We start from the raw sequence: 55,974 nt of genomic DNA on the forward strand, positions 1-55,974 counted from the left end.
GCCGGGATGCCGGTCGTCAAACAAGGAGTGGCGAAGTGAACAAGGTTTTGATGTACAGCACGCAGGTGTGTCCGTATTGCATGCAGGCCGAGCGCCTGCTGAAGCTGCGCGGCGTCGAGCAGATCGAAAAGGTGCTGATCGATCGCGATCCGGCCCGCCGCGAGGAAATGATGACGCGCACGGGGCGCCGCACGGTCCCGCAGATCTATATCGGCGACACGCACGTCGGCGGTTACGACGATCTGTCGAAGCTCGACCGCGAAGGCGGCCTCGTGCCGCTTCTGCAAGCGGCCTGATTAGGGCAGAATGGCCGCCGGCCGCGCCGCGGCTTGGGCGCGCACGATACATCCGTGGCGGCCGGCGAACAGCCGGGCCGCCCCGTCACCACTTTTAGGGAAACACCATGTCCGACGTCGAAAACCAACCGTTCTTCAACATCCAGCGCGTCTACCTGAAGGATATGTCGCTCGAGCAGCCGAATTCGCCGGCGATCTTCCTCGAGCAGGACATGCCGTCGGTTGAAGTCGAAGTCGACGTCAAGGCCGACCGCCTCGCGGAAAGCGTGTTCGAAGTCATCGTGTCGGGTACCGTCACCGCGAAGGTGAAGGACAAGGTCGCATTCCTGATCGAAGCGAAGCAGGCCGGCATTTTCGACATCCGCAACATTCCGGACGAACAGCTCGACCCGCTCGTCGGCATCGCGTGCCCGACGATCCTGTTCCCGTACCTGCGCTCGAACATCGCCGACGCGATCACGCGTGCCGGCTTCCCGCCGATCCACCTGGCCGAAATCAACTTCCAGGCGCTGTACGAGCAGCGTCTCGCGCAGCTTCAGCAGCAGGCCGGCGCCGCGGCAGGCGCGAACGGTGCGCCGAACGGCACGACGCTGAACTGACGTTTCACTCCGGACCGGTGCTGGGTATGAAAGTAGCCGTTCTCGGCGCCGGTGCCTGGGGCACCGCGCTCGCGGGCCATCTGGCCGCGCGGCACGATACGCTTCTGTGGGCGCGCGACGCCGCGCTCATCGCCGGGCTGCAGGCCCGGCACGAAAATTCCCGCTATCTGGACGGCATCGCGCTGCCTGATGCGCTGCGCTACGACGCCGATCTCGGCGCCGCGCTCGCGCATGGCGCTGCTCACGACGCGCTGTGCGTGATCGCCGCGCCGGTGGCCGGGCTGCGCACGCTGTGTCGCGCGATGCGCGATGCAGGCTGCGTGCCCGCGCACATCGTCTGGGTCTGCAAGGGCTTCGAGGCCGACACGCATCTGCTGCCGCATCAGGTGATCGCGGCCGAGTTGCCCGAACAGCGGAGCAACGGCGTGCTGTCGGGCCCGAGTTTCGCGCGCGAGGTCGGCCAGTCGCTGCCCGTCGCATTGACGGTCGCGAGCGCGTCGGCCGAATGCCGCGAGCGCACGCTCGCCGCGTTCCATCACGGCGCGATGCGGATCTACACGGGCGACGACGTGGTCGGCGTCGAGGTCGGCGGCGCGGTGAAGAACGTGCTGGCGATCGCGACCGGCATTTCCGACGGCCTCGGCCTCGGGCTGAACGCACGCGCCGCGCTGATCACGCGCGGCCTCGCTGAAATGTCGCGGCTCGGCGTGGCGCTCGGCGGCCGCGCGGAAACCTTCACAGGGCTCACGGGCCTCGGCGACCTGATCCTGACCGCGACGGGCGACCTGTCGCGCAACCGCACCGTCGGCCTGCAACTGGCGGCCGGCCGCACGCTGAACGACATCCTCGGCGCGCTCGGCCACGTGGCCGAAGGCGTGCGCTGCGCGCAGGCCGTGCTGGCGCTCGCGCGCGCGCAGTCGATCGAAATGCCGATCACGGAAGCCGTATGCGGCGTGCTGTTCGACGGCATCGCGCCGCGCGACGCCGTGAGCGGCCTGCTGCGCCGCGACGCGCGCGCCGAATAGGCGCGGTCCGCGTCGCGCGCGACCGGATCGCCCGGCACGGTTGCGCCGGGCGCGCGGCGCCAAAGCGGACTACGCTTGAACGGTCTCCCGCGTTCCGCGAGGTTGTCATGCTGCAGATCCATTCCACCACGCTCGATGCACAGCGCGTCGACATCACGACGCTCGACGTCGATGCGATCGTCAACGCCGCGAACGGCTCGCTGCTCGGCGGGGGCGGCGTCGACGGCGCGATCCACCGCGCGGCCGGCCCCGGCCTGCTCGCCGAGTGCCGCGCGCTCGGCGGCTGCGACACCGGCGACGCGAAGCTCACGCGCGGCCACGGGTTGCCGGCGCGCTATGTGATCCACGCGGTCGGGCCGGTCTGGTACGGCGGCGCGCGCGGCGAGGCCGAGCTGCTCGCGTCGTGCTACCGGCGCGCGATCGAGCTGGCCGAAGAAGTGGCCGCGACGTCGATCGCGTTTCCCGCGATCAGTTGCGGCGTCTACCGCTATCCGGCCGAAGCCGCCGTCGACATCGCGGTCGGCACCGTCGCCGAGATGCTCGCGCAGGCGCCGAATCTCGCCCGCGTGGTGTTCGCGTGCTTTTCCCCCGACATCTACGACCTGTACCGCGCACGGCTCGCGCGAACCTGACGGGCTCCGCGCCGCGGATTGCGCCAGCGAGCGTTACGCGCCGCCTTCGAAGCCGGCCTGGCGCCACGCCTCGAACACGACCACCGCGACCGTGTTCGACAGGTTCAGGCTGCGGTTGTCCGGCCGCATTGGCAGGCGCACGCGCTGTTCGTTCGGGAAGCGGTCGAGCAGCTCGGCGGGCAGGCCGCGCGTTTCCGAGCCGAACACGAACCAGTCGCCGGGCAGGAACGCATGATCGTGGAAGCGGCCCGAGCCGCGCGTCGTGAACGCGAACATCCGCGCGGGATCGGGCGCTTCGGCGGCGACGAACGCGTCCCAGTCGCGGTGCACGCGCATTTGCGCATACTCGTGATAGTCGAGGCCGGCGCGGCGCATCCGCGCGTCGTCGAGCGGGAAGCCGAGCGGCTCGATCAGGTGCAGGTGCGCGCCGGTGTTCGCGCACAGGCGGATCACGTTGCCGGTGTTCGGCGGAATTTCGGGGGCGACGAGGACGACGTTGAACATGTTTCGGTTTGGCTGGGGCGGCCGGAGCGGCGCAACGCGCGTGCATCCGGCCGGCCGGTTCGTGACGGCCGCGCGCGGGCGGCCGGCCTTTCCATCTAATTAATCCTTGGCGGTGCGCAGCGCAACCAGATTCGTCACGCGCACGGCGCCCGCCGCCTTCAGCGCCTGCGCGGCCGCCGCGAGCGTCGCGCCGGACGTCATCACGTCGTCGACGAGCGCGACGTGGCGGCCGGCGACGCTGCCTGCCACCGCGAACGCCGCCATCACGTTGTCGTGCCGTGCGCGCCGATCGAGCCGCGACTGCGGCGCGGTGTCGGCGACGCGCGCGAGCAGGGCCGCGTCCGCTGGCACGCCGAGCCGGCGCGCGAGCGGACGCGCGATCGCCCACGCCTGGTTGTAGCCGCGCGCGACGAGCCGCCGGTGCGACAGCGGCACCGGCGCGACGAGGTCGAAGCCGCTCGCGCCGCGCGTATCGTCGACCAGCCGTGCGAGGCGGGCCGCGAATTCGCCGCCGAGCGCGAGCCGCGCGTGAAACTTCAGGCCGCGCGCGAGCCCGTCGAGCGGCGCGCGGTAATCGGCGAGGGCGAGCGTCGCGTCGAACGGCGGCGGCGCGGTGCGGCACGCTTCGCACCGGTACGCGGCCGCGCGGCCGGTGCGTCCGCCAGCGGGCGATCGTGCCTGCCCGACGCCGAGCGGCAGCGCGCACACGTCGCAGCGCAGCCGCGCTTCATTCCAGTACGCGGCATCGCAGGCGCCGCAAATCACGGTGTGTGACAAATTGCCGCACAACGCGCAGCGATTCGGCAACGTGACCGCGGCAACGCGCACGACCAGCGTTCGAACCTGCGACAAAACGACGCGCATCGTGCGCCCGGCGGAACCGCGGACCATCGCAACACTCCTGGCATGCCGCCTCAATGAAGCTTGCGAGGCGAGCGAGTATACTTCGGGCTCTTCGCCAGTGTGCCCGACATGTCCCCAGCTTCGACTTCAACCGGCCGTCCGGCCAATGACGCCAGGCGCCTGCGGCGGATCTTCGACCGCCGTGCCGCCACGTTCGATGCGGTTGCGTTCCTGCCGCGCGAGATCGCGCAGCGGATGAACGAGCGCCTCGAATACATCAAGGTGAGCCCCGCGGCCGTGCTCGATGCGGGCTGCGGCCCGGGCGACGACCTGCCGGCGCTGCGCGCGCGCTTTCCGGAGGCGCCGGTGTTCGGCGTGGACCTGTCCGGCGCGATGCTCGCGCGGGCTGGTCAGCGCGAGGTCGAGCAGACCACCTGGCGCCGCTGGCTGCCGGCCTCGCTCGGCCGGGCGCTGGGCCAGCGCGGCCCGCGCGTCGCGCAGGCCGATTTCGCGGCGCTGCCGTTTCCCGGCGGCGCGTTCGACCTGATCTGGTCGAATCTCGCGCTCCACTGGCATTCGCGTCCCGATACCGTCTTCCCCGAATGGCAGCGCGTGCTGCGCGTGAACGGGCTGCTGATGTTCAGCACGCTCGGCCCGGACACGCTGCGCGAGCTGCGCGCGGCCTGCGCGGACGCCGAAGCCGCGCTCGGCATCGCGCCGCCCGCCGCGCGCGTGATCGATTTCGTCGACATGCACGACCTCGGCGACATGCTCGTCGAAAGCGGCTTCGAGATTCCCGTGATGGACCAGGAAGTGCTGACCGTCACGTACAAATCCGCCGATTCCCTGCTGGCCGACGTGCGCCGCTGGGGCGCCTATCCGTTCGCGCGCACGGCGCCGCCGCACGCGGCGCGGCGCTTTCGCGCGGCGCTCGGCGACGCGCTGGACGCGCGCCGGCGCGAGGACGGCACGATCCCGCTGACGTTCGAGGTGATCTACGGCCACGCGTGGAAGGCCGTGCCGCGCACGACCGCCGAAGGGCACGGGATCGTGCGCATCGAGGACATCGGCAAGGGGCGCCCGAAGAATCGATAAAGCGGTAAAGAGGGGTTTTGTTATGTCCGAAATTAGCGGTGCAAAGCGGGGTCGAATTGGCGGCTAAAACGGCCGGAAAGCTTGTCGCGCTTGGCTTGGCGGGCGATAGGCGCTTGCTTGTGGATGCCATTGAACCCGCCTATAATGCGTCAGCTTGTCGTCCCGGGGTCCCCGCAATACGGGCCGGCGAGTCCGATGCAGGCATGCATCGCATGCCATTCGCGTGAGGCGGCGATGGAAGCAGCGAACGTTTTGGCGGAGACGGCGGACAGCGAACCAGTCCTCGAAGACTGGCTCATGAAACGCAACTGTTCGGTGTCGCCGCGCCAGTTCGTGCTGTTTTACGCGTCGCTCGCGGGCTTCTCGCTGGCGATCGCGGCGTTGCTGATGTGGAGAGGGGCTTGGCTCGTCATGCCCTTCACCGGGATCGAGTTGCTGGCGGTGGGTGTCGCATTCGCGATCTACGCTCGCCACGCGGTCGACTACGAGCGCATCAGGCTGTTTCCGCACCGGCTCGTGATCGAGCGGATGGATGCGGAGCGGCTCACGCAGATCGAATTCAACCCGCGCTGGGTGCGGGTCGAGCCGGGTGCGACGCCACGCGATCCGATTCGGCTGGTGTCGCGCGGGCAGACCGTCGTGATCGGGCAGCATCTCGCGCAGTACAAGCGTGCGCAGTTCGCCGACGAGCTGCGTGCGTCGCTCAGGCGCTGCGGCTGACGAGGCGCGGTCAATGGCCGGAACAGGCCGGCGGCTTGCGACGGGGGAGGGTTTGAATGGAAATTTTGGGTAAGGATGCTATGAAAACAATCAAGCGAGCCCTCGCGGGCGTGCTGGCATGCAGCGGATTGCTCTTTGCCGGTGCGGCCCTGGCGGTCGGTGATAGCCCGGGCGGCCCCCGTGTCAACGAGATCAACTTTCAGCCGCCTGTCACGAAGATCGCCGAGGAGCTCTACGATCTCCACACGATGATGCTGATCCTGTGTACGGTGATCTTCGTCGGCGTGTTCGGCGTGATGTTCTATTCGATCTTCGCGCACCGCAAATCCAAGGGCCACAAGGCCGCCAATTTCCATGAAAGCACGACCGTCGAGATCATCTGGACGATCGTGCCGTTCGTCATCGTCGTGCTGATGGCGCTGCCGGCGACGAAGGCCGTCGTCGCGATGAAGGACACGACGAACGCCGACCTCACGATCAAGGTCACCGGCTACCAGTGGAAGTGGGGCTACGACTACGTGAAGGGCCCGGGCGAGGGCATCGGCTTCCTGTCGACGCTGACCACCCCGCGCGACGAAGTGATGGGCAAGAAGCCGATCACCGACACCTATCTGCAGGAAGTCGACAACCCGCTCGTCGTGCCGGTCAACAAGAAGATCCGCATCATCACGACCGCGAACGACGTCGTCCACTCGTGGTACGTGCCCGCGTTCGGCGTGAAGCAGGATGCGATCCCCGGCTTCGTGCGCGACACGTGGTTCAAGGCCGACAAGGTCGGCACGTTCCGCGGTTTCTGTACCGAGCTGTGCGGCAAGGAACACGCGTACATGCCGGTCGTGGTCGAAGTCCTGTCGGACGACGATTACGCGAAGTGGGTCACCGCGCAGAAGGCCAAGCTGGCGAGCGCCGCGGTCGATCCGAACAAGGTCTACACGATGGCCGAACTCGTCGCGCACGGCGAGGAAGTCTACAAGGCGAACTGCGCGGCCTGCCATCAGGTGAACGGCAAGGGCCTCGGCGCATTCCCGGCGATGGACGGCAGCCCGATCGTGAACGGCCCGATCGCCGCGCACGTCGAGCGCGTGCTGCACGGCAAGGGCGCGATGCCGTCGTGGGCGTCGCTGTCGGACCTCGACATCGCTTCGGTCGTCACGTACGAACGCAACTCGTGGGGCAACCACAAGAACGACCTGCTGCAGCCGAAGCAAGTGGCCGACGCGCGCAACGGCAAGCTGCCGGAAGACACGGCGGGCGCGGCAGCGGCACCGGCTGAAGCGGCTTCGGCGCCGGCGCAAGCCGCGTCGGGCGCAGAGCAGCCGGCGGCGGCGGCATCGGCCGCGCTGTCGACGATCTACTTCGAGACGGGCAAGAGCGTGCTGCCGGCCGACGCGAAGGCGGCGATCGCCGCCGCGGCCGACTATGCGAAGGCGCATCCGGACGCGAAGCTCGCGCTGTCGGGCTTCACCGACAAGACCGGCTCGGCCGACGCGAACGCCGAACTGGCGAAGCATCGGGCGCAGGCCGTGCGCGATGCGCTGAAGGCAGCAGGCGTGGCGGAAGACCACATCATTCTCAAAAAGCCGGAAACGATCACGGGCGGGGCTGACGCGAAGGAAGCCCGGCGTGTCGAGATCGGCCCGGCGGCTTGACGTGTCGCTGAGTTAGTCGACGTATTCGCATTAGGAGATTCTCATGTCTAGCATCGGGCACGACGTAGCCGCGGACCACGCGCACGACGACCACGCGCACGAAGCCCCGCACGGCTGGCGTCGCTGGCTGTTCGCCACCAACCACAAGGACATCGGTACGCTGTACCTGCTGTTCTCGTTCATCATGTTCCTGTCGGGCGGCGTGATGGCGCTCGGCATCCGTGCCGAGCTGTTCGAGCCGGGCCTGCAGATCATGCGTCCTGAGTTCTTCAACGAACTCACGACGATGCACGGCCTGATCATGGTGTTCGGCGCGATCATGCCGGCGTTCGTCGGCTTCGCGAACTGGATGATTCCGCTGCAGATCGGCGCATCCGACATGGCGTTCGCGCGGATGAACAACTTCAGCTTCTGGCTGCTGCCGGTCGCGGCGGTGCTGCTGGTCGGCTCGTTCTTCGCGCCGGGCGGCGCGACGGCCGCCGGCTGGACGCTGTACGCGCCGCTGTCGACGCAGATGGGCCCGGGCATGGACTTCGCGATCTTCGCGGTCCACATCATGGGCGCGTCGTCGATCATGGGCGGGATCAACATCGTCGTGACGATCCTGAACATGCGCGCACCGGGCATGACGCTGATGAAGATGCCGATGTTCGCGTGGACGTGGCTGATCACCGCGTACCTGCTGATCGCCGTGATGCCGGTTCTGGCGGGCGCGATCACGATGGTGCTGTTCGACCGCCACTTCGGCACGTCGTTCTTCAACGCGGCAGGCGGCGGCGACCCGGTGATGTACCAGCACATCTTCTGGTTCTTCGGCCACCCCGAGGTGTACATCATGATTCTGCCGGCGTTCGGGATCGTGTCGCAGGTGATCCCGGCGTTCGCACGCAAGACGCTGTTCGGCTATAGCTCGATGGTGTACGCGACGGCATCGATCGCGATCCTGTCGTTCATGGTCTGGGCGCACCACATGTTCGCCACGGGCATGCCGGTCACCGGCCAGCTGTTCTTCATGTACGCGACGATGCTGATCGCGGTGCCGACGGGCGTGAAGGTGTTCAACTGGCTCGCGACGATGTGGCGCGGCTCGATGACGTTCGAAACCCCGATGCTGTTCGCGATCGGCTTCCTGTTCGTGTTCACGTTCGGCGGCCTGACGGGCCTGATGCTCGCGATGGCGCCGCTCGACATCCAGTATCACGGCACCTACTTCGTGGTCGCGCACTTCCACTACGTGCTGGTGGCCGGCTCGCTGTTCGCGCTGTTCTCGGGCTGGTACTACTGGGCGCCGAAGTGGACGGGCTGGATGTACAACGAGACGCGCGGCAAGATCCACTTCTGGGCGTCGATGATCTTCTTCAACCTGACGTTCTTCCCGATGCACTTCGTCGGTCTCGCGGGCATGCCGCGCCGCTATGCGGACTACCCGGCGCAGTTCACGGACTTCAACCAGGTGGCGACGATCGGCGCATTCGGCTTCGGCCTCGCGCAGGTGTACTTCCTGTTCGCGGTCGCGCTGCCGGCCTACCGTGGCGGCGGCGAGCTGGAAAAGGCGTCGGACAAGCCGTGGGACGGCGCGACGGGCCTCGAGTGGACGGTGCCGAGCCCGGCTCCGTTCCACACGTTCGAGCAACCGCCGCACGTCGAATAAGTTTTACCGAGCGCTCCGCCGCTGCCTGCCGCGCAGGCAGGCGCGGCGGGCGCGAAACTGAAGTTTCAGCGAAGTTTCAGATGACCCGGAATCCACAAGAAAGACGAACGCCCGAGCAGATCCGCGCGGGCAACAAGCGGCTCGGCCTCACCCTGCTCGTCATCGCCGCCGTTTTTTTCGTGGGTGTCGTGATCAAGCAGTGGTGGCTGTCCACCCACTGATGCAGCAACTGACGCAGTAGCGAGGAAGTCGTCGTATGTCGAAGCCGGAAGAGGGCGCCGTGGATCGCGCGTTCAATCGTTCGATGCTGGTGAAGCTCTTCGTCGTGGCCGGGCTGATGTTCGGTTTCGGCTTCGCGCTGATTCCGATGTATCGGGCGATCTGCCAGATCACCGGCATCAACAACCTGGTGCAGCGCGATGTCAGCGAGCGCGAGGTGAAGAATTCGCAGGTCGACTACAGCCGCACGGTGTCGGTCGAGTTCGATGCGAACGCACGCGGGCCGCTCGGGTTCAAGCCGGAGCACAACAGCCTCGACGTGCACCCGGGCGAACTGACGACGATCGTGTACGACGTGACGAACGGGCAGGGCCGGCCGGTCGTCGCGCAGGCGATTCCGAGCTACGCGCCGAAGCAGGCGACGGAGTTCTTCAAGAAGATCGAGTGCTTTTGCTTCACGCAGCAGACGCTGACCGCGAACGAGTCGCGCAAGATGCCGGTGGTGTTCGTGATCGACCCGAAATTGCCGAAGGACGTGAAGACGATCACGCTGTCGTACACGTTCTTCGAGCTGAATACCCCGGCCACGCCGGCCCCGGCGCAGCGCAGTACGGCGGCGGCGCAGGGTGCGGCGAAGCCGGACGCATGACGAAGGAGACGGGGCGATGACGGAAGCCAAGCGGAGCGGAACGTTCGGTCAGGCGCTGAAAGCGGTGCTGTGGTCGTTCTTCGGGGTGCGCAAGCGGCGCGACCTGGAGGCCGACGCGACGCAGCTCAATCCGCTGCACGTGCTGATCGTCGCGTTGATCGCGGCCGGCGTGTTCATCGGCGTGCTGATCCTGATCGTGCGTGCGGTGGTGGGTTGAGGGCGCGGCGTGCACGGCTAGCGGCCAGACAGAATGCAGTGCGCGGCGCCACGGCGCGGCGTGCAGGAACGAGCGGTGGCGGTCTCGCCGCGCAAGAAATAAAGCCGGAGCGGTTTCCGGTACACAAATTGGACTGAAGTGGAGAATCAAGCATGAGCGGTCAAAACCAGACCCCGTACTATTTCGTGCCGCATCCGTCGCAGCATCCGATCAGCGCGGCCATCGGCCTGCTGGTCATGCTCGGCTCGGTAGCGCTGTGGATCAACGGTCACGACTGGGCGCCGTTCACGGCGCTGCTCGGCCTGCTGTGGTTGCTCTTCACGCTGTATCACTGGTTCGGCGACGCGATCGCCGAATCGGAAGGCGGTCATTACGGCAAGAACGTCGACAAGTCGTACCGCTGGAGCATGAGCTGGTTCATCTTCTCGGAAGTCATGTTCTTCGGCGCGTTCTTCGGCGCGCTGTTCTATGCGCGTGAAATCGCGCTGCACCAGCTCGGCAGCCTCGACTACAAGCTGATCTGGCCGGACTTCTCCGCCGTGTGGCCGAACGAAGGCCCCGCCGCGCTCGCCGGTCACTTCAAGACGATGGGCCCGTGGCCGGTCCCGACGCTGAACACCGCGTTCCTGCTGTCGTCGGGCGTGACGCTGACGATCTCGCACCACGCGCTGCGCGACGATCATCGCAAGAAGGCGATCGCATGGCTGGCCGCGACGCTCGTGTTCGGGATCTGCTTCCTGTTCCTGCAGGGCTTCGAGTACTACCACGCGTACAACGAGCTGAACCTGACGCTGAACTCCGGCGTGTACGGTTCGACGTTCTTCCTGCTGACCGGCTTCCATGGCTTCCACGTGTTCCTCGGCGGCACGATGCTCGCGGTGGTGCTGGTGCGGATGATCCGCGGCCACTTCAAGCCCGATCATCACTTCGCATTCGAAGGCGCCGCGTGGTACTGGCACTTCGTCGACGTCGTCTGGCTCGGCCTGTACGTCGTCGTCTACTGGCTGTAAATGGAAAAACGGCCCGCGCAGCGATGCGCGGGCCGTTTTCATTGGTGTCGTGGGCGCGGCGGCGACGCCGCGAGCGACACGGCCCCGGCGCCGCCGCGACTCAGTCAGGCGGCGCTTTTGCTTGGTGGCGCGGCCGTGCGGCTAAATGTCACAGCGGTCACGGCGTGCCACAGCGGCAACGGCATCAACGCCCGATCGGCAGGCCGGTCGAATGGATCCAGCCCATCCAGTTCGCGAACAGGATGAGCAGGAACAGCGACACCGACAGCCCGACGCGGGTGGCGAGCGACCAGACCATGCGTTTCGTGTGGCCGCGGTCGTGCATCATGAAGTAGAGCGCCGAGCCCATGCTGGCAATGATGAGGACGAAGGCGATGGGAACGAGGATGTGCATGACACGAACCGGACGACGGCAATTCGAAAGGAAGAGGATAATTATCGCACTTCGTTTTCGCGGATGTGCCGGGCGGGCCGCACGATGAAGATTCGCTGGCTGCCCGCGCTGCTGATCCTCGTCGTCGTCGCCGTCACGGTCCGTCTCGGTTTCTGGCAGCGCGACCGCGCGCACCAGAAGGAAGCGCTGCAGGCGAGCATCGCGCGCTACGAGCGGGCGGCGCCCGTCGACATCGGCGCGCAGCCGGTTCCGCTCGCGTCGATCGAGTTTCATCGCGTGCGGGCAAAGGGCCGTTTCATGCCCGAGCAGGCGGTGTTCCTCGACAATCGGCCGTATAACGACCAGCCGGGCTTTTACGTCGTGATGCCGCTTAAACTCACGGGCGGCGGCGTCGTGCTCGTGAATCGCGGCTGGCTGCCGCGCAACATCGCCGATCGCACGGCGATCGAGCCGTTCGCGACGCCGGCGGGCGACGTCGAGATCGTCGGCATCGCGCGCGCCGACGCGTCGCGCGCGTTCGAGCTCGGCGAAGGCGGGTCGGCCGCGCACCAGAAGATCCGGCAGAACCTCGACGTCGCCGCGTATGCGAAGGAAACCGGGCTGCCGCTGCAGCCGTTCGTGATCCAGCAGACGAGCGACGACGGCGACAAGCTCGTGCGCGACTGGCCGGCGGCGACGACCGGCGTCGAGCGCAATTACGGTTACATGTTTCAGTGGTGGGCGATGGCGGCCGCCGCGCTCGGCTTCGGCCTGTACGCCGCGCGGCGTGCGGCGAAGAAGTCGGCCGGCGCGTGAGCGTCGTGCCAGGACGCGGCGCCGGCGCCGCGGGTTCGTTTCGAGAGGTCTGATTTGTCCATGCAATCTTCCCGTCAGGGTCCGGCCGCCGCGCCGATGTCGCAGGCGGCCCGCAAGCGCGGCCGCTGGATGCTCGTGCTACTGGGGCTCGTGTGCGCCGCGCCGATGATCGCGTCGTACTTCACCTATTACGTGATCAAGCCGAAGGGCGGATCGACGAACTACGGCACGCTGATCGAGCCGCAGCGCCCGATCCCGGCCGATCTGCAGGTGACCGACGAAACCGGCAAGACGGTACCGCTGTCGTCGCTGCGCGGCGTCTGGCTGTTCGTGATGACCGACCGCAGTGCGTGCGACGACGCGTGCGCGAAGAAGCTCTATTTCATGCGGCAGATCCGCGTCACGCAGGCGGGCGAGCGGCACCGGATCACGATGGTGTGGCTGCGCAGCGATGCGGGCGCGGTGCCGCAGAAGGTGCTGGACGCGTATCCGGACACGCGCCGGCTCGTCGCCGATCCGGCCGCGGTGGCCGCGTGGCTGCCCGCCGACGCCGGCACGAAGGACAGCGACCACCTCTACCTGGTCGACCCGAACGGCAACCTGATGATGCGTTTCCCGAAAGACCCGAATCCCAGCAAGATCAAGTCGGACGTGACGAAGCTGCTGAAGTGGTCGAGCATCGGTTAAGGCGAGAGAACGAGGCACCATTCCGATGTCGTATCTACTGCAACTCGGCCTGATCGGCCTGTGCATCGCGCTGCTGCCGCTGTCGTACGTGTGGGTGAAGGCCGACGACGACAAGTTCCGCAAGCTCGTGTGGATCACCACGTTCCTGACCCTCGACCTCGTGATGTTCGGCGGCTTCACGCGGCTGACCGATTCGGGCCTCGGCTGCCCCGACTGGCCCGGCTGCTACGGCACGTCGTCGCCGTTCATCGCGCACGCGGCGATCACGGCCGCGCATCAGGCGATGCCGACGGGGCCCGTCAGCATGACGAAGGCGTGGATCGAGATGATCCACCGCTATTTCGCGATGGCGATCGGCGTGCTGATCATCGCGCAGGTGGTGATCGCGTGGGCCGCGCGGCTGCGCCGCCGCCCGCTGCACGTGTCGCCGTGGTGGCCGACGAGCCTGCTGCTGCTGATTCTCGTGCAGGGCGCGTTCGGCGCATGGACGGTCACGATGAAGCTGCAGCCGGTGATTGTCACGATCCACCTGCTGCTCGGCCTCACGCTGCTCGGCACGCTCGGCTGGCTTGCGGCGCGGCAGACGCCGCTGCCGTCGCATGACCCGGAGGCCGGGCGTTACCGCGCGGCCGCGCTCGCGGCGCTCGTGCTGCTCGTCGTGCAGATCGCGCTCGGCGGCTGGGTGAGCACCAATTACGCGGTGCTCGCGTGCACCGACTTCCCGACCTGCAACGGCCAGTGGATTCCGCCGATGGACTTCCAGCACGGCTTCCACCTGTGGCGCGCGCTCGGGATGACGAAGGACGGCGACGCGATCACGCAGGACGCGCTGGTGGCGATCCACTGGACGCACCGCACGTTCGCGTTCGTCGTGGTCGCGTACCTGGTTGCGTTCGCGCTGAAAATGCGCCGCTTCGAGTCGCTGCGGCGGCCCGCGAACGGCGTGCTGCTGGTCGTCCTGCTGCAGTTCGTGACGGGGCTGACCAACATCGTGCTGCAGTGGCCGCTGCCCGTCGCCGTCGCGCACAACGGCGGGGCCGCGATCCTGCTGCTGCTCGTCGTCATGTTAAACTTTCGCATCCTTTCAAGCCGCCCCGGCCGTGTCGCGCAGCCTGCGCGCGACGCCGCCCCGGCGTGACCGCCCCCATGCAAAGCACCCTCTCCCAATCGCCCGGTAGCCGCTTTTCCCAGTACATGGCGCTGACGAAGCCGCGCGTCACGCAGCTCGCGGTGTTCTGCGCGGTGATCGGCATGTTCCTCGCGACGCCGGGCATGGTGCCGTGGCATGTGCTGATCGGCGGCACGGTCGGCATCTGGCTGCTGGCCGGCGCCGCGTTCGCGATCAACTGCCTCGTCGAACAGAAGATCGACGCGATGATGCGCCGCACCGCGTGGCGTCCGTCCGCGCGCGGCGAGATCACGACGCCGCAGATCCTGCTGTTCTCGGCCGTGCTCGGCAGCGTCGGCGCCTGGACGCTCTATACGTTCACGAATCCGCTGACGATGTGGCTGACGATCGCGACGTTCGTCGGCTACGCGGTGGTCTACACGCTGCTGCTCAAGCCGATGACGCCGCAGAACATCGTGATCGGCGGCGCGTCGGGTGCGATGCCGCCGGCGCTCGGCTGGGCCGCCGTCACCGGCGCGGTGCCGGGCGACGCGTGGATCCTCGTGCTGATCATCTTCGTATGGACGCCGCCGCATTTCTGGGTGCTGGCGCTCTATCGCCGCAAGGATTACGAGAACGCCGGGCTGCCGATGCTGCCCGTCACGCACGGCGAGCAGTTCACGCGGCTGCACATCCTGCTGTACACGGTGATCCTGTTCGCGGTCACGATGATGCCGTTCATTTCCGGCATGAGCGGCGCCGTCTACCTGACGAGCGCGGTGCTGCTCGGCGCGGTGTTCCTCGCGTATGCGTGGAAGATCCATCGCGACTATTCGGACGAACTCGCCCGCAAGGCCTTCCGCTACTCGATCGTCTATCTGTCGCTGCTGTTCGTCGCGCTGCTCGTCGATCACTATGCACGCCCGCTGCTCGGCGTGTAACCGCACGGTTTGAACGCAATGCTCCCATCACGGTTCGGGCGCCGCGCGCGCCAAGGCTGGATGCTCGCGTGCGCATTCGCGGCAGCGCTGCTGCTTGCCGGATGCGACAACGCGCCGAAATTCCAGAATCTCGACATCACCGGCAACACGCAGTTCGGCAGCGACTTTTCGCTGCCCGATACGACCGGCAAGGTCCGCACGCTCGCCGATTTCAAGGGCAAGGCCGTCGTGATGTTCTTCGGCTATACGCACTGCCCGGACGTGTGCCCGACCACGATGGCCGAATTGTCCGAAGCGCTGAAGCAGCTCGGGCCCGATGCCGCGAAGCGCGTGCAGGTGCTGTTCGTCACCGTCGATCCGGAGCGCGACACGCCGGCGTTGCTCGGCCAGTACGTGCCCGCGTTCGATCCGTCGTTCATCGGCCTGCGGCCGGCCGACGAAGCGGCGCTGAAGAAGGTCACGAAGGATTTCCGCGTGTATTACGCGAAGGTGCCCGGCAAGACGCCCGGCAGCTACACGATGGATCACACGGCCGCGAGCTACGTGTTCGACCGCGACGGCAAGCTGCGCCTGTTCGTGCGCGACGGCCAGGGCCCGGCCCCGTGGGTCCACGATCTTAAGCTGCTGGTCGACTGATCGGCAGCCGCCGGGCGCCCGGCCCGGCGTTTTGCGTGACGGCCGTTCGCGCCGCCACGCTTTCCCTCTATCTTCGTCGTGTGCATGCGCTCCCGCCGGGCGGCGCGTCGGCATGCGCGCGTATCGCGCCGCAGCCGCGTTACGGCAGCGCCGGCACGTTGAAGCCGGAGGCGGCGCGCGTGATCCGGAATTCCGTCACGCGATAGGTGGCGAGCCCCTCGGTGACGAACGGGTCGGTCTCGAGGATCGCGTCGAGTTCGTCGCGATCGATGCGGGCCGCGAGGATCACGCCGCCTTCGCGCGGCACTTTCGGCCCCGCCGCGATGAAAATGCCCTTGTCGAATTGCGGCTGCAGATACGCGCGGTGGCGTTCGAGCGCGTCGTCGATGCGCTCGAGCGACGCGGTGTAGTGGATGTCGATGACGTACATGGATGGCCCTGGGATGATGCCGGCGCGCCGCGCACCGGCCAGCCGGTCTTTTTAGCACAGCGGATGCGGGCTGTCGCGCCGGCGAGCCGCGTGGCGGGCGGCGGGCGGCGGGCGGCTGGTGGCGCTGCCAGTCGAACGCCGGTTCGCCGCGGCCGCGCGTATTCAAGATGTAAGCCTCGTTGCCGTAAATGAAAGAGCAACCGTTTGCGCGCGGCAGGCCGTTCGCGCGCCGGAGGCATCGACATCGACAGAGGCACGCAGATGAGCAGAATGAGTTTGAACCGCAAGCTGTGGCTCGCGCTTGCGCTGGTATGGATCGGTCTTCTGGGCGTCGGCGCATGGAGCGCCTACGAGACGCGCGCGACGATGCTCGCCGAACGCAAGGCCGGCATCGCGAATCTCGTCGACTCGGCGGCGGGCATCGTGAAGGCCTATCACGCGCTCGCGCAGAGCGGCACGCTGCCCGAGGCCGACGCGAAGCGCGACGCGCTCGCGAGCCTCGCCGCGATGCGCTACGGCGATTCGGGCTACGTGTTCGTGATGGATTCGAAGCCGGTCGTGCTGATGCATCCGACGCTGCCGAAGCTCGTCAACACGCAGGTCGGCGACTATCTCGATCCGGACGGCAAGCCGCTGTTCGTGACGATCCTGAACGCGGCGAAGGCGACCGGCAGCGGGTTCGCCGAATATCGCGGGCGGCTGCCGCACAGCGAGACGGCCGTGCCGAAGATCAGCTACGTCACGCGGTTCGCGCCGTGGGACTGGAACATCTCGAGCGGCGTGTTCCTGAAGGACATCGACACCGTCTACTACCGCACGCTGCTCGGCCACCTGGCCGTGGTGTTCGTGATCGGCCTCGTGATCAGCGCGGCGATGCTGGTGATCATCCGCAACGTGCGCGGCAGCCTCGGCGGCGAGCCGGACGAAGCGGCCGCGCTCGCGGCGCGCATCGCGCGGGGCGACCTCACGCAGCCGGTGCCGGTGCGCGCGGGCGACCGCACGAGCATGATGGCCGCGATGCACGACATGCAGGCGCGGCTGCAGGCGACGATCGGCGGGATTCGCCAGTCGGCCGAATCGATCGCGTCGGCGAGCCGCCAGATCTCGGCCGGCAACGACGACCTGTCGCAGCGCACCGAGGAGCAGGCCGCGTCGCTCGAGGAAACGGCCGCGAGCATGGAGCAACTGACCGCGACGGTGAAGCAGAACGCCGACAACGCGCGACAGGCGAGCGGGCTCGCGAACAACGCGTCGGACATCGCGCGCACGGGCAGCGACGTCGTGAACCGCGTGATCGGCACGATGGGCGAGATCGACGACAGCTCGCGCAAGATCGCCGACATCATCGGCGTGATCGAGGGCATTGCGTTCCAGACCAACATCCTCGCGCTGAACGCCGCGGTCGAGGCCGCGCGCGCGGGCGAGCAGGGCCGCGGCTTCGCGGTGGTCGCGGGCGAGGTGCGCTCGCTCGCGCAACGCAGCGCGACGGCCGCGAAGGAGATTCGCGCGCTGATCGTCGATTCGGTCGAGCGCGTGCGCAACGGCTCGGCGCTGGTCGGCCAGGCCGGCACGACGATGGGCGAGATCCTGCAGGCGGTCGCGCGCGTGACCGACATCATGGGCGAGATCGCGGCCGCGTCCGAGGAGCAGGCGAGCGGCATCACGCAGGTCGGCCGCGCGGTCACGCAGATGGACCAGGTGACGCAGCAGAACGCGGCGCTGGTCGAGGAAGCCGCGGCGGCGGCCGCGTCGCTGCAGGAACAGGCCGCGCGGCTGCGCGACGCGGTCGGCGCGTTCCGGGTCGGCAATGCCGGCGGCCTGTCGTCGCAGGGAGCCCGTGGCACGGCGGCCGAACCGGCATTCGGTAGTGCGAAGGCGGCCGACGAACTGGCGGCGGCGTGACGCATGCCGCGTGAGGGGGATGCGTCGCGGCAGGAACGCAACTAACGGCCGAGTCGTGCAGCGGTCGCCGGCACTGCGCTGGTGCATACCCATATGAGCGGGATGTATTTCACTTCGCGCCGATCCTGTGACACCATTTGCCCCTTCGTGCGAGTCCGGGCATACCCGTATCGCGCCCCATTTCAGTCAAGCAAGAAAGCGAGAAACAGATGAAGCGTCGCAGTCTCCTGAAGGTATTTTCCGTGCTGGCCACCGGCGCCGCGCTGACGCTGTCGGCAGGCGCGCACGCCGAAGACAAGGTGATCAAGGTCGGCACGGTCGCCGGCCCGGATGCGCAAGTGTGGCAAGTCGTGCAGAAGGTCGCGAAGGAGAAGGAAGGCCTGAACGTGAAGGTCATCGAGTTCAACGACTACGTGCAGCCGAACGCGGCGCTCGATTCGGGCGACCTCGACGCGAACAGCTTCCAGCATCAGCCCTACCTCGACAGCCAGGTGAAGCAGCGCGGCTACAAGCTCGTCAGCGCGGGCCTGACCTACATCTCGCCGATCGGCGTGTACTCGAAGAAGTTCAAGTCGCTGAAGGATCTGCCGCAGGGCGCGAAGCTCGCGGTGCCGAACGATCCGTCGAACGAGAACCGCGCGCTGCTGCTGCTGCAGACGCAAGGCGTGATCAAGCTGAAGGCGGGCGCCGGCACGGGCGGCAACAACGCGACGGTGCTCGACATCGCCGAGAACCCGAAGAAGCTGAAGATCTCCGAACTCGACGCCGCGCAGCTGCCGCGCGTGCTGTCGGACGTCGACGCGGCCGTGATCAACACGAACTACGCACTGGCCGCGAACCTGCAGCCGACCAAGGACGCGATCGCGCTCGAAGCGCTGACGAGCCCGTACGCGAACCTGATCGCCGTGCGCGCGAAGGACAAGGATCAGCCGTGGGTGAAGAAGCTGGTGAAGGCGTACCAGTCGCCGGAAGTGAAGGAATTCATCAAGAAGCAGTTCAAGGGCTCGATGGTCGCGTCGTTCTGAACGCCGCTCACCGGGTGGACCGCTGAACGAAAAGGCCTGCATCGCGCAGGCCTTTTTCATTGGCGCGGCCGCTTGGCGGCCGCCCGGAGGTCAGCGCCCGCTCACATCTCCCCGCGCCGCGAGCAGATCGACATGATCTGCTGGATTGCGTAGTTGTCGCGCACACCCGGCAGCGACTGCACGACGCATTCGTGAAAGCGCCGTTCGCGCGGCAGCAGCATCGCGTTGTTGCGGTACAGCGCGTCGCACGAGCGCTGGATCAGCTGCGCGGCGGCGCCGTTGCGGCTCTCACGTAGCGCATTGAGCATGCAGTCGTCGTATTGCGCGTTGCCGTCGGTCAGCGCGAAGGCTGCTCCCGGCAGTGCCAGCGCGACCGTCGCGCATGCGATTGCACGAATCGTTCGTTTCAAGTCTCCTCCGATGGTGTGGATCGGGTCGGCGGACAGCATAACGTAAAGCGATCAACGCGGCTGGCGCGTTGCGCCCGAACCGGCGCGGCGGGTCATGACGGGCGCGCCGGCTTTTCCCCGGTTTCTTCCGACGAAAACCGGTTTCGTACCAGTACTGTGCGACGCGGACGCATTGCCATATACTGTATATCCATACAGTTGTGGGTGGCGTCATGCTCGCATCCTCCATTACTCCCGAATCCCTTCATCCGTCCCTCTGGCGCGGCTCGCAGCTCGCGCGCGGCGGTCCCCGCACGGTCGAAACGGGCTTCGCGCCGCTGTCGGCCGAGTTGCCGGGCGGCGGCTGGCCGGTCGGCGGTCTCGTCGAACTGCTGGCCGCGCAGCCCGGCTGCGGCGAGATGCGGCTGCTCGCGCCCGCGCTCGCCCGCACCGTCAGCGCGCGGCGGCCGCTCGCGCTCGTCGCGCCGCCGCAGGCGCCGCATGCCACCGCGCTCGCCAGTCTCGGCGTGCCGGCCGACGCGCTGCTGTGGCTGCGCGCAGGCAGCCGCACCGATGCGCTGTGGGCCGCCGAGCAGGCGCTCAAGACCGGCTGTTGCGGCGCGCTGCTGCTCTGGCAGGACGCGCGGCCCGATGCGCTGCGGCGTCTGCATCTCGCGGCCGCGCGCACGGGCGACACGCTGTTCGTGATGCTGCGTCCGCTGTCGGTCGCGCGGCAACCGTCGCCGGCCGTGCTGCGCGTCGCGCTGCATCCGGTGCCGGGCGGCGTGTCGCTCGACATCGTCAAGCGTCGCGGGCCCGCGCGCAGCGAGCCGCTCGTGCTCGATTTGCCGTCACCCATCGTGGAGAGCCGCTATGCGCGTCTTGCTCGGCATCCATCTGCCGCGCCTGCCGCTCGACGTGTGCGTCCCGCCGCCGTCTGATGCAGCGGCTGGCGAGGGCAGCGAGGCCGGCTGTGCGGTGCTCGAGCAGGGTGTCGTGCTGATCGCCGATGCGGCCGCGCGCCGGCAGGGCGTACGTGCGGGCATGAAGCGCGGCGGCGTGCTCACGCTCGCACCCGCGACGCAGCTCGTCGAACGCGATCCCGCCCGCGAAGCCGATGCGCTGCGCGCGGTCGCGCTCGCGTTGCTGCGCTTCTCGCCGTGCGTCGCGCTCGACGACGAAGCCACGCTGATCGTCGACGTCGGCCCGAGCCTGCGCCTGTTCGGCGGCCTGCCGTCGCTGTGCCGCCAGGTGCGGGCGACGCTCGCGGCGCTCGGCTATGCGGTGCGCCTGTCCGCCGCGCCGACCGGACGCGGCGCGTGGCTGCTCGCGCGCACGTCGGCCCGCGCCCGCATCCGGCGGCGTGTCGCGCGTCAGGCCTCGCTCGTCCGCACGCTCGACCGGCTGCCCTGTGTGCTGCTGCCCGATGCGCGCCCATATGCGGGCTGGTTCGACGGTCTCGGCTGCCGCACGCTCGCCGATCTGCGCCGCCTGCCGCGCGCGGGGCTGCAGCGGCGCTGCGGTCCCGCGCTGCTGGCCGTGCTCGATCGTGCATACGGTGAAGCGGTCGAGCCGCTTGCGTGGATGGCGGTGCCGCCGGTATTCGACGTGCGGCTCGAATTGGCGGAGCGCGTCGAATACGCGGAAGCCGTGCTGTTCGCCGCGCGGCGGCTCGTCGTGCAGCTATGCGGCTGGCTGGCCGCGCGGCAACTGTCGCTGGCCGCGATGACGTTCGATCTCGAGCACGAGCGCGGCCGTCAGGCCGTGCCGCCGACGCCGCTCGCGCTCGCGTTCGCCGCACCCGTGCGCGACGAGGTGCATTTCATGCGGCTGCTCGGCGAGCGGCTCGCGCGCGTCGAGCTGCCGGCCGCGGTGATCGCGGTGCGGCTGAAGGCCACGCGCGTCGAATCGGTCGCGCCGCCGGCCGACGATCTTTTTCCGGAGCCGGGCGGTACGCGGGAAACCCGCGAGCGGTTGCTCGAACTGCTGGTGGCGCGGCTCGGCGCGGACAACGTGCTGCGCGCGGCGCCCGTCGCCGATTACCGGCCCGAGGCCGCGAACCGCTGGCTGCCGCTCGATGCGCAAGCGGGCAAGCCGGCCGCCGGTCCGCCCGCTGCGCCGCCGCGTCCCGCGTGGTTGCTGGCCGAACCGTTGCCGCTGCTGATGCGCGGCGAGCGGCCGGTATTCCATACGCCGCTCCGGATGATGTCGTCGGCCGAGCGAATCGAAGCCGGGTGGTTCGACGGGCAGTTGATCGCACGCGATTACCACGTCGCGCAGGACGAAGAGGGCGCGTGCTACTGGGTATTCAAGGAGCGGACGAGCAGTCAGGCGGCCCCGCGCTGGTTTCTGCACGGTTTGTTCGGGTGAGCGGAGATGGTTGCGGAATTCAGTTTGCTGCCCGATTACGCGGAGTTGTTCTGCCGCTCGAATTTTTCGTTCCTGCATGGCGCGTCGCATGCGGAAGAACTGGTCGAGCGCGCGGCGGAACTCGGCTATCGCGGGATCGCGATCACCGACGAGTGTTCGCTCGCCGGCGCGCCGCGCATGCATGTCGCCGCGAAGGCGAAAGGGCTGCCGCTCGTCGTCGGTTCGTATTTCGACGTCACGCCGGATGAAGTCGCGCCCGGCCACGATCCGGGCCCCGGTGCGTTCGGGCTCGTGCTGCTCGCGCAGAACCGCGACGGGTACGGCAATCTCTCCGAGCTGATCTCATGGCGGCGGATGGCGGCGCCGAAGGGCACTTACACGCTGACGTCGCGGATGCTGTCGGCGCCGCCGGCGGAGTTTGCCCACTTGCGCGGGATGCCCGACTGCTTCGCGATCCTCGTGCCGACGTATCCAGTGCGGACGGACGTGCTCGATGCGCAGGTCGCCTGGTTTCGCGCGACGTTCGGCGAGCGCGCGCGGCTCGGGCTCGTGCAGTTGCAGCGTGCGCTCGACGGCGCGCAGCGCGACGAGATTCGTGCGGCCGGCAAACGGCGCGGCGTGCGGATCGTCGCGCTCGGCGACGTGACGATGCACCGGCGTTCGTGCAAGGCGTTGCAGGACGTGATGACGGCGATTCGCATCGGCATGCCGGTGGCCGAGTGCGGGTATGCGCTCGCGCCGAATGCGGAGCAGCATCTGCGTGCGCGTGGACGGATAGCGAAGCTGTTTTCGCCGCAAGAGATTGGTGAAACCTGCGCGATGCTCGATGCGTGCGATTTCGATCTCGGCAAGCTGCGCTACGAGTATCCCGACGAGATCGTGCCGAAGGGGCTCACGCCGACGCGCTATCTGGAACAGGAAACCCGGGCGGGCGCGGCCGTGCGTTATCCGAACGGCATCCCGGAAAAGGTAGAGAAGCTGATCCGCCATGAACTCGACCTGATTGCGAAGCTGAGTTACGAACCGTTTTTCCTGACCGTCTACGACATCGTCAAATACGCGCGCAGCCAGAATATCCTGTGCCAGGGCCGCGGCTCGGCCGCGAATTCGGTCGTCTGCTATTGCCTCGGCATCACCGAGGTCGATCCCGATCAGAGCACGATGCTGTTCGAGCGCTTCATCAGCGAGAAACGGGGCGAGCCGCCCGACATCGACGTCGACTTCGAACATCAGCGTCGGGAAGAGGTGATCCAGCACATCTACGAAAAATACGGGCACGACCGCGCCGCGCTCGCGGCCGCCGTCTCGACGTATCGCCCGCGTGGCGTGCTGCGCGAAACCGGCAAGGCGCTCGGCGTCGATCCGATGCTGGTCGATCGGGTCGCGAAGGGGCATCGCTGGTTCGACGGCAGCCGCGATCTGCTGCAGCAATTCGCGTCGACCGGGCTCGATCCGGCGACGCCCATGATCAAGGCATGGGCCGAACTGGCGGGGCGCTTGCTCAATTTTCCGCGTCACCTGTCGCAGCATTCGGGCGGCTTCGTGATCAGTCGCGGCAAGCTCACGCGGCTCGTGCCGGTCGAGAACGCGGCGATGGACGGGCGGCGCGTGATCCAGTGGGACAAGGACGATCTCGAGGCGCTCGGGCTGATGAAGGTCGACGTGCTCGCGCTCGGCATGCTGTCGGCGCTGCATCGCGCGTTCGACCTGCGCACCGCGTGGCGCGGGCCGCCGGAACCGGACGGCGAACCGTTCACGCTGAAACACATTCCGCAGGATGACAAGGAAACCTACGACATGATCTGCCGTGCCGATACGGTCGGCGTGTTCCAGATCGAATCGCGCGCGCAGATGTCGATGCTGCCGCGGCTGAAGCCGCGCAACTACTACGATCTCGTCGTCCAGGTATCGATCGTGCGGCCCGGCCCGATCCAGGGCGGCGCGGTGCATCCGTACCTGAAGCGGCGCAGGATCGTGGCCGGCGAAGAGGAGGGCGAGGTCACGTATCCGAGCGACGCGCTCAAGGAAGTGCTCGTTCGCACGCTGGGTGTGCCGATCTTCCAGGAGCAGGTCATGCAGATCGCGATCGTCGCCGCGGGTTTTACACCTGGCGAAGCGGATGACTTGCGTCGCGCGATGGCCGCATGGAAGCGCAAGGGCAATCTCGAGAAATATCAGGACAAGATCATCAGCGGGATGCTCGAACGCAACTACACGCGCGAATTCGCCGAACAGATCTTCGAGCAGATCAAGGGCTTCGGCGAATACGGTTTCCCCGAAAGCCACGCGGCCAGCTTCGCGAAGCTCGCGTACGCGAGCAGCTGGCTCAAATGCCACGAGCCCGCGATCTTTCTCGCCGCGCTGCTGAACAGCCAGCCGATGGGCTTCTATCCGCCGTCGCAACTCGTGCAGGATGCGAAGCGCCATCGCGTGAAGGTGCTGCCGATCGACGTCACGCAAAGCGGCTGGGAAGCGTCGCTCGAAGCGCTGCCCGATCAGCCGCCTCCACATGGCCAACCGGCCGTGCGGCTCGGCCTGTCGCTCGTGCGCGGCCTTGGCGAAGCCGCCGCGCGGCGCATCGAAGCCGCCCGCGCCGCCGGCCCGTTCGACACCGTCGACAGCCTCGCCCGCCGCGCGCAGCTCGAGCGCCGCGATCTCGAAGCGCTCGCCGCCGCGAACGCGCTCGCGACGCTCGCCGGCCATCGCCGCGATGCGTTGTGGCAGGCCGTCGCCGCGGCGCCGGAGCGCGACCTGCTCGCCGCCGCGCCGATCGACGAGGCGGAGCAGCCCGCGCTCGGCGCGCCGTCGGAAGCCGACGACATCCTCGCCGACTATCACACCACCGGCCTCACGCTGAACCGCCACCCGGTCGCGCTGCTACGGCCGGCGCTGCGCGCGCAGCGCCTGTCGTCCGCGGCCGAGTTGCGCGACCGTCCCGACGGCCGGCTCGCGCGCGCGTGCGGGCTCGTGATCGCACGGCAGATGCCGGGCACCGCGAAAGGCGTGATGTTCATGACGCTCGAGGACGAAACCGGCTGCGTGAACGTGATCGTCCGGCCCGAACTGCTCGCGCGGCAGCGTCGCGAAACGCTCGATTCGCGGCTGCTCGCGGCGTCCGGCGTGTGGCAGGTCGTCAGCGACGTGAGGCACCTCGTCGCGCAGCATTTCGAGGATCTGACGCCGTTGCTCGGCGGCTTGCGCACGTCGAGCCGCGAATTCCATTGATTCCTCCGGCGCGGGCCGCCCCTCGCGCGCCGCTCATCGCACGATCCATACCAGTCGGCTCAACGGGCTCTATCCCGACGACGTTCACCGCCGTGCTCGGCGCGATTGTCTACGCTTCCTTATTGCGTCGAAACGCACTTCGGCTGGAATAAGGGGGGGGCGCGGCATTCTGTCGCGCATTACCTGACGAATCGGCCGCCGCTCCTGAGCGGAACGCGGATGCCGGATGCGATTGCCATTGGCGAGTCATGCCGCGCGCCTTATGTCCGTGCGACGCCCATCTGGCCTGCGCCCGCATCGGCGGCGCGCGACGGTCTGTACGCGGCCCGCGTGTCAGACCACGCCGGCTGCGGTCGGCGTCAAGTCAATAACTAATAAGGATAGCGAGATATCCAGAATGTCTAATATTAATTTCAATTCGAATTGAAGTATTTGGTACCTGTCCCATTCGTGTCAGCGGTGCAAATGGTGAATTAAATTTGTCATTTGATGGTGATTATTTCGTACCCGTCTAATGGAATTGAAAGGAATGAATTGCCACAATAATCGTGGAAATACGCGGCGCGGCAGGCCATCGCAATAAACATCCGCGCGGCCTGTTTTGCAGGTGCATATTCCCCTTCGTTTTTTAACGTTATCAACATAATGAGGTCTGTTTATGAAGCTTACCCGCGCAAGTCTTGCCATTGCGACGTTCGCCGCCGCGATTGCGGCGCCCGGCGTTTCGCAAGCCGCGCCCGACGGCACCATCACGTTCAAGGGCAACATTTCCGCGCAAACCTGCACGGTTAGCGGCAACGGTGGCGGCAAGGACTTCACGGTCACGCTCCCGTCGGTGTCCGTCAGCACGCTGTCGGCCGCAGGTCAGGTGTCGGGCCGCACGCCGTTCACCATCGCACTGACCAACTGCTCGACGAAGACGGGCGTCGTTCACACGTTCTTCGAGTCGGGCCCGACGACCAACCAGGAGATCGGCACGCTGATCCTCCAGGGCGCCGACGCCGCCCAGAATGTCCAGGTTCAACTGCTGAACGCGGACCATTCCCCGATCAAGGCGGGCGCCGACGATGCATCGCAGGGCGACAAGAAGGTGTCGATCGTCGATGGCAGCGCAACGTTGCAGTACTACGCTCAGTACTACGCGACCGGCGCGGCGGGCGCGGGTCCGGCGAACACGCAGGTCATGTACACGATGGCCTACGAATAAGCGCGGAGCAGTTTCACCGTCTATCGATCTCTAAGGATGAGACAGGTATCTCCTGTCTCATCTTTCCCGCGCTATTTACTAATTTGAAACAGTTGATAACGGTCATGCAAACTAAGCAATCCTTAAGACGGTTAATCGTCGGTGGATGCGTCGTGTTGGGGCTCGCAGGCGCCTTGAATGCACGGGCATCCGTTGTCGTCGGCGGAACCCGGCTGGTATACGACGCGAACGAGGCCGAGGCCACGATCAAGCTGTCGAACGACGATGGCAAGTCTCCCGCGCTGGTGCAGTCATGGATCGATACGGGCGACATCAAGGCCGCGCCGTCGGCGATCGACGCCCCGTTCACGGTCACGCCGCCGATTGCCCGCATCGATCCCGGCAAGGGCCAGACGCTGCGTGTCGTGTTCACCGGCGAGCCGCAGCCGCAGGACAGGGAGTCGGTGTTCTGGCTCAACGTCCTGGAAGTGCCGCCCAAGCCCGGTGCGGATCAGGCCGACACGAACAAGCTGCAACTCGCGTTCCGCACCCGGATCAAGTTGTTCTACCGTCCCGCGGGGCTCAAGGGCTCGGCCAACGATGCACCCCGGCAAATTGGCTGGCGGCTGACGCACAAGGACGGCCGTCCGTTTCTCGAAGCGCGCAATCCGACACCGTACTACGTGTCGTTCTCGGCGATCGAAGCGAGATCCGGCGGCAAGACCATCCCGACGAACGAAGCCGGCATGGTGGCCCCGATGAGCAACAAGGTTTTCCCGTTGAAGAGCGACCTTCCTGCGGCGCCGGACGCGAAAGTGTTTTACAGCGTGCTGAACGACTGGGGCGGTTCCGTCGAAGGCGATGCGGCGTTGAAGCCGGACAACACGTCTGCCACGAACTGACGCCGGACGACTGATACCGCGCCACGGCGGTTTCACGCTCCTTCCATTTCCTCCGCTTGTACTCGATTTGCCAGACCGCAGCAGGCGGTCCAGGCGTGTTTTGTCGCGGAGATTTCAACTGGCCTTCGCTATGCAAAGAAGCAATCGAGATTCATTTTCCACCGCGCTACGCCCGTTCAGCCTGGTTGCATCCGCGTTGTTCTCGTGCTCCGGCGCGTACGCGAGCAATGGCACCGCCATGCAGGTGGCGGAAGTGGAATTCAACGATTTATTCTTGCAGCGACCCGGCGCGCCGCGCGTCGACGTCAGCCGCTACAGCAAGGGCAACATCGCGTCGCCCGGTGTCTACCGTGCGGATATCTACGTGAACCAGCATTGGCTCGGCCGCTCGGAGGTGACGCTCAAGCAGATCGGTAGCCGAAGCGATAACGTCCAACCGTGCTTCGATCGCGCGCTGCTCGAGCGCATGGGCGTGGATCTGTCCAGGCTGCCGGAGCAGGCGGCCGCGCAGATCGACGGCCCTGCCGACGCCAGTGCGTGCCTGACCTTGCCGGAGCTGGTGCCGGACGCGACCGCGCAGTTCGACAACGGCGAGCTGCGGCTCGACATCAGCGTGCCGCAGGCTTCGATGCTGCGCAACCCGCGCGAGTACGTCGATCCACGCTACTGGGACGAAGGCGTGCCGGCCGCCATCTTGAAATACAACGCGAATGCGTACCGCTCGGTGGCGGCGGGCACGGCATCGACGCAAGGGTATGTCGGGCTGACGGCCGGGCTCAATGTCGGTCCGTGGCGTTTCCGGCACGACGGCAACGTATCGTACAACTCGCTCGGCGGCGGTACCCAGTATCAGAGCGTGCAGACCAACGTGAAGCGCTCGATCGCGAAACTGAAAAGCCAGCTCGTCGTGGGCGAGGCGTTCACGAACGGCAAGCTGTTCGACAGCGTCGGCTTTCGCGGCGTGCAGATCGAATCGGACGAGCGGATGTATCCGGCCTCGCAGCGTGGCTACGCACCGACGATTCACGGCATCGCGAACAGCAATGCGTTGGTGAGGATCCGCCAGAACGGCAACACCATCTATGAAACCAACGTCGCGGCGGGGCCGTTCGAGATCGACGACCTGTATCCGACCGGCTATGGCGGCGATCTTCAGGTGGAGGTCACCGAAGCCGACGGCAGCAAGCATGTGTCGAGCGTGCCCTATGCAGCGCCCGTCAACGCGCTGCGGGTCGGCAACACGCGCTTCAGCGCAACGGTGGGTCAGTACCGGAGCCAGATGCTGAACAGCAAGCCGTGGATGTTCGAAGGCACGCTGCTCCACGGTTTCACGAACGCGATCACCGGTTATGGCGGCCTGCAGGCGAGCGAAGGCTATATATCGGGCCTGGCCGGCGTCGCGCTCAACACGTCGTTCGGCGCGTTCGGCTTCGATATCACGCAGGCGAATGCGAGCCTGAAGGGCCTGCCGAGCCGCAGCGGGCAGAGTATGCGCGTCACCTACAGCAAGCTGCTCGCGCCGACCGACACGAACCTCACGATGGCGGCCTATCGTTATTCGAGCAGCGGCTACCTGAGCATGCGGGACGCGGTGACGTTGCGGGATCTCGCCGGGCGCGGCATGAACGATCACATGATGACGACCGGCGTGCAGCGCGGGCGGCTGCAACTTACCGTCACGCAGAATTTGCCGCGCGGGTATGGCTCGTTCTACGTGTCCGGCTCGACGCAGGATTACTGGAATCAGAGCGGCCGGGATACGCAGTTCCAGGCCGGCTACAGCAACAACTTCAAGCAACTGAATTACAACGTGTCGCTGGTGCGCCAGCTCGACGCGACGCGGGGCCGGTGGGACAACCGCATGATGCTGACGCTCAACGTGCCGCTCGGCAGCGGCCCCCGCGCGCCGTATTCGTCGACCATGTTGCAGCGCGACTCCGACGGCAGCGTGCAGGTGCAGGAATCGGTATCCGGCTCGCTCGGCGTCGACGATGCGTTCAGCTACGGGCTGAACGGCAGCAACACGAGCGGCGGCCCGGGGCGCGCGACGTCCAGCGTGGGCGGCAACGTGTCGTACGCGTCGCCGTTGGCCACCGTCACCGGCAGCGCATCGAAGGGAACGGGCTACAGCCAGGTCGGCGCGGGCCTGTCGGGCGGCGTCGTGGCCTACAGCGGCGGCGTTGCGTTTGCGCCGCAACTGGGCGAAACCGTCGCGATCGTCGAGGCGCAGGGCGCGCGCGGCGCCCGTGTACTGAACGGCAGCGGCCTGCGTATCGACCGTTGGGGGCACGCCGTCGTCACGAGCCTGCAGCCGTTTTCGCGAAACGACATCGAACTCGATCCGAAGGGCTTGCCGCTGAGCGTCGAACTCAAATCGACGGCGCAATACACGGTGCCGACGGCGGGCGCGGTCACACGGCTCAAGTTCAAGGCCGAGGGCGGCGGGCGCTCGGTGATCATCCGCGGCAAGACGGCCGACGGCGAGCCGTTGCCGTTCGGCGCGCAGGTGTTTGATGCGAAGGGGCAGGAAGTCGGCACCGTTGCGCAGGCGGGACGCATCATCGTTCGCAGCATGAAGGGTGAAGCAGGCGACTTCAGCGTGAAGTGGGGCGACGGCACGAACGACCAGTGCCGGATGAGCGTTTCGCTATCGGGCGGCGCATCGGGCGACAAGGCCTGGTCGACCGCGAATGCAGTGTGCGTGCGGTGATTTCGCCGCCGGAAGGCGAAGCCGCAGGTAAGTGTTCAGTCCGTGTCCAATATGCGGCGACAGATGGTCGCAACGAGGATTGCAGTCTGTATCGAGTTAAGAAAAGGAATGCGAAATGTTGATGACGAAACGAATATTCGGGCGCCGGCTGCCGGCGCTTGGCAGAGCCGTAGCGGGCGGTCTCCTGTGTGCGCTCGCACTTTTTTCGGGCACCAGTCAGGCGGCTTGCACGGTAAAGAGCATGCTAGGAGGGCCGACAATGCCCCAACTGGATGTGTACGTCGGCGGCCTTGCCGGAACGATCAACGTCGATCCGAATGCACCTGTGGGGACGGTTCTCTACGAGGGCAAGGCCAGCGACGATGGGTTTTACCAAGTAAAGTGCACAGGAAAAATGGGCTCGACCACGTGGTTTACAACGGGAACTAGAGTATCACTGCCGGGGGTCACTGACGTACACGCAACGAATGTTCCTGGCATCGGGGTACGACTCAGATCGACTTTCTCGGAAACCGGGCTCGCCAATTATCCAGTCACGCTTATAGGTTCCCAGAATGCGACCGAGTGGATTTACCGCATCGGATTCTGGACCCAGATAATCAAGACCGGCGATTTCGGGCTCGGAACGGTGAGTGGGTTGATCGGTGGTATGAAGGTCAATGGCTTCAATCAGCAAGTCTTCTACTTCTATCTGAAGACGCCGATCGTCATTCAGCCGAGGGCGCCCACGTGCAGTGTGAAAACGAAGGCGATCAACGTAAATATGGACACCGTCCTCGCGTCGCAGCTCGCGGGTGTTGGCAAGACGTCGCCCGAAAAGAAAGTGGATGACATCGTGTTGACGTGCGCGGGCGCGACGCAAATCGCCGGGACAATGGGCAAGACGGATATGTACATCACGTTGACGGACGTCACCAATCCGGGGAACCGGTCCAGCACGCTGTCTCTCACGCGAGACTCCACGGCGACCGGAGTTGGCATTCAGATTTTGCGCGGCGGCAACACCCTTGTCAGCTACGGCCCCGATTCGAACGCCCCGGGCAACCAGAACCAGTGGTTCGTCGGCACGTACAGTAACGCTACCGTATCGATCCCGCTGAAGGCGCGCTATATCGCGACCGATGCGAAGGTCGGGCCTGGCACGGCCAATGGCGCTGCAACCTTCACGATGAGTTATCAGTAATCGGCACAGGCAGCGCCCACCCGCGGCGCTGCCGCTTCAATGCCGAACCCGGCCTGTTCGTTCGGCGTGAGCGTAACGTGTCGTGCGATGACCGCATCCCCCCGCCGCGCAATGCATAGCAGTCACCCAAAGTGGTTCTATCCTGGTCTGCTTTCGACGCACGAAAACGCGGCAAATCCTTCCTTCGAACTGTCCCCTTGCATACCACCTCGGGTAAATCCCTATCCCGTACTGCTTTGTAAACAAAGGCTTTGCCGGCACTAAAACGCTTGCCGCGCAAGGCTTCCGGCGATTTCCGCGGTGCTAATACCAGTTCGTTGACTGGTATTATGGTGGTTATATAATGCGTTCACTTTCGACGGTCCGAGATCGTCGTCCGACACGCGGAGGCACATGGAAACCGGCTGGGCCGAACTGGCGCCCGATCCCCTCGACGACACGCCGCTCTATCTGCAGCTCGCCCGCAATCTGGCGAGCGCGATCCACGCCGGCGCGTGGCGGGCCGGCGAGGCGCTGCCGTCGGAGCGGCTGCTGTCGGTGTCGGTCGGCGTATCGCGGATCACCGCGCGTCGTGCGCTCGCGCTGCTGGTCGAGCAAGGCCTGATCAAGCGGGCGCGCGGCGCGGGCAGCTTCATCACGCCGCGCGTCGCCGATCCGCTGTCGCGTCTCGTCGGCTTCACCGCGAAGATGCGGCAGCGCGGCTTCGTGCCCGATTCGGTGTGGCTGTCGCGCACGCTGCGCGCCGCGAGCCGCGACGAGCTTACGCATCTCGGCCTCGCGCCCGGCGCGACGGTCGCGCGGCTCGAACGGCTGCGCCGCGCGGACGGCATCGTGATGGCGGTCGAGCATTCGACGCTGCCGGCCGCGGTGGTGCCCGATCCGCAGGTGCTCGGCGCGTCGCTGTACGAATACCTCGAGGCGCGCGGCATGACCGTCGTGCGCGCGCTGCAGCACTTTCGCGCGGCCAACGCGACGCACGCGATCGCGAAATGGATGGCGGTGAAGCCGGGCTCGGCGCTCCTCGTGATCACGCGCATCGGCTACGGCGTCGACCAGCGCGCGATCGAAGTGACCGAAACGTATTGCCGCGACGACTACTACGACTTCGTCGCCGAACTGAAACGCTGACGCGCGCGACTGCCTGCGCACCTCGCGCGATCGCGATGGAACGCAATCGCGCGCAATGAATCGCAACGAATTGGCCAATCGCGACGCGGATGCCCGCGTCACCCGATCATCAAGAGACACGTCATGCTGACTGGCAACATCCTCACCCCCGACGGCTGGATTCACGGCTCGCTCGATAGCGAGAACGGCCGCATCACCACGCTGGACGGCACGCCCGTCGATCCCGCGACGAACGACGCGCCGTACATCCTGCCCGGCTTCATCGACCTGCACGTGCATGGCGGCGGCGGCGCCGACGTGATGGAAGGCGGCGACGCGATCGAAACGATCGCCCGCACGCATGCGCAATTCGGCACGACGAGCCTGCTCGCGACGACGATGACCGCGCCGCGCGACGAGCTGATGGAGGTCGTCGCGAATCTCGGCACCGTCGCGCGCACGCGCACGCCGGGCGGCGCACGGGTGCTCGGCGTGCATCTCGAGGGGCCGTACATCAACCCCGGCAAGCTCGGCGCGCAGCCCGACGCGGCCGTGTCGGCCGTGCTCGACGAAGTGCTGAAGTACCTGTCGATCGCGCCGATCCGCGTCGTCACGCTCGCGCCAGAAATCGCGGGCCACATCGAGATCATCGGCGAGATGGCCGCGCGCGGCGTGCGCGTGCAGCTCGGCCATTCGCTCGCGACCTACGACGACGCGGTCGCCGCGCTCAAGCACGGCGCGTGCGGCTTCACGCACCTGTTCAACGCGATGTCGCCGCTGCATCACCGCAACCCGGGCCTCGTCGGCGCGGCGCTCGCGCATGCCGAATACGCGGAAATCATTCCCGATCTGCTGCACGTCCATCCGGGCGCGATTCGCGCCGCGCTGCGCGCGATCCCGCGCCTGTACGTCGTGACCGACAGCACGTCCGCCACCGGCATGCCCGACGGCGAATACCGGCTCGGCAGCCAGCACGTGACGAAATGCCTCGGCGGCGTGCGGCTCGCCGACGGCACGCTCGCCGGCAGCACGCTGACGATGGACCAGGCGCTGCGCAACCTCGTGTCGCTCGGCCTGCCGATTGCCGACGTGTCGAACCGGATGTCGCGCTACGCGGCCGACTACCTCGGCATCGCCGATCGCGGCCGCCTCGAACTCGGCGCATGGGCCGACCTCGCGGTGTTCGATCGCGACCTGAACCTCACCGCGACCTACGTCGAAGGAGAATCGATTGTCGAATATGCTTAAGGAAGCGCGCGAGTCCGCCCAGGTCGTCGCCGCGCAACTCGCCGACACCGCGCGCGTCGAAGCGCTCGCCGGCCAATTGCTCGATCACCCGCCGGCCGTCGCGCTGACGGTCGCGCGCGGCAGCTCGGATCACGCCGCCAGCTATTTCGCGAGCCTGACGATGAGCCGCCTCGGCGTGCCGGTCGCATCGCTGCCGATGTCGGTCGCGACGCTGCAGCAGGCGCCGCTGAAGGTGCAGGATCAGCTCGCGATCGCATTCTCCCAGTCGGGCAAGAGCCCCGATCTCGTCAACACGATGGCCGCGCTGCGCGAAGCCGGCGCGCGCACGGTCGCCGCCGTGAACGTGCTGCCGTCGCCGCTCGCCGACGCGTGCGAGCACCAGTTGCCGCTGCTGGCCGGCCCCGAATTGTCGGTCGCGGCGACCAAGAGCTATATCGCGATGCTGTCGGCCTCCGCGCAGATCGTCGCGTACTGGCAGCGCGACGCCGCGCTCGTCACCGCATTGCGCGGCCTGCCCGACGTGCTCGCGCAGGCCGGCCGGCTCGACTGGTCGGCGGCCGTCGCCGCGCTCGCGGGCGTCGAGCGGATGATCGTGATCGGCCGCGGGCTGGGTCTCGCCATTGCGCAGGAAGCCGCGCTGAAGCTGAAGGAAACGTCCGGCATCCAGGCCGAGGCATTCTCGAGCGCCGAAGTCCGTCACGGCCCGATGGAGCTGATCGACCGCGACTATCCGCTGCTCGTGTTCGCGCCGCCCGGGCCGGAACAGGCCGGGCTGCTGCAGCTCGCCGCCGACATGCGCGCACGCGGCGCCGCCGTGCTGCTCGCGGTGCCCGCCGGCACGCCCGACGCCAAGGGCACCGTGCTGCCGCTCGCGCAGTCCGCCCATCCGGCGCTCGACCCGATCGCCGCCATTCTTTCGTTCTACGTGATGGCGGCGGATCTCGCCGTCGCGCGCGGCCGCAATCCCGATACGCCGCGCCACCTGAACAAAGTCACCGAAACGCACTGATAGCCGAGAAAGCCGATGAGACGCGCCGAGGAGTCCCAGTTGAAGAGCCCCACCCACGATCAGATCATCCTGCTCAGCCCGTTGACGGGGCCGATCGTCGCACTGGCCGACGTGCCCGATCCCGTGTTCTCCGGCGGGATGTTCGGCGACGGCATCGGCATCGACCCGCTCGCGGGCCGGCTCGTCGCGCCGTGCGCGGGCGTCGTGTCGCATCTCGCGCGCACCGGCCACGCGGTGACGATCACGACGCCGCAAGGCGCGGAAGTGCTGCTGCACATCGGCATCGACACCGTCGAGCTGAACGGGCAGGGCTTCATCGCGCACGTCGAAGCCGGCGCACGCGTCGAAGCGGGCGCGTTGCTGATCGAGTTCGACCAGGACGCGGTGGCGCGTCACGCGCATTCGCTCGTGTCGGTGATCGCGATCGCGAATTCCGATGCGTTCGAGGTGGTCGACCGCGCGAGCGGTTTCGCGACGGCCGGCGAGACGCCGTTGCTCGTGCTGCGCGGCAAGGGCGAAGCCGCCGCGCAGGCGGCGCAGGCCGGCGCGGCCGCGCACAACGAAGTGCGCCGCAAGATCGTGCTCGCGCAGCCGGGCGGCCTGCATGCGCGGCCGGCCGCGCGGGCGCGCGAAGCCGCGCGCGGGTTCGACGCGAGCGTCGACGTGCTGTTCGACGGCCGCAAGGCGTCGATCGCGAGCGTCGTCGGTCTGCTCGGTCTCGGCGCCGGCGAAGGCGCGACGGTCGAACTGGTCGGCCGCGGCGCGCACGCGCAGCAGGCCGTCGATGCGGTCGAGCGCGAGCTGCTGCGCGAAGCGCACGGCGAAGTGGAGGAAAAGCCGGCGCGGCTGAAATCACCCGCGCCGCAAACCATCGTGCACGCGACCGGCGCGGCGCTCGACCCGAACACGCTCGCCGGCGTGTGCGCGGCGCCCGGCATCGCGGTCGGCACGCTGGTGCGTCTCGACGATGCGGACATCGTGCCGCCCGAACAGGCGGCCGGCACGCCCGCGTCCGAAAGCCGCCGGCTCGACCAGGCGCTGAAGGCGGTCGACGCCGAACTCGCCGAAACAGTTCGCAATGCGTCGGCGCGCGGCGCGGTCGGCGAGGCGGGGATTTTCGCGGTGCATCGGGTGCTGCTGGAAGACCCGACGCTGATCGACGCGGCGCGCGACCTGATCAGCCTCGGCAAGGGTGCCGGCTTCGCGTGGCGCGCGACGATCCGCACGCAGATCGACACGCTGTCGAAGCTCGACGACGCGCTGCTCGCCGAGCGCGCGGCCGACCTGCGCGACATCGAGAAGCGCGTGCTGCGCGCGCTCGGCCATACGAACGGCGCGGCGCGCACGCTGCCCGACGAAGCCGTGCTCGCGGCCGACGAATTCACGCCGTCCGACCTGTCGTCGCTCGATCGCGAGCGCGTGACCGCGCTCGTGATGGCGCGCGGCGGCGCGACGTCGCACGCGGCGATCATCGCGCGGCAGCTCGGCATCCCGGCGCTGGTGGCGGTCGGCGATGCGCTGTACACGATTCCGGACGGCACGCAGGTCGTCGTCGATGCGAGCGCGGGCCGGCTCGAACACGCGCCGACCGCGCTCGACGTCGAGCGCGCGCGGCACGAGCGCCAGCGCCTGGACGGCGTGCGCGAGGCGAACCGGCAACAGGCGGGCGTTGCGGCCGCGACCGTCGACGGCCGCGCGATCGAGGTCGCCGCGAACATCGCGACGCTCGACGACGCGAACACCGCGGTCGACAACGGCGCCGACGCGGTCGGCCTGCTGCGCACCGAACTGATGTTCATCCACCGCCAGGCCGCGCCGACCGTCGTCGAGCACCAGCAGAGCTACCAGTCGATCGTCGACGCGCTGCAGGGCCGCACGGCGATCATCCGCACGCTCGACGTCGGCGCGGACAAGGAGGTCGACTACCTGACGCTGCCGCCCGAGCCGAACCCGGCGCTCGGGCTGCGCGGCATCCGTCTCGCGCAGGTGCGCCCCGATCTGCTCGACGATCAGTTGCAGGGCCTGCTCGCGGTGAAACCGTTCGGCGCGGTGCGCATCCTGCTGCCGATGGTGACCGACGCGGGCGAACTCGTGCGGCTGAGGAAGCGCATCGACGAATTCGCGCGCGCGCAGGGCCGCACCGAGCCGATCGAGGTCGGCGTGATGATCGAGGTGCCGTCGGCCGCGCTGCTGGCCGACCAGCTCGCGCAGCATGCGGATTTCCTGTCGATCGGCACCAACGACCTCACGCAATACACGCTCGCGATGGATCGCTGCCAGGCCGATCTCGCCGCGCAGTCCGACGGCCTGCATCCGGCCGTGCTGCGCCTGATCGACATCGCGGTGCGCGGCGCCGCGAAGCATGGCAAGTGGGTCGGCGTATGCGGCGCGCTCGGCGGCGATCCGCTCGCGGTGCCGGTCCTGGTGGGCCTCGGCGTGACCGAGCTGTCGGTCGATCCGGTGGCGGTGCCGGGCATCAAGGCGCGTGTGCGCCGTCTCGATTACCAGTTGTGCCGTCAGCGCGCGCAGGATCTGCTCGCGCTCGATTCGGCACAGGCGGTAAGGGCAGCAAGCCGCGAGGTCTGGCCGCTCGACTGAGCGTCGTCGGCGGGCTCGCGGCCCGTTTTACTACGAAAGCAATTAGGTCAACGACGCTTAACGACGAGACATGGATTGGAGGATCGAATGGACGGGAATCCGTTTCTGAAAATACAGGGCCTGGGTCGGGCGCTGATGCTGCCGATCGCGGTATTGCCGGTCGCCGGCATCCTGCTGCGGCTGGGCCAGCCGGACGTGTTCAACATCAAGATGATCGCCGACGCCGGCGGCGCGATCTTCGACAACCTGCCGCTGCTGTTCGCGATCGGCGTGGCGGTCGGCTTCGCGAAGGACAACAACGGCGTGGCGGCGCTCGCGGGCGCGATCGGCTACCTGATCGAAACCGCGATCATGAAGGACATCGATCCCAAGCTGAACATGGGCGTGCTGTCCGGGATCATCGCGGGTGTCGTCGCGGGGCTGCTGTACAACCGCTACAAGGACATCAAGCTGCCGGACTACCTCGCGTTCTTCGGCGGCAAGCGGTTCGTGCCGATCATCACGGGGCTGGTGTGCGTGATATTGGGCATCGCGTTCGGGTACGTGTGGCAGCCGATCCAGCATGCGATCGACGCGGCCGGCCAGTGGCTGACGACGGCGGGCGCGATCGGTGCGTTCGTGTTCGGCTTCCTGAACCGGCTGCTGCTCGTCACCGGCCTGCACCACATCATCAACTCGCTTGCATGGTTCGTGTTCGGCAACTTCACGCCGCCGGCCGGCGGCGAAATCGTGCACGGCGACCTGCACCGCTTCTTCGCGGGCGATCCGACCGCGGGCACCTTCATGGCCGGCTTCTTCCCGATCATGATGTTCGGCCTGCCGGCCGCGTGTCTCGCGATGCTGCACGAAGCGCCGAAGGAGCGCCGCGCGATGGTCGGCGGCCTGCTGTTCTCGATGGCGCTGACGTCGTTCCTGACCGGCGTGACCGAGCCGATCGAATTCAGCTTCATGTTCCTCGCGCCGGTGCTGTACGTGATCCACGCGGTGCTCACCGGGCTGTCGCTCGCGATCTGCCAGATCCTCGGCGTGAAGCTCGGCTTCACGTTCTCGGCCGGCGCGATCGACTACGTGCTGAACTACGGGCTGTCGACGAAGGGCTGGATCGCGATCCCGCTCGGCATTGCGTACGGCGTCGCGTACTACGGGCTGTTCCGCTTCTTCATCCGCAAGTTCAACATGGCCACGCCGGGCCGCGAGCCGGCCTCGGCCGATGCGGCCACGGAATCGTATGCATCGGGCGGCTTCGTCGCGCCGGCCGCGGGCGCGGCTGCAACGGCTGCCGCACCGCGCGCGCAACGCTACATCGCCGCGCTCGGCGGCGCGGCCAATCTGTCGGTCGTCGACGCGTGCACGACGCGCCTGCGCCTGACGGTCGTCGATCCGGAAAAGGTATCGGAGCCGGAACTGAAGTCGATCGGCGCACGCGGCGTGCTCAAGCGCGGCGGCAACAGCGTACAGGTGATCATCGGGCCCGAGGCCGACATCATTGCCGACGAGATGCGCGCCGCGATCGGCAGCGGCGCGACCGGCGCGGCAGCGACGGCGCCGGCCGCCGCCGCGCAGCCCGTCACGGGCGCGGCCGCCGGCCCGCTCGATCCGGAGCCGACGCGCTGGCTCGCGGTATTCGGCGGCGCGACCAACGTCGTGTCGCTCGATGCGGTGGCCACCACGCGCCTGCGCGTGGTCGTGCGCGATCCGTCGGCGGTCGATCGCGAGCGTCTCGGCGCACTCGACGTCGCATGGGTGTCGCTCGACACGTTCCATATCGTCTGCGGCAACGCGGCCGCACGCTATGCCGAACAGCTCGGCGCGCGCCTGCCGCCGTCGGGCGGCGGGGCGGCGGCACAACCGGCGTGAGGCGGTGAAGCCGGCCGGAGCCGCGTGGCGGGTCCGGCCGGGGATGAAACGAAAAACGGCTTGCGACGCGTACGTCGCAAGCCGTTTTTTCTTTGGCGCGGGCAATGCTCGATACGCGACAGGCGATGCGTGGGCCCGCTTCGCCTGACGCGCCGACTGCCAGGCCGTTCAACCGTTCACGGATTCGTCAGCGTGAAGGTCGGTTTCCGGTAGCCGATGCCGGCCCGGTCGAGCTTCGGCAATTCGCGTTGCGTGAGCAGCGTCGCGAAGCCGGCCCAGTCGCGCTGCAGCGCGGCGATGTCGACGTGGTGCGTGTCGCCGCGCTTGAAGCGCACGCCGGCCGCATACGGCAGCTCCCAGTCGGCCCGGTGCCACGCGCGCTCGGCCAGCGCGAGCAGCCGCGGGTAGGTCATGTATTCGAGGAAGGTGTCGTTGCGCATCACCTCGCCCCACGCCTGGCCCTGCATGCCCTCGATGCGCGGCGCGGGGCCCGTGCCCGTCACCTCGAACGCGTTGCCGTCGCGGTCGCCCATCACCTCGGCGTTCTGCGGCAGATTCTCCGGCGCGAGCGAGAACACCTTGTACTCGTCGGTCGCGTGCGAGCCCCAGTAGTAGCCGCGCTCGCGCGGATTGAGCGTGTACGGGAAGTCGAAGTACAGGTAGTCGGGCAGCGCGAGCACCGTCTGGTAGCCCTTGCCGCTCAGATCGCGCGCGCTGTCCGACGCACCCCAGAAGATCGTGTCCCACAGCGACACCATCACGTGGCGCGTGCTGAAATCCCGCGGCCCGTTCGCATGCTTGATACCGTCCTGCCACGCGGCCATCGTGCCGATCCCGTTCGCGTCGACCGCCGCGCTCACCTGTTTCGCGAAGCGCGTCGGCAGCTCGTCGATCGACTTGATCTCGCCGCGCTGGAGCAGCGCCGTGCACGCGGGCGACCGCGCCCACGGCTTGTCCTGCGCGGCCAGATCGATGCGCCCCTTGTTCGGGTCGGTGCCGTTCAGCGGCTGGAAGCCGCCGCCGAGGAAGATGTTCTTCGCTTCGTCGCCGCCGTAGTGCCAGGTCTGCAGCGGTGCCTGCGCGTCCGCGTGCATCGCCGCGATCTCGCGGATCACCTTCGACGCGAAGTTCAGCGCGCCCGGCACGCATGGGTTCAGGTCGCTGCGCCGGTCGTAGAACTGCACCGTCGTCAGGTTCGTCGTGTCCTGCGGGTCGAGCAGCCGATACGCGTTCGCTTCCTGCTCGCGGCCGGCCGCATGCAGCCGCCGGTAGCGCGCCTCCATCGTCACGACGGCAGCCCGTGCGTGCGCGGGCATGTCGATCTCGGGGATGATCTGCACGAAACGCGCGGCCGCGTAGCGCACGAGCGCCACGTAGTCGTCGCGCGTCAGGTAGCCGCCGCCCGAGCGGTTGTCGGGGCCGGAGCCGAGCTGCGGCAGCAGGCAGCGCGTCTCGTCCGGGTCGTGACAGCGGCGCGAGCCGATCTCGGTCAGTTCGGGCAGGCCGGGAATCTCGATGCGCCAGCCCTCGTCGTCGGACAGATGCAGGTGCAGCCGGTTGAGCTTGTACGCGCTCATCTGGTCGATCAGGCGGCGCAGCGTCGCCGGCTGCTTGAAGTTGCGCGCGAGGTCGACGTGCATGCCGCGATGCGTGAAGCGCGGCGCATCCTCGACGAGCATCGCGGGAATCGGGCCGCCGCCGGCCGGCGCGAGCGAGTAGAGCGTCTGCACGCCGTAGTAGAGGCCCGCGCGATCGTAGCCTTCGATCAGCACGCCGCGCGGCCCGATCGCGAGCCGGTAGCCGCCCGGTGTCGCGAGGTCGGCCGGCAGCCCGCGCGGCGCGACGAAGCCGCGAACCGGCACGCGTGCGCCGTCGAGCCCGAGCGTCGTCGCGCGCTCGCGCAGCACCGCGACCTGCGCGTCCGGCAGGTCCGGCAGCGCGAGTTCGACGCCGCGCAGCTCGAGCGTGCCGGGCAGCGGCAGTTCGCGCTTCACGCTCGGCAGCGCGCGGCCCGGATCGGGCCGTGCGGCCACGGGCGGCGCGTTGCCGGTCGAATTGTTCTGCGCGTCGGCCGGCAGCGATTCGACGTAGCGCAGCTCGTTGTCGGTATCGTTGTAGCGCAGCACGGCCGGCGGCGCGCCGTCGACGACGACATACGGGCGCGGAATCACGTCGCTGTAACGCAGCAGCCAGTATTCGGCGACGAACGGCAACTCGATGCGCTCGCCGGGCGCGAGCCGCACCGAGCCCGGTTGCGGCGTCAGTTCGTACAGGTCGCCGGTGAGCCGCCGCAGCGCGAAGCCCGGACGGTCGATCCGCAGCAGGCGGCGGATGCTGTGCAGATAGAGTTTCCAGCCGCCGTCGGCGATCGCCTGGTGGCCGCGGTTCTGCAGGATCAGGCGGCCCGTCGCGCAGGCCGCGCCGTCGGCGCCGAGGTCGGCGCAGGGTACGCCGGCGGCGGCCGCATGGTTGTTGTCGACGGCGACGCGCAGCGCGAGCCCGTTCGACAGCACCGTCGCAAGGCTGGCTGCTTGCGCGGCGCCGGCGGTCGCGCCGGCGGCGGGCGACGCCGGTACCGCGGCGATCGCGGTGGGGGGCAGCACCGCGAGCAGCAGACCGGCAATGAGGGATGGCAAGGTACGCTTCAATTCGAACTCCTGAGAAAAAGAGGGCGTGGCGGCGTCGTGACGCGACGTCGCTGCGATCGGGTCTTTCAGTGGAGCTGCGGGAGATGCCTGCACGCGGGGCGATGCGGCTGCACCGCGCGCATTCGGCACGCGGGAGCGTGCGTTACGGAACGGGAGGCGGGCATGCGTGCCGATCGGATCGGCGCGGCCGCGTGCGCGGATTCATCGGCGGCGCGCGGCAACCGCCGCGACGACGACGCGGCCGCGGCCGACGGCATGCGTGCGGCCGCACGCGATCGCGACGACGGCGCGCGCCGCGGCACACGGACGTCGACACGGCGCGCACGCGCACGCCACACACGGGATTCGCATGTCTCCCCCACCCAGAAGGAATCGGCCTGTCAGCGGCCGTGTCCAACGATCTTATGAAACCTTTTATTGGTATTCAAGTGGTATCAATCTGGCGCTAAATTGGCATCGATGCACGACGCTTGCCCGCGCGCGGCCAGGACGAAAAAAACCTCGCGTGAAGCGAGGTTCTTTCCCTTCCGGACGGTGGCGGCGCGCGATCGGCGCGCGCGCGTCACGCATCAGTCCGCCGATGCATCAGTCGCGGCGTGCCCGCACGGGCGCTTCCTGCGTCTTCTGCCGCGCTTCGAGCCACATCGCGTTGACGATGCCGAACGACAGCGCGACGCCGATACCGAGAATCCAGCTGAAATACCACATGATCCGACTCCTTGCGAAACGGTGGAACGGTGGGCGAGGCGCCTGCGCGCCCCGACCCGGTTCAATGCATCAATACATCGAGTGCTTGTTCTCTTCGAGCGTCTGGTGCGTGACCTTCCCGCGCATCACGCGATACACCCAGCTCGTGTAGATCAGCACGATCGGCAGGAACACGATCACCGCGAACAGCATCACCTGCAGCGTCATGTGGCTCGACGTCGAATCCCACACGGTCAGGCTGCTGCGCGGGTCGAGCGACGACGGCATGATGAACGGGAACATCGAGAAGCCCGCGGTCAGGATCACGCCGGCGATCATCAGGCCCGTGCAGAAGAACGCCGTCTTTTCCTGCTTCGAGCCGGCGAGCAGCAGCGCGAGCACGCCGCCCGCGATCCCGACGACCGGCGCCGCGATCATCCACGGATAGTCGCCGTAGTTCGCGAGCCACAGGCCCGAACCGGCGGCGACGTCCTTGAGCAGCGGGTTCGCGACGGTGTCGGTTGGCGCGGCGTGGGTGATGTGGAAGCCGCCGATGTAGGAGGCCACCAGCACGCCGGCCAGCACGAACAGCACGACCGCGAGGAACGACGCCACGCGCAGCGCGATCGACGCACGGCGCGCGATCGCGCCGTCGGTCTTCATCTTGATGAACGCCGCGCCGTGCGCGACGAGCATCGTGAGGCTGACGAGCCCGCACAGCAGCGCGAACGGGTTCAGCAGCGCCCAGAAGCCGCCGTAGTAGGTCACGCGCAGGTCGCTGTCGAACTTGAACGGCACGCCCTGCAGCAGGTTGCCGAACGCGACGCCGAACACGAGCGCCGGCACGAAGCCGCCGGCGAACAGGCCCCAGTCCCAGCCCGCGCGCCAGCGCGGGTCCGGCCGCTTGCTGCGGTAGTCGAAGCCCACCGGCCGGAAGAACAGCGCGAACAGCACGAGCAGCATCGCGAAGTAGAAGCCGGAGAACGACGCCGCGTAGACGAGCGGCCAGGCCGCGAACATCGCGCCGCCGGCCGTGATCAGCCACACCTGGTTGCCTTCCCACGTCGCGCCGACCGTGTTGACGATGATGCGGCGCTCCTCGTCGGTCTTGCCGAGGAACGGCAGCAGCGCGGTCGCGCCCATGTCGAAGCCGTCGGTGACGGCGAAGCCGATCAGCAGCACGCCGACGAGCACCCACCAGATCAGCTTGAGCGTTGCATAGTCCATAGCGATTCCTTGTTCGGTTGCGAGGGCGTGTTCAAACCGCGGCCCGCTCGCCGGCAGCGGCGAGTTCGTGGTGATAGCGGCCGGTATGCAGCGACGACGGGCCGAGGCGCGCGTACTTGAACATCAGCTTGATCTCGATGACGAACAGCGCGGTGTAGAACAGGATGAAGCCGGCGAGACTCAGGTACAGGTCGCTCGGCTGCAGGCTCGACGCGGACAGGTGCGTCGGCAGCACGCCGGCGATCGTCCACGGCTGGCGGCCGAGTTCGGCGACGATCCAGCCGAATTCGATCGCGATCCACGGCAGCGGGATCGCCCACACCGCGTAGCGCAGGAACCAGCGGCGGTTGTCCTGCAGCAGTTGCCGGCGCGCGCAGAACCAGAACGCGGCAACGAACGTCGCGACGAACAGGAAGCCGAGGAACACCATGATCCGGAACGAGAAGAACACCGGCGCGACGGGCGGGATCGTCTTCTTCGCGGCGGCCTTGATCTGCTCGGGCGTCGCGTCGGTCACGTTCGGCGTGAACTGCTTGAGCATCAGCCCGTAGCCGAGATACTGCTTGTGCTGGTCGAACAGCGCGCGCGTCGCGTCGCTCGTGTCGCCCTGCTTGATCTTCTGCAGCGCACCGTACGCGATCATCCCGCTCTGGATGTGCTCCTCGCTGTGCTTCGCGAGGTCGCGCAGGCCGATCACGGGTTCGTCGATCGAGCGCGTCGCGATCAGGCCGAGCGCGTACGGGATCTTGATCGCGTAGTCGGTGCGCTGTTCCTCCTGGTTCGGGATGCCGATCAGCGTGAACGACGCGGGCGCCGGTTGCGTTTCCCATTCGGATTCGATCGCGGCGAGCTTCATCTTCTGCACTTCGCCGGTCGTGTAGCCCGATTCGTCGCCGAGCACGATCACGCACAGCGTGGCCGCGAGGCCGAAGCCGGCCGCGACCGCGAACGAGCGCAGCGCGAAGTCGACGTCGCGCTTCTTCAGCAGGTACCACGACGACACGCCGAGCACGAACATCGCCGCCGACACGTAGCCGGCCGACACGGTGTGCACGAACTTCACCTGCGCGACCGGGTTGAACAGCACGTCGAACAGGCTCGTCATTTCCATGCGCATCGTCTGGTAGTTGAATTCGGCGCCGACCGGGTTGTTCATCCAGCCGTTCGCGACGAGGATCCACAACGCGGACAGGTTCGAGCCCAGCGCGACGAGGAACGTGACGATCAGGTGCTTGACCTTCGACAGGCGGTTCCAGCCGAAGAAGAACAGGCCGACGAACGTCGATTCGAGGAAGAACGCCATCAGGCCTTCGACCGCGAGCGGCACGCCGAAGATGTCGCCGACGTAGTGCGAGTAGTACGACCAGTTCGTGCCGAACTGGAATTCGAGCGTGATGCCGGTCGTCACGCCCATCGCGAAGTTGATCCCGAACAGCTTGCCCCAGAACTGCGTCATGTCCTTGTAGACCTGTTTGCCGGTCATCACGTAGACGGCTTCCATGATGACGAGCAGCCAGGACAGGCCGAGCGTCAGCGGCACGAACAGGAAGTGGTAGAGCGCCGTGATGCCGAACTGCAGACGCGACAGATCGACGACTTCGCTACTTATCATGGTGGTCTCCCTCGGTGGGTGCAGGCGCCGGCACCGAGAGCAGCTTCTCGGCCACGGCGGCAGGCGGCAACGACATGTGCTCGGCCTGCGGATGATTGAAGAATGCGTATTTGAGCGACATCAGGAGGATCAGCTTGACGATCAGCACCAGGGTGATGTCGCGGGCGAGGGTCGGTCCGCGTGCCCATGCGGCGATGCGCGCGCGCCAGCCGATCGGGCCGGCCGGCCGCGAGGGCGGCGCAGGCTCTTTATTGATCGAGATCAAGGCGATTATCCTGAATCGATTTAGGTCGGATTGGGGGCGACTTTACGTCGGATTGGTGACGGCCGTGAAGCTGTTTTAATCCTTTTGCGCCTGATGTGCCAATTTTAAAAGGACTGCTTTCCGATGCCGAGTGCTGCGCTGCGGCAGACCGTCGCGAAACAGGGGTTAAAAATTGAGGTGGATCAAGGTTATGCGGATGAGCGCTGCAAATAGCGCAATGCCGGATGAATCAGTTCAATTAACGGGCGGGAAACGGGGAGGGAAACGGGGCGCGAAACGCGCTGAAAAGCGCGTCAAAAGCAGTGGAAAACGGACGAAAAAAAACCGCTGCCGGTCGGGCAGCGGTTTCGATGCAGTGCTCTGAATCGCCGGGATTTACGCGTATTCGGCGAGGGCCGTGCGCATCTTTTTCATCGCGCTCGCTTCGATCTGGCGGATGCGTTCCGCCGACACGCCGAACTCGGCGGCGAGATCGTGCAGCGTCGAGCCGCCCGAGCCGTCGTCGTCCACCTGCAGCCAGCGCGCCTCGATGATGCGGCGGCTGCGCGCGTCGAGCGCGTCGAGCGCCTGCGCGATGCCGTCCGTCTGCAGCATGTCGCGCTGGCGCGCGGCGAGCACGGCGGTCGGCTCGTTGTGCGAGTCGGCCAGGTAGGCGATCGGCGCGTACGACTCCTCGCCGTCGTCGACCTGCCCTTCGAGCGCGATGTCGCCGCCCGACAGGCGCGTTTCCATCTCGGCCACTTCCTCGCGCTTGACGTTGAGCTCCTGCGCGAGGCCGTCGATTTCCTCGGGCGTCATCGCCTGCATGCTCTTCTTGTGGCTGCGCAGGTTGAAGAACAGCTTGCGCTGCGCCTTCGTCGTCGCGACCTTCACCATGCGCCAGTTGCGCAGGATGTACTCGTGGATCTCGGCCTTGATCCAGTGAATCGCATACGACACCAGGCGCACGTTTTGCGCCGGGTCGAACCGCTTCACGGCTTTCATCAGGCCGATGTTGCCTTCCTGGATCAGGTCGCCGTGCGGCAGGCCGTAGCCGAGGTAGTTGCGCGCGATCGACACGACGAGACGCAGGTGCGACAGCACGAGCCGGCGCGCCGCGTCCAGGTTGTTGTCCTCGCGGAATTCGGTTGCGTACCGGCGTTCCTCTTCGGCGGTCAGCAGCGGAATGCGATTGACGGCCTGGATGTACGCGTCGATGTTGCCGAGCTGGCCGGGCAACATCGATTGGGCTGCGAGCGCCAGCGAGCCTGCCGATTCGGCCTTGGCCGGCGTCGGGCGCAGGGTGTTCGGGAGGGTCAGGGCGTTGCTCACTAAAAACTCCTTTGGAATCAGGGGCAAACCCCCGGTCTCGGTTGAGATTCCGGAGGCCATCTTAGCACTCCCGCAAGATGAGTGCTAATTCCTTAGAGGCCACGGGGGCATCCAAGTTCCCTGTTTTCTATCGAATCAGTCGAGCCGATAGTCTATTCTGCGACAAGGCCTCCGCCGCGAAGTTCCGTAAGCCGTTGTTTCTGATGGGAATCGGGAGACGATTTCGATTTTTGTCGTTTTGGAAGCAAACAATTTCGCTTCGTGATGCCGATCCGAAAAGTCCTTTACCATACCATTCAGTTCGCTCGGGCCGGGCCGTCGCGGCAGGCTCCATTCAACCCACAAAGTTGGAGTGTCAGATGAACAATAAGAAGAACCGTCGGCCCCGCGGCCGGGTGGTGCTGCACGCGACGCTGGCGGCGTCTCTCCTGGGCGGATCGGGTGCGGCTTTCGCGGATCGCTGGGGAATCCAGGCGGGCGGCGGATTTTCCGATCGCCACGGGATCGACAAGGCCGATCTCGGCGTGGTCTGGGATCCGGGCTGGAACTGGTGGGAAATCGGCGGCTGGCACTTCGCGTTCGTGATGGAAGGCCATGTCGGCTACTGGCACACCGGCGGCAACGTGCACGCCAACATCGGTGAATTCGGCGCGACGCCGATGTTCCGTTTCATCAAGAGCGCGGGCCAGGTTCGCCCGTTCGTCGAGGCCGGCGCCGGCATCCGGTTCCTTACGCATCCGACGATCTCGAACAATCTGTCGCTGTCGACATCGTTCCAGTTCGCGGACGTCGTCGGCGTCGGCGCGCAGTTCGGCCAACGGCAACAGTATCAGGTTGGTTACCGTTTCCAACATGTGTCTAACGCGGGTATCAAAGAGCCGAATCCTGGTATAAATTTCCACCAGTTCTACCTGCAGTACAACTTCTGATCCGCACGCCGGCGCACGGCGGGCGCGTTGCCGAGGAGTCAGGCGATGGCGAAGGTGGTCGATGCGATCCGCGCGCTCGAGCGCGATCGGTTCCGGGCGATGGTGGACGGCGACGGCGAGGCGCTCGACGCGCAATTGTCGGACAAGGTGTTCTTCGTGCACACCAACGGCAAACGCGAAACCAAGCAGCAGTTCATCGACGCCATCGTCGCCGGCCGCCGCCGCTATCGTCAGATCGAGGTCCAGTCGCAGGACCTGCTGCCCGTCGGCGATGCCACCTGCGTCGTGACCGGGCGCGCGTTGATCGAGATGGAAACGAACAATGGCGGCCTCGTGTTTCCGATTGCCTACACGGCCGTGCACACGCACGAGCACGGGCAGTGGCGGCTGCTCGCGTGGCAGGCGACGCGGTGCGCGACCGAAACATGAGCGCGGGTGGCGCCCCCGGGTAGTGTCCCTTTTCATGCCTCGACCGAAGCGGCCTTCTGAGCCGCTTTTTGCTGCCTCGTGCGGCGCGGATCGCGCGGCGCACGGGCGGTCACGCACCGCTCGCTGACATTCAACCCTGCATCGAAGCCCGGCGCTCAGGCCGCGGCGCGGCGATCCGCGCAGTGCCATCCCGAGCGGTTGATCGCGCTGACGAGCGCATCGAGCGCCGCGCTCGCCGCATCGGCGTGCACGCCGACGCCGTGCCGCAGCGGCGCGTCGCCGACCCGGCAGCCGACCGATACCGCGATCCGGCCGTCCGCGGCGCGCACGTGTTCGCACGACGCAATGTCGACGGCGGCGCCGGCGGCCGTCGCAAAGGCCGCGGCGAAACGTCGCACGGTGTCGTCGGGCGTCGCGTCGGCGGCGGGCGCCGCCGCGATCTCGCGGTTCCGCCAGCGCGCGCCGCTGCCGTGGCGCGCGGCCGGGCCGTCGGTTTCGAGGAATTCGCGTGCGAACAGCGCGCAGATCGCGTCGCCCGTCACTTCCTCGCCCGACGCGTCGGCGAGCGTCTGCACTGCCTGGCTGAATTCGATCTGCACGCGGCGCGTCGGCGTGAAGCCCATCCCGCGTTCGAGCAGGAACGTCGCGCCGCCCTTGCCGGACTGGCTGTTCACGCGGATCACCGCGTCGTAGCTGCGGCCGAGATCGGCCGGGTCGATCGGCAGGTACGGCACTTCCCAGACCGCGTCGGCGCGCTGCTGCGCGAAGCCCTTGCGGATCGCGTCCTGGTGCGAGCCGGAAAACGCGGTGAACACGAGGTCGCCCGCGTACGGGTGGCGCGGATGCACCGGAATCTGGTTGCAGCGCTCGACGACGCGGCGCACCGCATCGATGTCGGAGAAATCGAGGCCCGGGTCGATGCCTTGCGTGTAGAGGTTCAACGCGAGCGTGACGAGATCGACGTTGCCGGTGCGCTCGCCGTTGCCGAACAGGCAGCCCTCGATGCGGTCGGCGCCCGCGAGCAGCGCGAGTTCGGCCGCCGCGACCGCCGTGCCGCGATCGTTGTGCGGATGCACGGACAGCACGATGCTGTCGCGATACGCGAGGTTGCGGTCCATCCATTCGATCTGGTCGGCGAACACGTTCGGGGTCGCGGCTTCGACGGTGGCCGGCAGGTTGACGATCATCTTGTGGTCGCGGGTCGGACGCCACGTCTGCGCGACCGCGTCGCAGATCTCGCGCGCGAACGTCAGCTCGGTCATGCTGAAGGTTTCCGGCGAGTACTGGAACGTCCAGTGCGTATCGGGGCGCGCGGCGGCGTGTTCCTTGATGATGCGCGTGCCGTCGATCGCGAGCGCCTTCACGTCGTCCTTCGACATCCCGAACACGATGCGGCGGAACGACGGGCAGACCGCGTTGTACAGGTGCACGATCGCGCGCGGCACGCCTTCGAGCGCGTCGAACGTGCGCGCGATCAGGTCTTCGCGCGACTGCACGAGCACCTCGATCGTCACGTCGTCGGGAATCCGCTTGTCGTCGATCAGCTTGCGGACGAAATCGAAATCGGTTTGCGACGCCGACGGAAAGCCGACTTCGATCTCCTTGAATCCGATCGCGATCAGCATCTCGAAGAACTCGAGCTTCTGCTCGATGCTCATCGGCTCGATCAGCGACTGGTTGCCGTCGCGCAGGTCGGTGCTCATCCACACGGGCGCGCGCTCGATGGTGCGGGCCGGCCAGCGGCGGCCATTGAGGCGGACGGGCTCGAACGGACGGTACTTGTCTTGCGGATTGCGCATCATCTTCTGGACCTCGGGTCTCAAGTCGCGAGCGAAGACGGGCGGCATGGGCGATGGTTGGCGCTGCCTCGCACCCCCGGCGCGCGATGGCGCCATGGATGCGGATGATCTTCGCGAATCGGCCGACGGATGGACGGACGAAGGCTGACGACTTCGGGTTGTAAAAACTGCGAGAGGGGTACGGCGAGGAACTGCTGGGAGGACCGTGCGGACAGCACACGGCGCTACGACAGCCTTAGGCTAGTCGTAGCGATAGCGGCCGCGCTAGGCGGCCGGAGGTAATTCGGAGGGTGTTCGGAAAGGAACGCATGACGCCAACTCTATGCCAGGATGCGCTCCCGTGTCAAATATCGGGATAACGGGGCGGGCGCCGCCGCGCCGTCAGCGCGCGACGCGGGCGATCCGCACGATCGTCGCGACCTGCCGCGCGACCGTGTCGGGCACCGGCACCTCGCCGCGCAGCACGGCGTCCGTCCACGCGGCCGTGGTGGCCGCATCGCGCGACTCGGGCAGCGCGGCGGGCGGCGCGTCGGTCGACGAACGCTCGGCGTCGATCAGCGTGTCGCACACGCCGTCGTGCAGCCAGTCGACCTGCACCTGGCGCCGCGTGTCGGCCACCGCTTCGCCTTCGGTGCCGCGCGCGAGCAGCGCACCGCCGAGCGCGGCGTCCGGATGATCGCGGAACAGCTGCGCGAGGCTGTCGCGGTACGGCGGGTGCGTGTAGTTGACGAGCCGCAGGCCGGCCGGCGCGAACGGCTGCAGAATCTTCACGAGCGTATGCGTCGAGTTGCGCACGCCGAGCACGCTGCGCATCGACAGCAGGTGCGCGATGCGCGGCGCCAGCACGTCGATCGGCGCGAATGCGACGCGGCGCTCGGCGAGCGTGTCCTCGATCGCATCGTGCGACGTCGACGGCGCGAGCGACAGCGCCGAGAAAATCTCCGCGCTCGTCACGCGGCCCGGATCGCGCTCCACCCCATGCACGAGCACCGGCACGCCTTCGCGCGCGAGCAGCAATGCGAGCAGCGGCACGAGGTTCGGCTGCTTGCGCGCGCCGTTGTAGCTCGGGATCGACACCGGGCGGAACGCGGCGTCCTGCACGTGCACGGGCTCGAACGACGCCTGCGCGGCGGCGAGCATCGCGGCCAGTTCGTCCGCGGATTCGCCTTTCAGCCGATAGGCGATCAGGATCGCGCCGAGTTCGAGGTCCGACACGCGCGCATCGAGCATCGCGCGATAGAGCTCGAACGTGTCCTCGGCGGACAGGGCGCGCGCGCCGTTCGGGCCGCGGCCGATTTCCTTGATGAAGCGGGCGCAAGGGAACGGGGCGGCGGGATCGTGGGAAGCGGTCATCGGAACGTGGGGCGGGCGGCCGGCGTGGGGCCGCGCGGTGAGCGGTGAGGAATGCCCCGAGTATCGCACGGGCGCGGCCGCGCATCGCGCCGCGCTACACTCTGGTTCCCGGCGCCGCGCGCACCGGCTGCGCCGCGCCCGTGCCGCCGCCGGCCGAATACGACCAAAAGCGAGACATCCCATGAAGCTCTACAGCTATTTCCGCAGTTCCGCGTCGTACCGCGTGCGGATCGCCCTGAACCTGAAGCAGTTGCCGTTCGACTATGCGCCCGTGCACATGCTGCGCGACGGCGGCGAGCAACTGAAGGACGCGTACCGCGCGCTGAATCCGGATGCGGTCGTGCCGACGCTGATCGACGGCGACGCGACGCTGCAGCAGTCGCTCGCGATCATCGAATATCTCGACGAAACCCATCCCGAGCCCGCGCTGCTGCCGAAGCGGCCGGTCGATCGCGCGTACGTGCGCGCGATCGCGCTGCAGATCGCGTGCGAGATTCATCCGCTCAACAACCTGCGCGTGCTGAAGTACCTGAAGCACACGCTGAAGGTGCCCGAGGACGCAAAGAACGCGTGGTACCGGCACTGGATCGAGGCGGGCTTCGACACGCTGGAGACGCGTCTCGCGAACGATCCGCGCACCGGCAAGCTGTGCTTCGGTGACACGCCGACGCTCGCCGACGTGTGCCTCGTGCCGCAGGTGTTCAACGCGAACCGCTTCTCGATCGATACGACGCGTTTCCCGACGATCCAGCGAATCGTCGACCATGCGGCGACGATCGATGCGTTCAGGGCCGCCGAGCCGGGTGTGCAGCCCGACGCGGAATGAGCGCGACCGCATGAAAAAGGGCGCCCGAAGGCGCCCCGTGCGAGGCGAGCCGGCGGCGGTCAGCCGAGCAGCGCGTCCGCGAATTCCACCGCGCTGAACGGCTGCAGGTCCTCGACCTTCTCGCCGACGCCGATGAAGTAGACGGGCACCGGCCGTTGCCGCGCGATCGCGGCGAGAATCCCGCCCTTCGCGGTACCGTCGAGCTTCGTGACGATCAGGCCGGTCAGGCCCAGCGCGTCGTCGAACGCCTTCACCTGCGTGAGCGCGTTCTGGCCCGTGTTCGCGTCGATCACCAGCAGCACCTCGTGCGGCGCGCCGTCGTGCGCCTTCGCGATCACGCGCTTCACCTTCTTCAGCTCTTCCATCAGGTGCAGCTGCGTCGGCAGGCGGCCGGCCGTGTCGGCCATCATCACGTCGATCTTGCGCGCGCGCGCGGCGCTGACCGCGTCGAAGATCACCGCGGCCGGATCGCCGCTTTCCTGCTGCACGACCGTCACGTTGTTGCGCTCGCCCCAGACCGCCAGCTGTTCGCGCGCGGCCGCGCGGAACGTGTCGCCGGCGGCCAGCAGCACCGACTGGTCGAAGCTCTGCAGATGCTTCGCGAGCTTGCCGATGCTGGTCGTCTTGCCCGCGCCGTTCACGCCGGCGATCATCATCACGAGCGGCTGCGCGCGGCCGAGCATCAGCGATTTCTCGAGCGGCGCCAGCAGCTCGACGAGCAGGTCGTGCAGCGCATCCTTCACCTGCTGCGGATCGGTCAGCCGGCCCGCGCGCACCTTCTCGCGCAGCGCGCCGAGCAGGTATTCGGTTGCGTCGACGCCCGCGTCGGACATCAGCAGCGCGGTTTCGAGCTCCTCGTACAGGTCTTCGTCGATCTTCGTGTTGACGAAGACGCCGGTGATGCTCGAGCCCGTCTTCGCGAGCCCCGTTTTCAGGCGCGCGAGCCACGACTTCTTCGCGGAGGCGTCCTGCTGCGGCGGCGGGACGATCTCGACCGTCTCGACGACTTCGTCGCGGCCATCGTTGGTCGGCGTGACCGTCATCACGACGGCCGGCGCGGCCGGTTGGGCGCTCGCCTGCGGCGGCTCGGCCGCGGGTGGCGCGTCGAGCGCGGGCGCGTCGGCGTCGGACGCTTCGTCCGCTTGCTGCGCGTCGGCCGACTGCGATTCCGCCGGATCGGGCTCCTGCGTTTTCTTGAATCGTTTGAAGAAACTGAACATGGTCTGGCGTCGGGAAGAGGGCGGGCCGCCGCCGGGGGCGGGGGCGCCGGACGGGCCGTTCTGCGTTCGCGTGGGCGCGGCGCTCGGCGGCCGAAACCGTGCATTTTATCAGTGCGGCGTGGCGCTCGCGTCAGCGCGCGTCGCCGCTGTGGTAACGTGCGCCTGTTTGGCGGCGCGCGGCTGCGCGCGTCCGGTCCCTCCGTTGTCGATATTCCCGAATGTCCCGTTCCTCTTCCGGCCGCTCAGCGGCCCCTTCCGGCCGCGGCAAGCCGCACACGATCCGCATCATCGGCGGCGACTGGAAACGCACGCCGCTCGCGGTGCTCGATCTCGACGGCCTGCGCCCGACGCCCGATCGCGTACGCGAGACGCTGTTCAACTGGCTCGGCCAGGATCTCGAAGGCTGGCGCTGCCTCGACCTGTTCGCGGGCACCGGCGCGCTCGGCTTCGAGGCCGCGTCGCGCGGCGCGGCGAGCGTCGTGATGGTCGAGCGCCATCCGCGCGCGGCGCAGCAGCTGCGTGCGATCAAGGACAAGCTCGGCGCCCGTTCGGTCGAGATCGCCGAAGCCGATGCGCTGCGGCTCGCGGCCGGGCTCACGCCGGGCGCGTTCGACGTCGTGTTCCTCGATCCGCCGTTCGACGACCCGGCCGCGCTCGAGCGCGCGATCGCGCTGGCGGCGCCGCTCGTCGCGGCGGACGGCGCGCTGTACGTCGAAACGGGGGCGGAACTCGATCCGGCCGCGCACGACGCGCTGGCTGGCTGGCAGGTGGTGAAGCGCGGCAAGGCGGGGGCGGTTCACTATCATTTGCTGCGGCGCGAAAATGATGAATAATGCGCGTTCCATACGAGGCGGCGCGCCGCAAAGGCGACGCATGCCCATCTCGGCAGCGGCGCGTGCATCGCACGGCTGCCATCCCGTTTGCGTGATGACAGGAGGAGCGACATGGTAGTCGCCGTGTATCCCGGTACGTTCGATCCGCTGACGCGCGGGCACGAAGACCTCGTGCGGCGCGCGTCGAGCATTTTTGATACGCTGGTGGTGGGCGTTGCCGACAGCCGCGCGAAAAAGCCGTTTTTCTCGCTCGAAGAACGTCTGACGATTGCGAACGAGGTGCTCGGCCATTACCCGAACGTGAAGGTGATGAGTTTCACAGGCCTCCTGAAGGATTTCGTCCGCGTCAACAATGCGCGCGTGATCGTGCGCGGGCTGCGCGCCGTGTCCGATTTCGAGTATGAGTTCCAGATGGCAGGGATGAACCGCTATCTGCTGCCCGACGTCGAGACGATGTTCATGACGCCGTCCGACCAGTACCAGTTCATCTCGGGAACGATCGTGCGTGAAATCGCGCAATTGGGCGGCGATGTCAGCAAATTCGTGTTTCCGTCCGTCGAGAAATGGTTGACCGAGAAAGTCGCCGCGATGGGAGGCCCCGCCGCGTGACGCGGCGTCGGCCGGTTTCGTTGCGAGGCCGGCCGACGGCCTGAAGAAGTGAGATCAGTATGGCTTTGATGATTACCGACGAGTGCATCAATTGCGACGTGTGCGAGCCCGAGTGCCCGAACGGCGCGATTTCGATGGGCCCGGACATCTACGTGATCGACCCGAACAAGTGCACCGAGTGCGTCGGCCATTTCGACGAACCGCAGTGCCAGCAGGTGTGTCCGGTCGAATGCATTCCGCGCGATCCGCAGCATGACGAATCGCACGCGCAATTGATGGAGAAGTATCACGCGTTGATCGCCGTGAAGGGCGACGACGCATCGTGATTCTGCGCTGACGCGCGCGCCTCGATTGGCCCGCGCGCCGCGCTGTCGGATCGGCGCCGCCCGGCGCCGATCTTTCCCTGTCAGGCCAGCAGTTCGCGCAACGCCGCGACGAGTGCATCGCATTCGGCATCGGTGCCGACGGTGATGCGCAAGTGCTGGTCGATCCGCGGCAGCCGGAAGTGCCGCACGAAAATTTCCCGTTCCTTCAGCTTCGCCGCGATCGTGCCCGCATCGTGCGCGGGATGGCGCGCGAACACGAAATTCGCGGCCGACGGCACGATCTCGAAGCCGAGTGCGCCGAGTGCCTGCGTGAGCCGCGCGCGGCTGTCGATCACGCGCCGGCAGGTGGCGTTGAAATGATCGGTGTCTTCATACGCGGCCTGTGCGGCAACTTGCGCGAGCCGGTCGAGCGGGTACGAGTTGAAGCTGTCCTTCACGCGGTTCAGCGCGTCGATCAGCGCCGCATCGCCGAACGCGAAGCCGACGCGCATGCCCGCGAGCGAGCGCGCCTTCGACGTCGTATGCACGACGAGCAGGTTCGGATGACGGTCGATCAGCGTAATCGCCGACTGCGCGCCGAAATCGACGTACGCTTCGTCGATCACGACGACCGACGACGGATTCGCGGCCGCGATCCGCTCGACGTCCGCGAGCGGCAGCGCGCGCCCGGTCGGCGCATTCGGGTTCGGAAACAGCACGCCGCCGGCGTCGTCGAGATAGTCGTCGACGCGGATCGAGAAATCGTCCGCGAGCGGCACGACCGTGGTCTCGACGCCGTACAGGCGCGCGTAGGTCGGGTAGAAGCTGTACGTGATGTCGGGAAAGCGCAGCGGCCGGTCGTGCTTGAGCAGCGCCTGGAACGCATGCGCGAGCACCTCGTCGGAGCCGTTGCCGACGAACACCTGCCCGGGCTGGATGCGGTGATGGGCCGCGACCGTCTCGCGCAGCGCGCGCGCGACCGGGTCCGGATAGCGGCGCAGCGTGTCGCCGGTGTCGCCGAGTTCGCGTGCGATCGCCGCGACGACGCGCGGCGACGGCGGATAGGGATTCTCGTTGGTGTTCAGCTTGACGGGGTGCGCGAGCGCGGGC

53 protein-coding genes (2 of these 53 cut by a window edge) are annotated in these 55,974 nt (G+C 67.4%); 38 read left to right on the forward strand and 15 right to left on the reverse strand.

The features are described from left to right. From C5F75_RS03280 to C5F75_RS03300, 5 genes are all read left to right on the forward strand, one after another. Window positions 1-39: the end of a rhodanese-like domain-containing protein gene (locus tag C5F75_RS03280; RefSeq protein WP_040142128.1), read on the forward strand. The gene continues 384 nt to the left of window position 1, outside the view; only the last 39 of its 423 coding nucleotides appear in the window; its start codon lies off the left edge, out of view; it ends in the stop codon at window positions 37-39. Beyond that, the gene (grxC, locus tag C5F75_RS03285) at window positions 36-296 is read left to right on the forward strand and encodes a glutaredoxin 3 (RefSeq protein WP_006477722.1); all 261 of its coding nucleotides are present in this window, start codon (window positions 36-38) and stop codon (window positions 294-296) included. Before C5F75_RS03280 ends, grxC begins: the two co-directional genes overlap by 4 nt. A 107-nt stretch (window positions 297-403) precedes the next feature. Beyond that, on the forward strand, window positions 404-895 hold the full coding sequence (gene secB, locus C5F75_RS03290; RefSeq protein WP_059576108.1) for a protein-export chaperone SecB: 492 nt from the start codon (window positions 404-406) through the stop codon (window positions 893-895). 26 nt (window positions 896-921) lie between these two features. Then, a complete protein-coding gene (locus tag C5F75_RS03295) occupies window positions 922-1,920 on the forward strand; it encodes an NAD(P)H-dependent glycerol-3-phosphate dehydrogenase (RefSeq protein ID WP_059576111.1) in 999 nt (332 codons plus the stop codon). Window positions 1,921-2,027: 107 nt separating this feature from the next. Further along, complete coding sequence (locus C5F75_RS03300) at window positions 2,028-2,552, forward strand: O-acetyl-ADP-ribose deacetylase (protein ID WP_059576114.1); 525 nt, start codon at window positions 2,028-2,030, stop codon at window positions 2,550-2,552. Between the two features lie 33 nt (window positions 2,553-2,585). On the opposite strand, the gene trmL is transcribed toward C5F75_RS03300, so the two are convergent. After that, the gene (gene trmL, locus C5F75_RS03305; protein ID WP_059576117.1) at window positions 2,586-3,056 is read right to left on the reverse strand and encodes a tRNA (uridine(34)/cytosine(34)/5-carboxymethylaminomethyluridine(34)-2'-O)-methyltransferase TrmL; all 471 of its coding nucleotides are present in this window, start codon (window positions 3,054-3,056) and stop codon (window positions 2,586-2,588) included. A gap of 99 nt (window positions 3,057-3,155) precedes the next feature. Beyond that, window positions 3,156-3,947, reverse strand: coding sequence for a ComF family protein (locus C5F75_RS03310; protein ID WP_059576120.1), 792 nt, complete (start codon window positions 3,945-3,947; stop codon window positions 3,156-3,158). 81 nt (window positions 3,948-4,028) lie between these two features. Here C5F75_RS03310 and C5F75_RS03315 point away from each other — a divergent pair, with 81 nt between their 5' ends. From C5F75_RS03315 to C5F75_RS03345, 8 genes are all read left to right on the forward strand, one after another. After that, a complete protein-coding gene (locus C5F75_RS03315; RefSeq protein WP_059576123.1) occupies window positions 4,029-4,994 on the forward strand; it encodes a methyltransferase domain-containing protein in 966 nt (321 codons plus the stop codon). A gap of 195 nt (window positions 4,995-5,189) precedes the next feature. Next, window positions 5,190-5,714, forward strand: coding sequence for a DUF2244 domain-containing protein (locus C5F75_RS03320; RefSeq protein WP_059576125.1), 525 nt, complete (start codon window positions 5,190-5,192; stop codon window positions 5,712-5,714). A gap of 56 nt (window positions 5,715-5,770) precedes the next feature. Continuing rightward, a complete protein-coding gene (gene coxB / locus C5F75_RS03325) occupies window positions 5,771-7,363 on the forward strand; it encodes a cytochrome c oxidase subunit II (RefSeq protein ID WP_059576128.1) in 1,593 nt (530 codons plus the stop codon). A 43-nt stretch (window positions 7,364-7,406) separates the two neighbouring features. Then, window positions 7,407-9,014, forward strand: a complete 1,608-nt coding sequence (gene ctaD / locus C5F75_RS03330) for a cytochrome c oxidase subunit I (RefSeq protein ID WP_006477731.1) — start codon at window positions 7,407-7,409, stop codon at window positions 9,012-9,014. An 80-nt stretch (window positions 9,015-9,094) separates the two neighbouring features. Further along, entirely contained in the window at window positions 9,095-9,235 is a 141-nt protein-coding gene (locus C5F75_RS36660; protein ID WP_006486385.1) for a cytochrome oxidase small assembly protein, read from the forward strand. Between the two features lie 35 nt (window positions 9,236-9,270). Beyond that, the gene (locus C5F75_RS03335; RefSeq protein ID WP_034208453.1) at window positions 9,271-9,882 is read left to right on the forward strand and encodes a cytochrome c oxidase assembly protein; all 612 of its coding nucleotides are present in this window, start codon (window positions 9,271-9,273) and stop codon (window positions 9,880-9,882) included. 16 nt (window positions 9,883-9,898) lie between these two features. Continuing rightward, window positions 9,899-10,099, forward strand: a complete 201-nt coding sequence (locus tag C5F75_RS03340; RefSeq protein WP_059576130.1) for a DUF2970 domain-containing protein — start codon at window positions 9,899-9,901, stop codon at window positions 10,097-10,099. A 152-nt stretch (window positions 10,100-10,251) separates the two neighbouring features. Then, on the forward strand, window positions 10,252-11,109 hold the full coding sequence (locus tag C5F75_RS03345; protein WP_006486364.1) for a cytochrome c oxidase subunit 3: 858 nt from the start codon (window positions 10,252-10,254) through the stop codon (window positions 11,107-11,109). 184 nt (window positions 11,110-11,293) lie between these two features. On the opposite strand, the gene C5F75_RS03350 is transcribed toward C5F75_RS03345, so the two are convergent. Continuing rightward, entirely contained in the window at window positions 11,294-11,503 is a 210-nt protein-coding gene (locus tag C5F75_RS03350; protein WP_006477735.1) for a twin transmembrane helix small protein, read from the reverse strand. Window positions 11,504-11,587: 84 nt separating this feature from the next. On the opposite strand from C5F75_RS03350, the gene C5F75_RS03355 reads away from it, so the two are divergent. Genes C5F75_RS03355 through C5F75_RS03375 form a run of 5 tightly spaced genes read left to right on the forward strand, consistent with a single transcriptional unit; the run spans window position 11,588 to window position 15,670 of the window. Then, window positions 11,588-12,298, forward strand: a complete 711-nt coding sequence (locus tag C5F75_RS03355; RefSeq protein ID WP_059576168.1) for an SURF1 family protein — start codon at window positions 11,588-11,590, stop codon at window positions 12,296-12,298. A gap of 60 nt (window positions 12,299-12,358) precedes the next feature. Beyond that, window positions 12,359-12,985, forward strand: coding sequence for an SCO family protein (locus tag C5F75_RS03360; protein ID WP_059576133.1), 627 nt, complete (start codon window positions 12,359-12,361; stop codon window positions 12,983-12,985). A gap of 25 nt (window positions 12,986-13,010) precedes the next feature. Further along, on the forward strand, window positions 13,011-14,123 hold the full coding sequence (locus C5F75_RS03365) for a COX15/CtaA family protein (protein WP_059576136.1): 1,113 nt from the start codon (window positions 13,011-13,013) through the stop codon (window positions 14,121-14,123). A gap of 8 nt (window positions 14,124-14,131) precedes the next feature. Beyond that, window positions 14,132-15,034 carry a heme o synthase gene (gene cyoE, locus C5F75_RS03370; RefSeq protein WP_059576139.1) on the forward strand — a complete coding sequence of 301 codons (903 nt, stop codon included), beginning with the start codon at window positions 14,132-14,134 and terminating at the stop codon, window positions 15,032-15,034. Between the two features lie 18 nt (window positions 15,035-15,052). Then, window positions 15,053-15,670 (forward strand): SCO family protein, encoded by a 618-nt coding sequence (locus C5F75_RS03375; RefSeq protein WP_059576142.1) that lies wholly within the window; start codon window positions 15,053-15,055, stop codon window positions 15,668-15,670. 139 nt (window positions 15,671-15,809) lie between these two features. On the opposite strand, the gene C5F75_RS03380 is transcribed toward C5F75_RS03375, so the two are convergent. Next, window positions 15,810-16,100, reverse strand: coding sequence for a YciI family protein (locus C5F75_RS03380; protein WP_006477740.1), 291 nt, complete (start codon window positions 16,098-16,100; stop codon window positions 15,810-15,812). A gap of 261 nt (window positions 16,101-16,361) precedes the next feature. On the opposite strand from C5F75_RS03380, the gene C5F75_RS03385 reads away from it, so the two are divergent. Together C5F75_RS03385 and C5F75_RS03390 are read left to right on the forward strand one after the other, a co-directional pair. Then, window positions 16,362-18,002 (forward strand): methyl-accepting chemotaxis protein, encoded by a 1,641-nt coding sequence (locus tag C5F75_RS03385; protein WP_060008930.1) that lies wholly within the window; start codon window positions 16,362-16,364, stop codon window positions 18,000-18,002. Between the two features lie 209 nt (window positions 18,003-18,211). Continuing rightward, window positions 18,212-19,027, forward strand: coding sequence for a MetQ/NlpA family ABC transporter substrate-binding protein (locus C5F75_RS03390; protein ID WP_059576148.1), 816 nt, complete (start codon window positions 18,212-18,214; stop codon window positions 19,025-19,027). 101 nt (window positions 19,028-19,128) lie between these two features. Here the strand turns inward: C5F75_RS03390 and C5F75_RS03395 are convergent, their stop codons facing one another. Further along, window positions 19,129-19,437: a VF_A0006 family four-cysteine protein gene (locus tag C5F75_RS03395; protein WP_063892418.1), complete on the reverse strand. Its 309-nt coding sequence runs from the start codon at window positions 19,435-19,437 to the stop codon at window positions 19,129-19,131. A gap of 212 nt (window positions 19,438-19,649) precedes the next feature. Here C5F75_RS03395 and imuA point away from each other — a divergent pair, with 212 nt between their 5' ends. From imuA to nagE, 12 genes are all read left to right on the forward strand, one after another. Then, the gene (imuA, locus tag C5F75_RS03400; RefSeq protein ID WP_060966623.1) at window positions 19,650-20,357 is read left to right on the forward strand and encodes a translesion DNA synthesis-associated protein ImuA; all 708 of its coding nucleotides are present in this window, start codon (window positions 19,650-19,652) and stop codon (window positions 20,355-20,357) included. After that, window positions 20,290-21,786 carry a Y-family DNA polymerase gene (locus C5F75_RS03405; RefSeq protein ID WP_104011870.1) on the forward strand — a complete coding sequence of 499 codons (1,497 nt, stop codon included), beginning with the start codon at window positions 20,290-20,292 and terminating at the stop codon, window positions 21,784-21,786. The genes imuA and C5F75_RS03405 overlap by 68 nt, the downstream gene beginning before the upstream one ends. Before the next feature lie 6 nt (window positions 21,787-21,792). After that, entirely contained in the window at window positions 21,793-25,011 is a 3,219-nt protein-coding gene (locus C5F75_RS03410; protein WP_104011871.1) for an error-prone DNA polymerase, read from the forward strand. A gap of 658 nt (window positions 25,012-25,669) precedes the next feature. After that, a complete protein-coding gene (locus C5F75_RS03415; RefSeq protein WP_060008970.1) occupies window positions 25,670-26,218 on the forward strand; it encodes a fimbrial protein in 549 nt (182 codons plus the stop codon). Window positions 26,219-26,322: 104 nt separating this feature from the next. After that, complete coding sequence (locus C5F75_RS03420; protein ID WP_060008973.1) at window positions 26,323-27,099, forward strand: fimbria/pilus periplasmic chaperone; 777 nt, start codon at window positions 26,323-26,325, stop codon at window positions 27,097-27,099. 274 nt (window positions 27,100-27,373) lie between these two features. Further along, a complete protein-coding gene (locus C5F75_RS03425) occupies window positions 27,374-29,809 on the forward strand; it encodes a fimbria/pilus outer membrane usher protein (RefSeq protein WP_456151265.1) in 2,436 nt (811 codons plus the stop codon). Window positions 29,810-30,068: 259 nt separating this feature from the next. Then, window positions 30,069-30,992 (forward strand): fimbrial protein, encoded by a 924-nt coding sequence (locus tag C5F75_RS03430; RefSeq protein WP_181035363.1) that lies wholly within the window; start codon window positions 30,069-30,071, stop codon window positions 30,990-30,992. Window positions 30,993-31,385: 393 nt separating this feature from the next. Next, a complete protein-coding gene (locus C5F75_RS03435) occupies window positions 31,386-32,120 on the forward strand; it encodes a GntR family transcriptional regulator (protein ID WP_059575605.1) in 735 nt (244 codons plus the stop codon). Between the two features lie 123 nt (window positions 32,121-32,243). Then, the gene (gene nagA / locus C5F75_RS03440; RefSeq protein ID WP_059575606.1) at window positions 32,244-33,347 is read left to right on the forward strand and encodes an N-acetylglucosamine-6-phosphate deacetylase; all 1,104 of its coding nucleotides are present in this window, start codon (window positions 32,244-32,246) and stop codon (window positions 33,345-33,347) included. After that, a complete protein-coding gene (locus C5F75_RS03445) occupies window positions 33,340-34,356 on the forward strand; it encodes an SIS domain-containing protein (RefSeq protein WP_104011873.1) in 1,017 nt (338 codons plus the stop codon). Before nagA ends, C5F75_RS03445 begins: the two co-directional genes overlap by 8 nt. 15 nt (window positions 34,357-34,371) lie before the next feature. Next, window positions 34,372-36,954 carry a phosphoenolpyruvate--protein phosphotransferase gene (ptsP, locus tag C5F75_RS03450; protein WP_060008989.1) on the forward strand — a complete coding sequence of 861 codons (2,583 nt, stop codon included), beginning with the start codon at window positions 34,372-34,374 and terminating at the stop codon, window positions 36,952-36,954. An 87-nt stretch (window positions 36,955-37,041) separates the two neighbouring features. Further along, complete coding sequence (gene nagE / locus C5F75_RS03455) at window positions 37,042-38,811, forward strand: N-acetylglucosamine-specific PTS transporter subunit IIBC (protein ID WP_060008992.1); 1,770 nt, start codon at window positions 37,042-37,044, stop codon at window positions 38,809-38,811. A 176-nt stretch (window positions 38,812-38,987) separates the two neighbouring features. Here the strand turns inward: nagE and C5F75_RS03460 are convergent, their stop codons facing one another. From C5F75_RS03460 to rpoH, 6 genes are all read right to left on the reverse strand, one after another. Next, a complete protein-coding gene (locus C5F75_RS03460; RefSeq protein WP_104011874.1) occupies window positions 38,988-41,459 on the reverse strand; it encodes a family 20 glycosylhydrolase in 2,472 nt (823 codons plus the stop codon). 585 nt (window positions 41,460-42,044) lie between these two features. After that, window positions 42,045-42,167 carry a cytochrome bd-I oxidase subunit CydX gene (gene cydX / locus C5F75_RS03470; RefSeq protein ID WP_006477761.1) on the reverse strand — a complete coding sequence of 41 codons (123 nt, stop codon included), beginning with the start codon at window positions 42,165-42,167 and terminating at the stop codon, window positions 42,045-42,047. 69 nt (window positions 42,168-42,236) lie between these two features. Next, window positions 42,237-43,373 (reverse strand): cytochrome d ubiquinol oxidase subunit II, encoded by a 1,137-nt coding sequence (gene cydB, locus C5F75_RS03475; RefSeq protein ID WP_059575617.1) that lies wholly within the window; start codon window positions 43,371-43,373, stop codon window positions 42,237-42,239. Window positions 43,374-43,404: 31 nt separating this feature from the next. Further along, window positions 43,405-44,985, reverse strand: coding sequence for a cytochrome ubiquinol oxidase subunit I (locus tag C5F75_RS03480; protein ID WP_059575619.1), 1,581 nt, complete (start codon window positions 44,983-44,985; stop codon window positions 43,405-43,407). After that, on the reverse strand, window positions 44,975-45,256 hold the full coding sequence (gene cydP / locus C5F75_RS03485) for a cytochrome oxidase putative small subunit CydP (protein WP_179231750.1): 282 nt from the start codon (window positions 45,254-45,256) through the stop codon (window positions 44,975-44,977). The genes C5F75_RS03480 and cydP overlap by 11 nt, the downstream gene beginning before the upstream one ends. 369 nt (window positions 45,257-45,625) lie before the next feature. Next, entirely contained in the window at window positions 45,626-46,561 is a 936-nt protein-coding gene (gene rpoH, locus C5F75_RS03490; RefSeq protein ID WP_104011875.1) for an RNA polymerase sigma factor RpoH, read from the reverse strand. A 359-nt stretch (window positions 46,562-46,920) separates the two neighbouring features. On the opposite strand from rpoH, the gene C5F75_RS03495 reads away from it, so the two are divergent. Both C5F75_RS03495 and C5F75_RS03500 read left to right on the forward strand, forming a co-directional pair. Continuing rightward, complete coding sequence (locus C5F75_RS03495) at window positions 46,921-47,490, forward strand: acyloxyacyl hydrolase (protein WP_099316834.1); 570 nt, start codon at window positions 46,921-46,923, stop codon at window positions 47,488-47,490. Between the two features lie 45 nt (window positions 47,491-47,535). Next, on the forward strand, window positions 47,536-47,919 hold the full coding sequence (locus C5F75_RS03500; protein WP_059642650.1) for a nuclear transport factor 2 family protein: 384 nt from the start codon (window positions 47,536-47,538) through the stop codon (window positions 47,917-47,919). 155 nt (window positions 47,920-48,074) lie between these two features. Here C5F75_RS03500 and leuA read toward each other — a convergent pair whose 3' ends face one another. Next, a complete protein-coding gene (gene leuA / locus C5F75_RS03505) occupies window positions 48,075-49,721 on the reverse strand; it encodes a 2-isopropylmalate synthase (protein WP_104011876.1) in 1,647 nt (548 codons plus the stop codon). A 378-nt stretch (window positions 49,722-50,099) separates the two neighbouring features. After that, window positions 50,100-51,071: a DNA-binding protein YbiB gene (gene ybiB / locus C5F75_RS03510; RefSeq protein ID WP_104011877.1), complete on the reverse strand. Its 972-nt coding sequence runs from the start codon at window positions 51,069-51,071 to the stop codon at window positions 50,100-50,102. 181 nt (window positions 51,072-51,252) lie between these two features. Between ybiB and maiA the strand changes: the two genes are divergently transcribed. Continuing rightward, window positions 51,253-51,897, forward strand: coding sequence for a maleylacetoacetate isomerase (maiA, locus tag C5F75_RS03515; RefSeq protein ID WP_104011878.1), 645 nt, complete (start codon window positions 51,253-51,255; stop codon window positions 51,895-51,897). Window positions 51,898-51,956: 59 nt separating this feature from the next. On the opposite strand, the gene ftsY is transcribed toward maiA, so the two are convergent. After that, the gene (gene ftsY, locus C5F75_RS03520; protein ID WP_059575634.1) at window positions 51,957-53,117 is read right to left on the reverse strand and encodes a signal recognition particle-docking protein FtsY; all 1,161 of its coding nucleotides are present in this window, start codon (window positions 53,115-53,117) and stop codon (window positions 51,957-51,959) included. Between the two features lie 218 nt (window positions 53,118-53,335). Here ftsY and rsmD point away from each other — a divergent pair, with 218 nt between their 5' ends. The 3 genes from rsmD to C5F75_RS03535 all read left to right on the forward strand — a co-directional run bounded on the left by rsmD (window position 53,336) and on the right by C5F75_RS03535 (window position 54,885). Continuing rightward, window positions 53,336-53,950, forward strand: a complete 615-nt coding sequence (gene rsmD, locus C5F75_RS03525; RefSeq protein ID WP_089465159.1) for a 16S rRNA (guanine(966)-N(2))-methyltransferase RsmD — start codon at window positions 53,336-53,338, stop codon at window positions 53,948-53,950. Between the two features lie 111 nt (window positions 53,951-54,061). Beyond that, window positions 54,062-54,559, forward strand: a complete 498-nt coding sequence (gene coaD / locus C5F75_RS03530; protein ID WP_014895999.1) for a pantetheine-phosphate adenylyltransferase — start codon at window positions 54,062-54,064, stop codon at window positions 54,557-54,559. A gap of 59 nt (window positions 54,560-54,618) precedes the next feature. Continuing rightward, window positions 54,619-54,885: a YfhL family 4Fe-4S dicluster ferredoxin gene (locus C5F75_RS03535; protein ID WP_006477774.1), complete on the forward strand. Its 267-nt coding sequence runs from the start codon at window positions 54,619-54,621 to the stop codon at window positions 54,883-54,885. An 80-nt stretch (window positions 54,886-54,965) separates the two neighbouring features. Here the strand turns inward: C5F75_RS03535 and hisC are convergent, their stop codons facing one another. After that, window positions 54,966-55,974, reverse strand: partial view of a histidinol-phosphate transaminase gene (hisC, locus tag C5F75_RS03540; protein ID WP_059575638.1) — the 3' portion only. 59 nt of this gene lie beyond the right edge of the window; 1,009 of the gene's 1,068 nt are visible here — the last part of the coding sequence; the start codon falls outside the window, past its right edge; the stop codon is at window positions 54,966-54,968.

It is taken from the genome of Burkholderia anthinoferrum, assembly GCF_002925705.1.
GTDB classification, from domain to species: domain Bacteria; phylum Pseudomonadota; class Gammaproteobacteria; order Burkholderiales; family Burkholderiaceae; genus Burkholderia; species Burkholderia semiarida.

Bases quoted from the DNA above. Each gene is read 5' to 3' on its own strand.
- coaD (WP_014895999.1), top strand. From the start codon at position 54,062: ATGGTAGTCGCCGTGTATCCCGGTACGTTCGATCCGCTGACGCGCGGG.
- C5F75_RS03535 (WP_006477774.1), top strand. From the start codon at position 54,619: ATGGCTTTGATGATTACCGACGAGTGCATCAATTGCGACGTGTGCGAG.
- cydB (WP_059575617.1), bottom strand. From the start codon at position 43,373: ATGGACTATGCAACGCTCAAGCTGATCTGGTGGGTGCTCGTCGGCGTG.
- secB (WP_059576108.1), top strand. From the start codon at position 404: ATGTCCGACGTCGAAAACCAACCGTTCTTCAACATCCAGCGCGTCTAC.
- C5F75_RS03420 (WP_060008973.1), top strand. From the start codon at position 26,323: ATGCAAACTAAGCAATCCTTAAGACGGTTAATCGTCGGTGGATGCGTC.
- C5F75_RS03410 (WP_104011871.1), top strand. From the start codon at position 21,793: ATGGTTGCGGAATTCAGTTTGCTGCCCGATTACGCGGAGTTGTTCTGC.
- maiA (WP_104011878.1), top strand. From the start codon at position 51,253: ATGAAGCTCTACAGCTATTTCCGCAGTTCCGCGTCGTACCGCGTGCGG.
- C5F75_RS03320 (WP_059576125.1), top strand. From the start codon at position 5,190: ATGCAGGCATGCATCGCATGCCATTCGCGTGAGGCGGCGATGGAAGCA.
- ctaD (WP_006477731.1), top strand. From the start codon at position 7,407: ATGTCTAGCATCGGGCACGACGTAGCCGCGGACCACGCGCACGACGAC.
- cydX (WP_006477761.1), bottom strand. From the start codon at position 42,167: ATGTGGTATTTCAGCTGGATTCTCGGTATCGGCGTCGCGCTGTCGTTC.
- C5F75_RS03430 (WP_181035363.1), top strand. From the start codon at position 30,069: ATGCCCCAACTGGATGTGTACGTCGGCGGCCTTGCCGGAACGATCAAC.
- C5F75_RS03500 (WP_059642650.1), top strand. From the start codon at position 47,536: ATGGCGAAGGTGGTCGATGCGATCCGCGCGCTCGAGCGCGATCGGTTC.
- ftsY (WP_059575634.1), bottom strand. From the start codon at position 53,117: ATGTTCAGTTTCTTCAAACGATTCAAGAAAACGCAGGAGCCCGATCCG.
- ybiB (WP_104011877.1), bottom strand. From the start codon at position 51,071: ATGACCGCTTCCCACGATCCCGCCGCCCCGTTCCCTTGCGCCCGCTTC.
- C5F75_RS03495 (WP_099316834.1), top strand. From the start codon at position 46,921: ATGAACAATAAGAAGAACCGTCGGCCCCGCGGCCGGGTGGTGCTGCAC.
- C5F75_RS03300 (WP_059576114.1), top strand. From the start codon at position 2,028: ATGCTGCAGATCCATTCCACCACGCTCGATGCACAGCGCGTCGACATC.
- C5F75_RS03380 (WP_006477740.1), bottom strand. From the start codon at position 16,100: ATGTACGTCATCGACATCCACTACACCGCGTCGCTCGAGCGCATCGAC.
- C5F75_RS03295 (WP_059576111.1), top strand. From the start codon at position 922: ATGAAAGTAGCCGTTCTCGGCGCCGGTGCCTGGGGCACCGCGCTCGCG.
- leuA (WP_104011876.1), bottom strand. From the start codon at position 49,721: ATGATGCGCAATCCGCAAGACAAGTACCGTCCGTTCGAGCCCGTCCGC.
- C5F75_RS36660 (WP_006486385.1), top strand. From the start codon at position 9,095: ATGACCCGGAATCCACAAGAAAGACGAACGCCCGAGCAGATCCGCGCG.
- ptsP (WP_060008989.1), top strand. From the start codon at position 34,372: ATGAGACGCGCCGAGGAGTCCCAGTTGAAGAGCCCCACCCACGATCAG.
- C5F75_RS03365 (WP_059576136.1), top strand. From the start codon at position 13,011: ATGTCGTATCTACTGCAACTCGGCCTGATCGGCCTGTGCATCGCGCTG.
- C5F75_RS03310 (WP_059576120.1), bottom strand. From the start codon at position 3,947: ATGGTCCGCGGTTCCGCCGGGCGCACGATGCGCGTCGTTTTGTCGCAG.
- imuA (WP_060966623.1), top strand. From the start codon at position 19,650: ATGCTCGCATCCTCCATTACTCCCGAATCCCTTCATCCGTCCCTCTGG.
- trmL (WP_059576117.1), bottom strand. From the start codon at position 3,056: ATGTTCAACGTCGTCCTCGTCGCCCCCGAAATTCCGCCGAACACCGGC.
- nagE (WP_060008992.1), top strand. From the start codon at position 37,042: ATGGACGGGAATCCGTTTCTGAAAATACAGGGCCTGGGTCGGGCGCTG.
- C5F75_RS03405 (WP_104011870.1), top strand. From the start codon at position 20,290: ATGCGCGTCTTGCTCGGCATCCATCTGCCGCGCCTGCCGCTCGACGTG.
- C5F75_RS03480 (WP_059575619.1), bottom strand. From the start codon at position 44,985: ATGATAAGTAGCGAAGTCGTCGATCTGTCGCGTCTGCAGTTCGGCATC.
- C5F75_RS03385 (WP_060008930.1), top strand. From the start codon at position 16,362: ATGAGCAGAATGAGTTTGAACCGCAAGCTGTGGCTCGCGCTTGCGCTG.
- C5F75_RS03375 (WP_059576142.1), top strand. From the start codon at position 15,053: ATGCTCCCATCACGGTTCGGGCGCCGCGCGCGCCAAGGCTGGATGCTC.
- C5F75_RS03445 (WP_104011873.1), top strand. From the start codon at position 33,340: ATGCTTAAGGAAGCGCGCGAGTCCGCCCAGGTCGTCGCCGCGCAACTC.
- cyoE (WP_059576139.1), top strand. From the start codon at position 14,132: ATGCAAAGCACCCTCTCCCAATCGCCCGGTAGCCGCTTTTCCCAGTAC.
- C5F75_RS03355 (WP_059576168.1), top strand. From the start codon at position 11,588: ATGAAGATTCGCTGGCTGCCCGCGCTGCTGATCCTCGTCGTCGTCGCC.
- C5F75_RS03390 (WP_059576148.1), top strand. From the start codon at position 18,212: ATGAAGCGTCGCAGTCTCCTGAAGGTATTTTCCGTGCTGGCCACCGGC.
- C5F75_RS03335 (WP_034208453.1), top strand. From the start codon at position 9,271: ATGTCGAAGCCGGAAGAGGGCGCCGTGGATCGCGCGTTCAATCGTTCG.
- rsmD (WP_089465159.1), top strand. From the start codon at position 53,336: ATGTCCCGTTCCTCTTCCGGCCGCTCAGCGGCCCCTTCCGGCCGCGGC.
- C5F75_RS03350 (WP_006477735.1), bottom strand. From the start codon at position 11,503: ATGCACATCCTCGTTCCCATCGCCTTCGTCCTCATCATTGCCAGCATG.
- coxB (WP_059576128.1), top strand. From the start codon at position 5,771: ATGGAAATTTTGGGTAAGGATGCTATGAAAACAATCAAGCGAGCCCTC.
- C5F75_RS03345 (WP_006486364.1), top strand. From the start codon at position 10,252: ATGAGCGGTCAAAACCAGACCCCGTACTATTTCGTGCCGCATCCGTCG.
- C5F75_RS03315 (WP_059576123.1), top strand. From the start codon at position 4,029: ATGTCCCCAGCTTCGACTTCAACCGGCCGTCCGGCCAATGACGCCAGG.
- C5F75_RS03340 (WP_059576130.1), top strand. From the start codon at position 9,899: ATGACGGAAGCCAAGCGGAGCGGAACGTTCGGTCAGGCGCTGAAAGCG.
- C5F75_RS03360 (WP_059576133.1), top strand. From the start codon at position 12,359: ATGCAATCTTCCCGTCAGGGTCCGGCCGCCGCGCCGATGTCGCAGGCG.
- C5F75_RS03415 (WP_060008970.1), top strand. From the start codon at position 25,670: ATGAAGCTTACCCGCGCAAGTCTTGCCATTGCGACGTTCGCCGCCGCG.
- nagA (WP_059575606.1), top strand. From the start codon at position 32,244: ATGCTGACTGGCAACATCCTCACCCCCGACGGCTGGATTCACGGCTCG.
- C5F75_RS03435 (WP_059575605.1), top strand. From the start codon at position 31,386: ATGGAAACCGGCTGGGCCGAACTGGCGCCCGATCCCCTCGACGACACG.